53 protein-coding genes (2 of these 53 running past the window's edge) are annotated in these 57,671 nt (G+C 53.3%); 16 read left to right on the top strand and 37 right to left on the bottom strand.

Annotation, left to right across the window (positions count from 1 at the left end):
• From AC3G2T_RS28170 to AC3G2T_RS28190, 5 genes are all read right to left on the bottom strand, one after another.
• Positions 1-160, bottom strand: partial view of an MMPL family transporter gene (locus AC3G2T_RS28170; protein ID WP_488437643.1) — the 5' end (the start) only. The gene continues 2,060 nt to the left of window position 1, outside the view; only the first 160 of its 2,220 coding nucleotides appear in the window; its start codon is at positions 158-160; its stop codon lies beyond the left edge, outside the window.
• Between the two features lie 77 nt (positions 161-237).
• Positions 238-1,371, bottom strand: a complete 1,134-nt coding sequence (locus tag AC3G2T_RS28175; RefSeq protein ID WP_474679760.1) for an HD-GYP domain-containing protein — start codon at positions 1,369-1,371, stop codon at positions 238-240.
• A 140-nt stretch (positions 1,372-1,511) separates the two neighbouring features.
• Positions 1,512-2,324 carry an undecaprenyl-diphosphate phosphatase gene (locus tag AC3G2T_RS28180; RefSeq protein ID WP_474679762.1) on the bottom strand — a complete coding sequence of 271 codons (813 nt, stop codon included), beginning with the start codon at positions 2,322-2,324 and terminating at the stop codon, positions 1,512-1,514.
• 109 nt (positions 2,325-2,433) lie between these two features.
• Entirely contained in the window at positions 2,434-3,894 is a 1,461-nt protein-coding gene (locus tag AC3G2T_RS28185; protein WP_488437644.1) for a bifunctional metallophosphatase/5'-nucleotidase, read from the bottom strand.
• Between the two features lie 37 nt (positions 3,895-3,931).
• Entirely contained in the window at positions 3,932-4,390 is a 459-nt protein-coding gene (locus AC3G2T_RS28190) for a molybdopterin-dependent oxidoreductase (protein ID WP_488437645.1), read from the bottom strand.
• Between the two features lie 132 nt (positions 4,391-4,522).
• Between AC3G2T_RS28190 and AC3G2T_RS28195 the strand changes: the two genes are divergently transcribed.
• The 3 genes from AC3G2T_RS28195 to AC3G2T_RS28205 all read left to right on the top strand — a co-directional run bounded on the left by AC3G2T_RS28195 (position 4,523) and on the right by AC3G2T_RS28205 (position 7,452).
• Positions 4,523-5,224: a molybdenum cofactor biosynthesis protein gene (locus AC3G2T_RS28195; protein ID WP_488437646.1), complete on the top strand. Its 702-nt coding sequence runs from the start codon at positions 4,523-4,525 to the stop codon at positions 5,222-5,224.
• A 19-nt stretch (positions 5,225-5,243) separates the two neighbouring features.
• Positions 5,244-6,302 carry a ThiF family adenylyltransferase gene (locus AC3G2T_RS28200; protein WP_488437647.1) on the top strand — a complete coding sequence of 353 codons (1,059 nt, stop codon included), beginning with the start codon at positions 5,244-5,246 and terminating at the stop codon, positions 6,300-6,302.
• A 103-nt stretch (positions 6,303-6,405) separates the two neighbouring features.
• Entirely contained in the window at positions 6,406-7,452 is a 1,047-nt protein-coding gene (locus AC3G2T_RS28205; RefSeq protein ID WP_488437648.1) for an HD-GYP domain-containing protein, read from the top strand.
• Between the two features lie 5 nt (positions 7,453-7,457).
• On the opposite strand, the gene AC3G2T_RS28210 is transcribed toward AC3G2T_RS28205, so the two are convergent.
• The 6 genes from AC3G2T_RS28210 to AC3G2T_RS28235 form a co-directional block, all read right to left on the bottom strand.
• Positions 7,458-7,844, bottom strand: coding sequence for a DUF350 domain-containing protein (locus tag AC3G2T_RS28210; RefSeq protein WP_488437687.1), 387 nt, complete (start codon positions 7,842-7,844; stop codon positions 7,458-7,460).
• Positions 7,844-8,473: a signal peptide protein gene (locus AC3G2T_RS28215; RefSeq protein WP_488437649.1), complete on the bottom strand. Its 630-nt coding sequence runs from the start codon at positions 8,471-8,473 to the stop codon at positions 7,844-7,846. The genes AC3G2T_RS28210 and AC3G2T_RS28215 overlap by 1 nt, the downstream gene beginning before the upstream one ends.
• On the bottom strand, positions 8,470-9,666 hold the full coding sequence (locus AC3G2T_RS28220) for a glutathionylspermidine synthase family protein (RefSeq protein WP_488437650.1): 1,197 nt from the start codon (positions 9,664-9,666) through the stop codon (positions 8,470-8,472). Before AC3G2T_RS28220 ends, AC3G2T_RS28215 begins: the two co-directional genes overlap by 4 nt.
• Positions 9,667-9,671: 5 nt before the next feature.
• On the bottom strand, positions 9,672-10,517 hold the full coding sequence (locus AC3G2T_RS28225) for a hypothetical protein (RefSeq protein WP_488437651.1): 846 nt from the start codon (positions 10,515-10,517) through the stop codon (positions 9,672-9,674).
• Entirely contained in the window at positions 10,514-10,744 is a 231-nt protein-coding gene (locus AC3G2T_RS28230) for a hypothetical protein (RefSeq protein ID WP_488437652.1), read from the bottom strand. Before AC3G2T_RS28230 ends, AC3G2T_RS28225 begins: the two co-directional genes overlap by 4 nt.
• 146 nt (positions 10,745-10,890) lie before the next feature.
• Positions 10,891-11,988, bottom strand: a complete 1,098-nt coding sequence (locus tag AC3G2T_RS28235) for a C40 family peptidase (protein ID WP_488437653.1) — start codon at positions 11,986-11,988, stop codon at positions 10,891-10,893.
• A 189-nt stretch (positions 11,989-12,177) separates the two neighbouring features.
• On the opposite strand from AC3G2T_RS28235, the gene AC3G2T_RS28240 reads away from it, so the two are divergent.
• From AC3G2T_RS28240 to AC3G2T_RS28255, 4 genes are all read left to right on the top strand, one after another.
• On the top strand, positions 12,178-12,456 hold the full coding sequence (locus tag AC3G2T_RS28240; RefSeq protein WP_474679773.1) for a hypothetical protein: 279 nt from the start codon (positions 12,178-12,180) through the stop codon (positions 12,454-12,456).
• 82 nt (positions 12,457-12,538) lie between these two features.
• Positions 12,539-12,898, top strand: coding sequence for a NucA/NucB deoxyribonuclease domain-containing protein (locus tag AC3G2T_RS28245; RefSeq protein ID WP_474679856.1), 360 nt, complete (start codon positions 12,539-12,541; stop codon positions 12,896-12,898).
• Between the two features lie 120 nt (positions 12,899-13,018).
• Positions 13,019-14,215 (top strand): RCC1 domain-containing protein, encoded by a 1,197-nt coding sequence (locus AC3G2T_RS28250; protein ID WP_488437654.1) that lies wholly within the window; start codon positions 13,019-13,021, stop codon positions 14,213-14,215.
• A 75-nt stretch (positions 14,216-14,290) separates the two neighbouring features.
• Positions 14,291-14,599, top strand: coding sequence for a hypothetical protein (locus tag AC3G2T_RS28255; RefSeq protein WP_488437655.1), 309 nt, complete (start codon positions 14,291-14,293; stop codon positions 14,597-14,599).
• On the opposite strand, the gene sufB is transcribed toward AC3G2T_RS28255, so the two are convergent.
• Genes sufB through sufC form a run of 5 tightly spaced genes read right to left on the bottom strand, consistent with a single transcriptional unit; the run spans position 14,596 to position 19,795 of the window.
• Positions 14,596-15,993, bottom strand: coding sequence for a Fe-S cluster assembly protein SufB (sufB, locus tag AC3G2T_RS28260; RefSeq protein ID WP_474679775.1), 1,398 nt, complete (start codon positions 15,991-15,993; stop codon positions 14,596-14,598). The two genes, AC3G2T_RS28255 and sufB, sit on opposite strands and share 4 nt — an antisense overlap.
• Before the next feature lie 19 nt (positions 15,994-16,012).
• The gene (sufU, locus tag AC3G2T_RS28265) at positions 16,013-16,444 is read right to left on the bottom strand and encodes a Fe-S cluster assembly sulfur transfer protein SufU (RefSeq protein ID WP_474679776.1); all 432 of its coding nucleotides are present in this window, start codon (positions 16,442-16,444) and stop codon (positions 16,013-16,015) included.
• Positions 16,431-17,657: a cysteine desulfurase gene (locus AC3G2T_RS28270; RefSeq protein ID WP_488437656.1), complete on the bottom strand. Its 1,227-nt coding sequence runs from the start codon at positions 17,655-17,657 to the stop codon at positions 16,431-16,433. The genes sufU and AC3G2T_RS28270 overlap by 14 nt, the downstream gene beginning before the upstream one ends.
• Positions 17,654-18,949 (bottom strand): Fe-S cluster assembly protein SufD, encoded by a 1,296-nt coding sequence (gene sufD, locus AC3G2T_RS28275; RefSeq protein ID WP_474679778.1) that lies wholly within the window; start codon positions 18,947-18,949, stop codon positions 17,654-17,656. The genes AC3G2T_RS28270 and sufD overlap by 4 nt, the downstream gene beginning before the upstream one ends.
• Positions 18,950-18,964: 15 nt before the next feature.
• Positions 18,965-19,795 carry a Fe-S cluster assembly ATPase SufC gene (sufC, locus tag AC3G2T_RS28280; protein ID WP_474679779.1) on the bottom strand — a complete coding sequence of 277 codons (831 nt, stop codon included), beginning with the start codon at positions 19,793-19,795 and terminating at the stop codon, positions 18,965-18,967.
• Positions 19,796-20,154: 359 nt separating this feature from the next.
• On the opposite strand from sufC, the gene AC3G2T_RS28285 reads away from it, so the two are divergent.
• The 3 genes from AC3G2T_RS28285 (at position 20,155) to AC3G2T_RS28295 (ending at position 23,458) form a co-directional block, all read left to right on the top strand.
• Complete coding sequence (locus tag AC3G2T_RS28285; RefSeq protein ID WP_474679780.1) at positions 20,155-21,111, top strand: tyrosine-type recombinase/integrase; 957 nt, start codon at positions 20,155-20,157, stop codon at positions 21,109-21,111.
• Positions 21,112-21,416: 305 nt separating this feature from the next.
• Positions 21,417-23,015, top strand: a complete 1,599-nt coding sequence (locus AC3G2T_RS28290) for a methyl-accepting chemotaxis protein (protein WP_488437657.1) — start codon at positions 21,417-21,419, stop codon at positions 23,013-23,015.
• A 20-nt stretch (positions 23,016-23,035) separates the two neighbouring features.
• Positions 23,036-23,458 (top strand): chemotaxis protein CheW, encoded by a 423-nt coding sequence (locus AC3G2T_RS28295; protein WP_488437658.1) that lies wholly within the window; start codon positions 23,036-23,038, stop codon positions 23,456-23,458.
• A gap of 58 nt (positions 23,459-23,516) precedes the next feature.
• On the opposite strand, the gene AC3G2T_RS28300 is transcribed toward AC3G2T_RS28295, so the two are convergent.
• Positions 23,517-24,086 carry a DUF1802 family protein gene (locus AC3G2T_RS28300; RefSeq protein WP_488437659.1) on the bottom strand — a complete coding sequence of 190 codons (570 nt, stop codon included), beginning with the start codon at positions 24,084-24,086 and terminating at the stop codon, positions 23,517-23,519.
• Positions 24,087-24,280: 194 nt separating this feature from the next.
• Between AC3G2T_RS28300 and AC3G2T_RS28305 the strand changes: the two genes are divergently transcribed.
• The gene (locus AC3G2T_RS28305; RefSeq protein ID WP_488437660.1) at positions 24,281-24,841 is read left to right on the top strand and encodes a hypothetical protein; all 561 of its coding nucleotides are present in this window, start codon (positions 24,281-24,283) and stop codon (positions 24,839-24,841) included.
• A gap of 48 nt (positions 24,842-24,889) precedes the next feature.
• Here the strand turns inward: AC3G2T_RS28305 and AC3G2T_RS28310 are convergent, their stop codons facing one another.
• Positions 24,890-25,339 carry a Dps family protein gene (locus tag AC3G2T_RS28310; protein WP_474679786.1) on the bottom strand — a complete coding sequence of 150 codons (450 nt, stop codon included), beginning with the start codon at positions 25,337-25,339 and terminating at the stop codon, positions 24,890-24,892.
• Positions 25,340-25,537: 198 nt separating this feature from the next.
• Between AC3G2T_RS28310 and mtnK the strand changes: the two genes are divergently transcribed.
• From mtnK to AC3G2T_RS28325, 3 genes are all read left to right on the top strand, one after another.
• The gene (gene mtnK, locus AC3G2T_RS28315) at positions 25,538-26,743 is read left to right on the top strand and encodes an S-methyl-5-thioribose kinase (protein WP_474679787.1); all 1,206 of its coding nucleotides are present in this window, start codon (positions 25,538-25,540) and stop codon (positions 26,741-26,743) included.
• A gap of 61 nt (positions 26,744-26,804) precedes the next feature.
• Positions 26,805-27,881: an S-methyl-5-thioribose-1-phosphate isomerase gene (gene mtnA / locus AC3G2T_RS28320; RefSeq protein WP_474679788.1), complete on the top strand. Its 1,077-nt coding sequence runs from the start codon at positions 26,805-26,807 to the stop codon at positions 27,879-27,881.
• A gap of 319 nt (positions 27,882-28,200) precedes the next feature.
• Positions 28,201-28,869 carry a hypothetical protein gene (locus AC3G2T_RS28325; RefSeq protein WP_474679789.1) on the top strand — a complete coding sequence of 223 codons (669 nt, stop codon included), beginning with the start codon at positions 28,201-28,203 and terminating at the stop codon, positions 28,867-28,869.
• 179 nt (positions 28,870-29,048) lie between these two features.
• Here AC3G2T_RS28325 and AC3G2T_RS28330 read toward each other — a convergent pair whose 3' ends face one another.
• Positions 29,049-29,945, bottom strand: a complete 897-nt coding sequence (locus AC3G2T_RS28330) for a M15 family metallopeptidase (RefSeq protein ID WP_474679790.1) — start codon at positions 29,943-29,945, stop codon at positions 29,049-29,051.
• Between the two features lie 259 nt (positions 29,946-30,204).
• On the opposite strand from AC3G2T_RS28330, the gene namA reads away from it, so the two are divergent.
• Positions 30,205-31,209, top strand: a complete 1,005-nt coding sequence (gene namA, locus AC3G2T_RS28335) for an NADPH dehydrogenase NamA (protein WP_474679791.1) — start codon at positions 30,205-30,207, stop codon at positions 31,207-31,209.
• Positions 31,210-31,334: 125 nt separating this feature from the next.
• Here namA and AC3G2T_RS28340 read toward each other — a convergent pair whose 3' ends face one another.
• The 7 genes from AC3G2T_RS28340 to AC3G2T_RS28370 all read right to left on the bottom strand — a co-directional run bounded on the left by AC3G2T_RS28340 (position 31,335) and on the right by AC3G2T_RS28370 (position 45,992).
• Positions 31,335-31,664, bottom strand: coding sequence for a hypothetical protein (locus AC3G2T_RS28340; RefSeq protein WP_474679792.1), 330 nt, complete (start codon positions 31,662-31,664; stop codon positions 31,335-31,337).
• 117 nt (positions 31,665-31,781) lie between these two features.
• Positions 31,782-34,697 carry a glycoside hydrolase family 9 protein gene (locus tag AC3G2T_RS28345; RefSeq protein ID WP_474679857.1) on the bottom strand — a complete coding sequence of 972 codons (2,916 nt, stop codon included), beginning with the start codon at positions 34,695-34,697 and terminating at the stop codon, positions 31,782-31,784.
• 145 nt (positions 34,698-34,842) lie between these two features.
• Positions 34,843-39,096 carry a glycoside hydrolase family 6 protein gene (locus AC3G2T_RS28350; RefSeq protein ID WP_474679858.1) on the bottom strand — a complete coding sequence of 1,418 codons (4,254 nt, stop codon included), beginning with the start codon at positions 39,094-39,096 and terminating at the stop codon, positions 34,843-34,845.
• A gap of 125 nt (positions 39,097-39,221) precedes the next feature.
• Positions 39,222-42,476: a glycoside hydrolase family 48 protein gene (locus tag AC3G2T_RS28355; protein WP_488437661.1), complete on the bottom strand. Its 3,255-nt coding sequence runs from the start codon at positions 42,474-42,476 to the stop codon at positions 39,222-39,224.
• Between the two features lie 36 nt (positions 42,477-42,512).
• Positions 42,513-44,417, bottom strand: a complete 1,905-nt coding sequence (locus AC3G2T_RS28360; RefSeq protein ID WP_474679794.1) for a cellulase family glycosylhydrolase — start codon at positions 44,415-44,417, stop codon at positions 42,513-42,515.
• Positions 44,418-45,218: 801 nt separating this feature from the next.
• On the bottom strand, positions 45,219-45,521 hold the full coding sequence (locus AC3G2T_RS28365) for a YunC family protein (protein WP_474679795.1): 303 nt from the start codon (positions 45,519-45,521) through the stop codon (positions 45,219-45,221).
• A gap of 96 nt (positions 45,522-45,617) precedes the next feature.
• Positions 45,618-45,992 carry a DUF1304 domain-containing protein gene (locus tag AC3G2T_RS28370; RefSeq protein WP_488437688.1) on the bottom strand — a complete coding sequence of 125 codons (375 nt, stop codon included), beginning with the start codon at positions 45,990-45,992 and terminating at the stop codon, positions 45,618-45,620.
• Positions 45,993-46,114: 122 nt separating this feature from the next.
• On the opposite strand from AC3G2T_RS28370, the gene AC3G2T_RS28375 reads away from it, so the two are divergent.
• The gene (locus tag AC3G2T_RS28375) at positions 46,115-46,585 is read left to right on the top strand and encodes a hypothetical protein (RefSeq protein WP_474679796.1); all 471 of its coding nucleotides are present in this window, start codon (positions 46,115-46,117) and stop codon (positions 46,583-46,585) included.
• Positions 46,586-46,630: 45 nt separating this feature from the next.
• On the opposite strand, the gene AC3G2T_RS28380 is transcribed toward AC3G2T_RS28375, so the two are convergent.
• The 11 genes from AC3G2T_RS28380 to AC3G2T_RS28430 all read right to left on the bottom strand — a co-directional run.
• Complete coding sequence (locus AC3G2T_RS28380) at positions 46,631-48,469, bottom strand: putative bifunctional diguanylate cyclase/phosphodiesterase (RefSeq protein ID WP_488437662.1); 1,839 nt, start codon at positions 48,467-48,469, stop codon at positions 46,631-46,633.
• A 21-nt stretch (positions 48,470-48,490) separates the two neighbouring features.
• On the bottom strand, positions 48,491-49,606 hold the full coding sequence (locus AC3G2T_RS28385; protein WP_488437663.1) for an ATP-binding protein: 1,116 nt from the start codon (positions 49,604-49,606) through the stop codon (positions 48,491-48,493).
• Positions 49,564-49,992: a PAS domain S-box protein gene (locus tag AC3G2T_RS28390; RefSeq protein WP_488437664.1), complete on the bottom strand. Its 429-nt coding sequence runs from the start codon at positions 49,990-49,992 to the stop codon at positions 49,564-49,566. The genes AC3G2T_RS28385 and AC3G2T_RS28390 overlap by 43 nt, the downstream gene beginning before the upstream one ends.
• Positions 49,993-50,118: 126 nt before the next feature.
• Positions 50,119-50,484, bottom strand: a complete 366-nt coding sequence (locus AC3G2T_RS28395; RefSeq protein WP_474679860.1) for a DUF423 domain-containing protein — start codon at positions 50,482-50,484, stop codon at positions 50,119-50,121.
• Positions 50,485-50,593: 109 nt separating this feature from the next.
• A complete protein-coding gene (locus tag AC3G2T_RS28400; protein ID WP_474679799.1) occupies positions 50,594-50,896 on the bottom strand; it encodes a hypothetical protein in 303 nt (100 codons plus the stop codon).
• A gap of 88 nt (positions 50,897-50,984) precedes the next feature.
• Complete coding sequence (locus AC3G2T_RS28405; protein ID WP_474679800.1) at positions 50,985-51,905, bottom strand: AEC family transporter; 921 nt, start codon at positions 51,903-51,905, stop codon at positions 50,985-50,987.
• A 1,001-nt stretch (positions 51,906-52,906) separates the two neighbouring features.
• Positions 52,907-53,236, bottom strand: coding sequence for a DUF1904 family protein (locus tag AC3G2T_RS28410; RefSeq protein WP_474679801.1), 330 nt, complete (start codon positions 53,234-53,236; stop codon positions 52,907-52,909).
• Positions 53,224-54,891 (bottom strand): bifunctional diguanylate cyclase/phosphohydrolase, encoded by a 1,668-nt coding sequence (locus AC3G2T_RS28415; protein WP_488437665.1) that lies wholly within the window; start codon positions 54,889-54,891, stop codon positions 53,224-53,226. The genes AC3G2T_RS28410 and AC3G2T_RS28415 overlap by 13 nt, the downstream gene beginning before the upstream one ends.
• Positions 54,872-56,779, bottom strand: a complete 1,908-nt coding sequence (locus AC3G2T_RS28420; RefSeq protein WP_488437666.1) for a SpoIIE family protein phosphatase — start codon at positions 56,777-56,779, stop codon at positions 54,872-54,874. The genes AC3G2T_RS28415 and AC3G2T_RS28420 overlap by 20 nt, the downstream gene beginning before the upstream one ends.
• Complete coding sequence (locus AC3G2T_RS28425; RefSeq protein ID WP_474679804.1) at positions 56,780-57,184, bottom strand: DUF1987 domain-containing protein; 405 nt, start codon at positions 57,182-57,184, stop codon at positions 56,780-56,782.
• Positions 57,184-57,671, bottom strand: the 3' portion of a protein-coding gene (locus AC3G2T_RS28430) for a SiaB family protein kinase (protein WP_488437667.1). Its footprint extends 61 nt past the window's final position; the window shows 488 of its 549 coding nt (coding positions 62-549); the start codon falls outside the window, past its right edge; the stop codon is at positions 57,184-57,186. The genes AC3G2T_RS28425 and AC3G2T_RS28430 overlap by 1 nt, the downstream gene beginning before the upstream one ends.

Genomic DNA, 57,671 nt, shown 5'->3' on the forward strand with positions numbered 1-57,671 from the left:
TCGGCGTAAAGCCGTTATCTTTGAGCAGGCCGGGCGTCTTTTGAGCAAAGAACGCAAATCCGAGAAGCAGCACAAGGCCGGCGATTAACACCGGCCACCTGAATCGGTGCATCGCATAGCCCCATCGCCAAAAGCTCCCTTTCGATTCCGTATTCCTCACGTCAACCCCTCCGGATCCGACAAAATAAGAAAGAACCCGGTTTCCCAGGTTCTTGATTCGTTAGCTTATATTGTATCTCAAAAAATCGTAGGTATGCCTTTGTCGGATGCAACTTCTCCCACATGCGTATCTCCGACATCCGTTATGAGAATGTTCAGCTTTACGGACAGATCGATTTCGTACGGCTCTTTCAAATCTTGACCGGATTCATCCTGCAAAATACGGACAACGGGACGGTGCGGAACCGTAATGTGCAGTTTGGATACGATTCCGGACTCGCCCGTATTCAAGCGCACCGGAATTCCGAGCGGATAGATGGCGACTTTGTCCCGGAAGAGCGCGATTTTGCTCTGATCGTACATCGTGCCGGACCCTGCGAACAACTGCTCCATCGCTTGATGAGGCAGCATCGGACGGCGGTACACCCGCATGGTCGTCATCGCGTCATACGAATCCACCAAGCCGATCCAGCGGGCGAACTCGTGAATGTCATTTCCGTGAATGCCCCGCGGATAACCGCTGCCGTTGATCCGTTCGTGATGCTGTAAGGCGCAATGGGCGGAAACGAGCGGAATGTTGGGTTCTTCTTTCAGGATATTGAACCCGTAGGTCGTATGGTTCTTCATCTCGTCGAATTCCTCGTGGGTTAATTGCGACGGCTTGCGTAAAATGTCCAATGGAATTTTGGTCTTGCCGATATCGTGAAGCAGCGCCCCGACTCCGAGCGCCACGAGATTGTCGCGGTTGTAGCCATAGCTGATTCCGAGCATGGTTGCATAAATGCTTACGTTCAATGAATGCTGAAACAAGTAATTGTCCGTAATATTCATATGATTCAGCATGACCATCGCTTCCTGATGACTGCTTACATCGTCGATAATCATCGCCATCACTTCGCGGAATTTGCGCCCCAAATCATAATAGCTGACAGCGCTGCGCTTATGCGAATTCTCCATCATGCTGCGGAACGTGCTGCGAATTTCGTGTATCGCTTTTCTTCTCGTCTCTTCCTGTATCAAATCAGGCTGTATGATATCATCCGTACGCGGATCCGCTATGTATATATAGTCGATGCCGTAGACGAAAAGCCTTTCTATAAGTCGCTCCGTAAGCTCTACATTCACAGCGAGCAGAACCAGGCCCTCTTCGTTGTAAATATTTTTGGCCAGCCTCATTCCCGGTTTACACATGTTGATCGGCATTAAGCGCATTTTGCTTCCCTCGCTTAGGTGAAAGACTCTGGCAAATTTTATTTCATCTTTCTTCTAAATGTAATAGATTTCATAAAAAAGAGCAATAGAAAAACCGCACCATTCGGCACGGTTCGATCTAGTTCTAAGGTACAATTTTTTTACAAATACAAGTATAAAGCAAAAATAATGGCAACGATAAAGCGATAGTAGGCAAAATATGTAAGCTTCATGCGCTGCACCAGTCTGATGAACGTTACGACCGCCAGCAGTGCGACGATGAACGAAACGAAGAAGCCTGTAAGGAAAAATCCAAGATAGTCAATGGACAAAGACGAATGGTTCTTGAGCACATATATGCCGGAAGCCCCGAACATGACCGGGATCGCCATAATAAACGTAAAATCCGCAGCGGCCGCCCGGCTTACTCCCGAGAGCATGCCGCCGGCAATCGTCGATCCGGATCGGGAAAATCCCGGCCATATGGAAAGCAGCTGCCACATACCGATGAAAAATGCCTGCTTGTACGTCAAATCGTCCATCACTTCGGTAGACGGGCGTTCTTTTCGTTTCTCGCCGAGTATCAGAAGAATACCGCCCAACACGAGACCGACCAGCACCGTTGTTGCATTGAACAGATACTTATCGACATAATCGTTGAAGAGTACGCCGATTACGCCCGCAGGCAAAATGCCGACCAGAATGTGCAGCAGGTTCAGCTTTCTCCCGGTAGGGCTGTCGCTTTTTCTGCGGATCAATCCGAACAGCGACAAAATCCGTTTCCAATAAATCAGCACGACGGCCAAAATAGCTCCCAATTGAATAAAAAAGTTAAACGTCTGGATGACCGGGTCGTTATCGTTAATTTTCATCAAGTTTTGAGTCAGGATCATATGTCCTGTCGAGGATACGGGCAAAAATTCGGTTAATCCTTCCACAATGCCAATAATAAATGCTTCCCAAATGTGGTACATGGCTTCCCCCTTCGAATAGTTCGTTTATGGTAATCTCCTGTCCGATTATATATTCTACCTAACTATATGCATATCTGACAATACATCCGACAAAGATCGTCAATTGGAACTATTCTTCCGCAAAATTCGCGCGGCTTCGGTCCGTGAACCGCTGGTCCCCGCAGCTCTTGACCGCCTCTTCGTCCCGAAGCTGCGCGGCCAGCACATCCCGGATAAACTCCGGGAGCATATATTCGATGTCGCTGCCCTTGCCCAGCGACATATAGCCGGAGCCGAACGTGAACATGTCGATCGTACCGATCGTATATTCGCGGTCCGGCTCCAGCGGCTCGCCGCCGACTGTCGCGGCGATTACGCGTTCGTAAGGCGGGCGGGAGCTGTCCGTTTCGACGCGCATGCCGTCGACGCACAGAACGCCCAGCACCTCGCCCCGGAAGCCGTAGCCCCGTATCGGCTTCTCCATAAATTCGCCAAGCAGCGACTCTTCGAGCGCTTGCAGCAGATTGGCCCCGCTGAGCCGCAGGCGGCAGGGGTTGATCGGCCCCGGGCAGATTTCCAGCAGCCGCCCGCGGGTAATGCGCCCCTCCTTCAGCCCCTGAAGGAGCTGGCCGCTGTTGACCAGCCCGATCTCGGCGCCGGTCCATCGGCGAAGCCCCGCGGCAAGCAAGTTGCCCAGCGGGGACTCGCCGTACCAATCAAGGCGCAGCGGCTGCCGCAGCCGCGCGACTTCCTCGTCCAGCGCGGCGGCGCTAGACTTGCGGTAGCTCTCCAGCAGCGCGGTGACGCTGCTGTCTTCGGCGGCGCCGTCCATCGGCACGACGACGCCGCGGAGCTCGGCGATCCGGCGGCCGGCCGGATCGTAGGCAAGATCGATGCGGCCGGTGTAAGCGCCGAACTTGCCGGCCGCGGCAATATAGGTGCCGCCGATCAAGAGCGGCTCCTCGAGCAGATGGTGCGTATGGCCGCCGAGGATCAGGTCGATGCCTTCCAGTTCCTCCGCCATGTGCTGATCCATCCGCAGTCCCAGATGGGACATGACGACGAAGAGATCCGCCTGCGGCCGCAGCCGCTCCGTCATCTCGGCGACGGCTTGCAGCGGCTCGGCAACGTGCCAGCCAAGCAGCTCGTAGTAGTCGGTATAAGCGGCCGTGACGCTGATCAAGGCGATCCGCAGCCCCGACTTATGAACGATCAAATACGGAAGCATCCAGTCCGGCGTCCGGTTCGTTGCCGCATCCAGCACATTGCTGGCGATGACCGGAAACCGGGCATGCTCGCGAAATACGGCGCCAAGCGCATCCGGGGTAAAAGTAAGCCCTTCGTTGTTGCCCACAGCCATCGCTTCGTAGCCGGTGGCGTTCATAATCTCCACGTTCGCAACCCCGCCGGTGCCTTCCGTTTCCGGCCGCATCCGGTCCATGTGGTCTCCGATATCGAGCGCCAGCACTTGATCCGCAGGCAGCGAGCTTCGTACGCTTTGAAAGTACGCGCTGATTTTCGGCATCTGTTCAAAATGGCTGTGTATGTCGTTCGTATGCAAAATGACTAGTTTGCGCAGCCCACTAACCAATACGTTCACCTCCTGGGATCTATCCGACGAATTCCGCTCATTTCTTGAATTTCAGCTCATCCGGAGATACCGAATTTTTGAAGCCGAATGCCGCTTTGTTCCCCAGCCCCGCATCATGGAGAAACCATATGCTGACGACGCTCTTGACATTCAGGCATTCGCTGCTACCGTCCGGAACGTACAGCCGGATCGGATACCCCTTGCTCAGCGGCTCGCCGTCCTGGGCATACAAAAACAACGCCCGGTCGGCCTGGGACCACGGAATCAAAGCCTGGAATTCATCGGCGGCCTCGACTTTCAGATGGGTAGGCTGCGGAGCATCCGTCGCCCCGTGCTTTTGCCTCCATCCCTGATACCACGATTTCAGATCAAAAGCTTCTCCACGCACGGCCGGAACCCGCTCCTCCAACGGCAAGCTCAGCTCGGCCAGGGCCGCCATCTCCTCCACGGCAAACACCTCGGCGGCTATATGCTTGTCTTTCACTTGTATGCTCATTCGCTCTCCCATATACGTCAGTTCCCTTCTTTCTGTACGGCAGATTGCCTGACATGCCTCATTATACCATTTTCCCGCAAAAATATGATATGCTGTAGGGAATCGACATCAAGCCAAGAGGTGCACACAGCCATGAGAGTAACCATACAGCTCTTCGCAGGTCTCGCGGATCTGCTGGAAACTTCCGTCCTTACTATGGAAACGGAACAGGAAACTGTATCTATAGCACAATTAAAACAGCTCATCGCCGAACGGCATCCGGCCGCTGCAGTCATGCTGCACGCCTGTTTTGTCGCCAAGAACCAGGCCTACGCCGGCGAAGAGGAGACCGTCTCCGAGAACGACGAGCTGGCTCTGATCCCTCCCGTGTCGGGCGGGCAGCCGGAGCCTTCGAAATATGCGGTTACGTTCGACGCCATCGATGCGGCGGAGGTGGCCGGCAAAGTTAACCACCCGAATCACGGCGCTTCTCTCGTTTTTATCGGGACAACCCGGGAAATGACCGCCGGACAGCGGACGGTGCTTCTGGAATACGAAGCTTATGTGCCTATGGCCATCAAGACGATGGAAGCGATCGGCGGGGAAATTGGCGCCAAATGGCCGGGGGCGCTGTGCGCCATTACGCATCGGCTGGGCAAAGTCGCGATCGCCGAAGCAAGCGTCGTGATCGCCGTGTCAACACCCCATCGGGCGGACTGCTACGAAGCGAGCCGCTATGCCATCGAGCGTTTAAAACAGACGGTTCCGATCTGGAAAAAAGAAATTTGGGAGGACGGTTCGGAGTGGAAAGGCAGCCAGACCGGCACCTGGAATCCGCTGAAACAACCGGACTGACTGCAAGAGGTGAACATTCATGCAAATAGATAACGGTTTGGAACAGGCCGTGGATCCCCGTTATTCCCGGCAGACGCTGTTTGCTCCGATCGGAACGGCAGGTCAAAAAAAATTGAACGTCAGCAGGGTCGCCATCGTCGGCATGGGCGCGCTCGGAACTGTGCTTGCCAATCATATGGTGCGCGCCGGAGTCGGGTATGTGCGTCTGATCGACCGCGATTTCGTCGAGGCCAGCAATTTGCAGCGCCAAATGCTGTACGATGAGGAAGACGCCGCCTCCTCGATGCCCAAGGCGGTTGCAGCGGCAAGGCGGCTGCAGAGCGTCAACTCTCTCGTTGCGATCGAGCCGCACGTCGTCGACCTCAATCCTTTGAATGCGGAGCAGCTGCTCGGAGGCGTGGACATTATTCTGGACGGTTCCGATAATTTCTCCGTCCGCTTTCTCATCAACGACGTCAGCAGCAAGCTCGGCATCCCCTGGATCTACGGTGGAGCCGTCGCTTCGAGAGGCGTCGCTTTGACGATTCGGCCCAAGCATACCCCTTGCCTGCGGTGCCTGTTTCCGCAAGCCCCCGCTGCCGGAACGGCGGAAACGTGCGATACGGCCGGCGTCATCGGCGGCATTATCCATGTCGTGGCTTCTTTTCAGGCTACGGAAGCGATCAAATATCTCGTAGGGGATCTGGAGCATTTGAATGACCGCATGCAGCAATGGGACTTGTGGTTCAATCACAATTCCTCCATTAACGTTGCGGGCGCGCGCAAGCCGGATTGTCCCGCCTGCGGTAAAGGGCATTACGACTATTTGGATGCCATGCACGACAGCGACGTCATCCAGACGCTTTGCGGACGCGACTCCGTGCAAATCCATCCGGTAGTCCCTTCGTCCCTGACCCTCGAACAGTGGGAAGAAAGACTTACGCCGCTGGGTCCTACGGAGCGAAACCGCTTTTTGCTCAAATTTCAGGCCGGTCCCGAAGTCACGCTCGTCATTTTCCCGGACGGACGCGTTCTGGTGCAAGGTACGAGCGACCTGACGCATGCCAAAAGTCTTTACAGCCGCTACATTGGAATGTAAAAAACGCAAAAACTCATCCTTGCTTATTGCCAACTTCTAGGAGTAGCTGATACTATAACTATATACCTACTTTAGATATATAGGCTGTAGAAAGGACTTACTTATGCGCACACATGTCTTACAGCTAGTAGTTGGCGATACTTTGATGAGCGACACCTACAATGCCGCGGGATTGAATCTCCTGTCGGCCGGAACCTCGCTCAGCGGCAGCGATATCCATCTGCTAAACATGCACAATGTCGACTATGTTGACATTTTTCCGAGAAGCGCGGATGGAGCAGAACCTGATGAAACCGCTGACATTGAAGCAAGCCCCGCACAATCCCTTGGTTTTCAAAGTGCTATTGATGGATTCAAAGATCTGTTTGGCAAAGCCGGCTCCGGTAAGCTCATTGACAATGAAGCGATCGAGGCCTCTTTCAATCCGCTGATCGACTCGTGTCGGAACGAAAAAGATGTCGTCTCTCTGCTGCTTTCTTTAAACAGCCCGGATGACTACACCTATCAGCACAGCGTACAAGTAGGCATGCTTTCCTATTACATCGCCAAATGGATGGAAAAATCGGAAAAAGAAGCTCTATACATAGGTAAGGCCGGCTATCTCCACGATATCGGCAAAAGCAAAATCGACCCGAGCATTTTGCAAAAGCCCGGCAAGCTTACCAATGACGAATACGATGAAGTCAAAAAACATACGATTTACGGCTTTGAAATCATTCGCGATTCCTTGCAGGAACAGGCTATCGCCCTGGCTGCCCTGCAGCATCACGAACGCATTAACGGCACCGGTTATCCGCTGCGCAAAATCAACAAGGACATTCATTCCTACGCCCGTATCGTCGCGGTTGCAGACGTCTACAGCGCGATGATCAACAACCGTGTGTACCAGGAAAAACGCGATCTGCTGTACGTCCTGAAGGAACTGCACCGCATGAGCTTCGGCGAGCTGGACCCGCAAATTACGCAAGTTTTCATACGGCACATGATTCCTAACTTTATCGGCAAAAAAGTGTTGCTAAGCGACGGAAGAACCGGAAAAATCATCATGACCAACCCTTCCGACTTCTTCCGGCCGCTCGTTAAAATCGAAGACGAGTTTCTCGACTTGTCTCAGCTTGGCGATGTAGAAATCACGCAAATCGCCATGTAGCCTTATCAGACGATCAGGCTGCTGACCGTCAAAGCGATCCCGACATAGACGGCCGCAAGCATCGTCCCTACGGCAACATTGCCTTGGCGAAGCTGGTCCGACAGCTTGACGCCCGGCGTCAGCCAGTCAAACACCCAGTAAGCCGCAATCAAACATACATACCCTACCGCGAACCACAGGCTCATATGCAAGATCGAGGAGTTCGTATACGCCGCAATCGCAAGCACAATGGACGAGGCAACGAACTTGCCTCCCATTGTAATGCCTACGGCCAGATTGCCGTTATTGATTTCTTCCATATCGCGGTAGGGAGTCATTAGACTGAACAAATACATCCCGGCGAATTGAAGCAATACGATGACGAAAAAGCTAAGTACAAGATTCCATACCATCAATCTGCCCACCCCCTGAATTTTGCCATTGCTTGATCGTAATCGCCGTAATCGTGAACTTCTTCCAAAATAACGTCCACCTGCTTTTTATCCTTAAGGCTGGTATAGCGGTCCTCTCCGATCGGCTGCTTGATCTTTTGCCCCGTCGGCAAATCCGCTACCGCAAAATAGCGGTATTTTCCGTCCAACTCCGTTTTGTACACGCCTACCAGGTCCACCGTGGTCTTCACTTCCTTTTTCAACTCGGACAAATCCTTCTCCGCATCTTCCTTGGTCTTGAATGTTTTGATCGGCTTCCATTGCGACAGTGTCACATCGTTCCGGCCCTCAGCGTCCGTTTTCATGCTTGCATTCATATAATTAAGCACCCAAGCCTGATCGCCGGTCGCAAAATTTTGATCATTGGAAATCCGTTCATTGTTCGGCAGCAGCAGCATATCCCCGTCCAGCAAGTCGCCGACTTTGCCTTCCGTTACCCGATAGTCCCACGGAATCTCACTGCCGCCGGCTCCCGAAGCGGCTTTGTCCTGATCCGGCGATTTGCTGCCGTTAGCGACGACGAAAAACCCTATAATGAAAATGATGGCTGCAAAGACTCCCGCCATGAGCCAAAATCGATTTTGCTTCAAGTTGATTTCACTCCTATCGCTACAAAATGGCTCGAATTCCCGGTGATGATCCCGCCTGCGCGGCCCAGCAGACCGCAAGGCTCGCCGTTCAGCACGAACAATCCGGTGAGCAGATGCAGCTCTGCATGATGAAAAGCCAGCTTGGGCAAATCCGCACGCTGCTGGTAAACTCTTTGAAAAAACACACTCGTGTCGAATCCCGCCTCGTCCTTTGTCTCCAGCGCGCCTTCCGCATCGTAAAGCTCCACGGAACCGCCCTCCCGGCCGAACATCGACTTGGACACGTATCCGCCGTCCAGCACGGGCATCGTATAAGTAGCCAGCATGTAAGCTTGAATGACCGAATGTTCCTCTTCCGTGAATAGGTCGGCGCCAAGCTCATGAAGCCCCCAAATAACGGCCTGCAGCCCTTTTGATTGCAAAATGACTGCATGGAGCGGATTAAACAAGCTGAGGTGTCCCTCTTCCAGCGAATAGGCCAGCGCTTCGCCGCCGTCGTCGATGCCCATCCATTCTTTCGGATACAGGGCGAACATGGTTTGAATCGTGTGCTCCTCCCCGACTTTCACGACGCCTTCGTCGATCCATAAATCGAGACAATCGACGCACGTTATTGTCCGTCCGCTATGGGCGACAAGAGCGTCTATCGTCCCCGAGTCCTCCGCATGACGGCCGTAAGCGACGCATGCCGCATAATCGGGGGCTTCCGCTTCCCAGGCCTGGCGCACGAGCTCTTTCATGCCACTGTTAGGCGAGTCGATTCCATACTGCGCGCACATCCACGGCGTCGCCATCGAGGCTTCGATGTAGCCCGTCGGTGTGTCGGCATTAAGCTCCAACAGTTTGATGCCGCCTTCTTGATCGACGGCGAAATCGAACCGCGCATACCGGCTCAAAAGCCCCGGACCGTTCGGCTCGAGGCGGTCCAAGCCGTCCCACAGCACTTCCGGGATGGAGAGCGCTGCATACAGATCCCGCCGCCCAAGGACGAATCGCGCAGCTTTGTCAAAAACGATCCAAAGCTTTCCCGCGGCGGCCAGCAATTCCTCGTACGTGCCGTGGTCCATCGCGACGAGTTGGTCAATCCAGTAGGCTTCCTGTTCCAGATCCGCCCAAGTAAAGCCGAGCTCGGCAAGCTGCTTCACCCGGCTGCTCCGATCGGGAGAAGGAGTGCCCATAACTTCATACGCCATTTTCGTCAACCCCCGGAACTGGAGCTGGAACTGGAACTTGAGCTGAACCCGCTGGACCTGCCGCCAATGCTGCCGGACGATGTCGAGCTCGATTTTGAGCTTGTGATTGAACTTGTGCTTGAGCTTGTGCTTGAGCTTGTGCTTTTACTGGAGCTGCTGCTGCTTGTGCTTGCTTTTGAGCTGGTGTCCGCGCCCGTTTTTGTACTGCTGCCCGTACTCGCTTTTGCACCGCTATCCGTATTCGCTTTTGAACCGGCGTCTGTGCTCGTTTTTGAGCTGCTTGCACCTCCGCCCGAGCTGCCGCTTGATGGAGTGGCTTTGGCACTGGAGCTTGAGCCGGTTTTGGATTTATTGGTCGTAAAAGATCCTGTTCCGCTCGAAGTCGTAGGTGTCTTTGTTTTGGAACGGTTGGCAAAAGTATCGCCGGTATATGTTTTCGGGACATACTTTTGTTTCGTCCGGTAATCGTAGGAAGGATGGCTGTTTGCCCAACTGCTGGATGAATAGGAACGGCCGCTGTTCAAAATCAGATGATATAAAAGCAAATCGTCCCAACCGAGGCCGCCTCCGTAATTGTTGACGACGACCGGCGCGCTGCCGCCCGATGTCCCTCCGCCGGCTTGCGGCTCTTCCGTTGATTCCGGAAGCTTCTCTCCCTGCACGGCCGCATTCGGCAAATTCCAGTCCGCACTTGCGTCAAAATAAGCCTTGACCTGATCCGTCGACCATTCGACAAGCTGAGGGGTGCTGCCGGAAGCAGCCGTTTCCGCAGACCCGGCAGGAATCAAAAGCATATGTCCCGCAAGCAAAAGGCCTAGAGAAGTGGATAATACTTTCAACGGCTGTTTCAAAGCTGATCTCCCCCTGCGCGGTCGTCCGCTTCCCCTCCTGCAGCAAGCAGCAATTCAAGTACGTTGAGGTCCAGATTCAATCTGCCCTCGATCATTTCATATTCCTTGCCCCCGATTAGCAAATAATTAGCCGCTTCCAGCGCCATGACCAGCTTTTCGTCCCACGCGCGTTCGTGAATTTTGCTGAGTCCGCCGTCCGCCATTTTTTCGTAAAGCACGATGTTCATTGCAAACCTCCTCGTTTCGACAAAATGTGTTGTATTCATCAGACTGCCTACTAAGTAAAACGCAGGACCTCCCGAATTGTTTCAAAAAAAAGCAAAAATAAAAAAGCCTGTCCCGGAGACAGACCTTAATTTTACAATAAAATCCATTATATGACACGTTTCGCCCGCAAAAAAGTTTCCTTCCAATAAGCTGTATCGATATTTGTAATTTGAACGCCCTTATCGGATAAAGGCGACGCATGGAGCATCCGATGATTGCCGATATACATGCCGACATGCCCTACGTTTTTATTGCTTTTGAACCGCCCGGGCACGTAAAAAAACAGCAAGTCGCCTTTTCGCAAGCTTTTGCGGCTGACCAAATTGCCCTCCGCCGCCTGCTGCCTCGCCAACCGGGGGAGCTTGACGCCGAATTTGCCATAAATATATTGCGTAAAAGCCGAGCAGTCGAAAAGACCCGTAGACGGGTAGGAGTCCGCTCCGAATTTATACTTAACGCCCATGTACTGCTTGCCTTTGCGAATCAGCGCGTTGATATCCGTATTTTTCAGGACGGGAACAATATCTCCGCGCCCGACCGGCGACCATGCTTCAATCTCGGCCATCGGGAAACCGCCTGTCCCCGAAACCGGATTGGCCGCCTCATCCGCGTCTTTAAAAGGATCGTTCGGATCGTCGGCAAAATCAAGCTCATCCTCCGTTCCGCCGGGGTCCAGATCATCCTCATTCCGGGCTTCAATGGCTGGCGATGGATGAATGCGGAGCTGTCCCTCGCTCACTTTGTACGACATATCTTCTTGAAACAGATCGCCGAGCGCAGAAATCGGAATATAGGCGATAACACCCTGCTTGACGAAAGGCTGATGAACGTTCAGCTCATAGCCGTCTTTGCGCGCCTTTGTCGAGTTCATACTCAGCTCGAAGTTGGAGTCGTGATCTCCGATAAGGAAAGTGTCGTTGCCTTCCACCCAATCCGACTGGAAATTCAGAATGCCTACCAAATCGCCCGCTGACACATAATTCACATTGCCTATTTGTTTTAAGGGAATTATGGCATCCTGGGCGCCCGGCATCTTCTGTCCTTGGCCGGTCTGGGATACGCTCCCGATGACAGGCGGCGATGGGGCCTCTCCGCGAATTGCTTTGGAACTGAACGGCGCAGCGTTAAAGCCGCTGCAAGCGGTTGTTACGGCCAATGCCGCGATCATACTTCCCGCTGCCGCTAATTTCAGCCTTTTCCACATGGCATCTCTGCTCCTTTGAGGAAACGTTGTGATCCTTCATAGGTTGAAACAAGCCGCTTGCAAATATACATCAATAGCATCCATAACGGCCAACATATCTCTTTTACCGTTAGATTCGTGCTAATACGTATGGTAAGATGGAGAGAATGAGTATATAAAAATCGTGAACGAAAGGCTGGTGTCAATGACATGAATCCGGAAAAGCCCGCTTCCGCTTCTTCGCTTTACAGCGTCATCTTTGGCCTGATCGCCATCGCATTGAACGTTCTCCTCATTACAACGCCGATCGGTCTTGTTTTCGGGATCATTGCCTTGATTTGCGGGATCGTCGCCAAAACTCGCAACGGCCGCTCCGGCGGTTTCATTATTGCGCTGCTTTCTTTTTTGGTGCTCGCCTATTGGCTGTTCAGTATCGCCGTTCCGTTGTGGGCGGACCCTACACTGTCATTCGCGATTCGCCGTTCATAACTAACTAGTAAAGGAGTTCCTATCATTGCGTAAGAAAATTGCTTTCATTTTAGTATCCCTCTCGGTCCTGCTCAGCGGCGGCTTGTTCACTTACAAAGCCATTGAGCCGACAAAGCCGGCAACCGTGCAACTGGTGTTCCCTAAAGATCGTTACCCGGAAACGGCAAAACACATCAAAGAAGCGATCAAATCCGGCGAATCAGCCGTATGCACCATTGCCCGCGAAGGAGCGGACGATAACCGCAAAGCATCGCTCCAGGACATACCTGTCAAAAAGGGATATGACCGTGATGAATGGCCCATGGCTATGTGCCGCGAAGGCGGCAAAGGCGCCAACATCGAATACATAACGCCATCTGACAACCGCGGCGCCGGAAGCTGGGTCAAAAACCAGCTGGATCAGTATCCCAACGGCACGAGAGTCGAGTTTATAGTGAAGTAAGGGTAGGAATGATTCATTTTCCATTTTAGGGTATAGATGAGAAACTTTTTTTGTACTTCCAGCGTCTAACTTATAGTTTGGATGTAAAATGAATATTACTATAAGTTGGAGGTTTGTTGGATGATTTTAAATGTGCTAAGAAAAAGAATGACGACATCTATAGCCGCCGTAATGAGTCTGTTCGTATTAGGCGGAGCAGCGCCTTCCGTCCAAGCAAAAGTTACGGAAAGTACAAAAGCGGTTCAAATTACGGATGTGGGCAAGCGTCCTTTTGTATTGGACGATAAAGGCAACGGATGGGGATTGTCCGTCTCGTCGCGGGCCTACAGAATGAATCTGCTGCCTAACCGGGGTAATTTGTTTCAGGTGGAGAACATGAACCATATTGTAAGCATCGTTTCCAACAGAAATTTCGGGATCGCATTAAAAGATGACGGTACCGTATGGACCGTCGATTCTGATGAATCATCGGACTCGCAAAAGGACAAGTGGGGGGAAGCGACGCCAAAGCTCGGGACACAAGTCCCCAATCTGGAGCACATTGTAAAAATTTGCTCCTTCCATGACAATGTCTTTGCAGCAGTCGACAAAAACGGAAAAATGTGGGTATGGGAAGACATCCCCGCTTTTGCTAAAACGACCGAATTGCAGAAATACCAATCTCGCCCGCTAGAAGGACTGACGCTCGTCAAAAGCATCGACCACATTAAAGACATCTCTCCTTCCTTGATCCTGAAGGATGATGGAACCGTCTGGACCTGGGAATATAATCATCGGGAAAACAACATGCTCGCATCAATTAAAACGCAAAATCCCGTGCAAGTTCAAGGGTTAACGGATATTGTAAAGCTCGGACAGGGCAATTCCTATGACCATATCGTCCTGAAAAAGGATGGAACGGTTTGGCTCTGGGGAGCCGGCTACCTTTCAGACCCGAAATTTGACGGAGGCAAAGATGAACCGCCGGCCCCGGTTAAAGGCTTAAACGATGTAGTTGATCTGGCAATCGGAGGCAACCATGTAATCGCTTTGAAAAAGGACGGTACCGTCTGGACTTTCGGATATATTCCAAAAAAATATGTAGAAACGGTAAGCACCCTATCACCTTCAATTAATCGCCCCCTGGCCCAGGTTGAAGGGTTATCCGATGTCGCTGCGGTTTTTGCAGGCGAGATCACCGATGCGGTCATAAAAAAAGACGGAACTTTGTGGATGTGGGGATATGATGAGTACGGCTTGTTCGGACAAGAATGGTCGCTCCAACTTGAACCTGTACAAGTACAGCTTAAACCGTATCCTAATACGTCCCGGAAATGAGCAAGACGCTAATTGAAAAACTCGCTCGCTAGAGCTGACACATCATCGGCATCCAGGGAGTAAAAACCTGCGAAAGTGCAGGCTTTTACTCCCTGGATGCCGTTTCTGCAAAACATTCCTGCAAAACTACAGTTTTTTCCTCTCCAACTTGAGATACAGACCTATTGGGTCAAAACTCCTGCACAATCGCAGGCTTTTCGCCAAAATGAACCATTTACATGGAGAAAACCTGCACTTTTGCAGGTTTTCTCCTTAACAAGGATACCAACCGCCGTGAGGCGCCTCAACCCAACCGTGCCGGGAGAGGCACATGCAGGAAAAAGCGGCTGCGCCAAAAGCAAAAAACTCCCTTTAGCGTTAGCGTCAGGGAGCTTTTTTGATTAACCGATGGAGCCTTCCATCTCGAATTTGATCAATCTATTCATCTCTACGGCGTACTCCATCGGAAGTTCTTTCGTGAACGGTTCGATGAAGCCCATAACGATCATTTGCGTAGCTTCCGCTTCGGTAAGGCCGCGGCTCATCAGGTAGAAGAGTTGATCCTCGGATACTTTGGATACCGTCGCTTCATGCTCCAGCGTAATGTTGTCGTTCATAATTTCGTTATAAGGAATTGTATCCGATGTGGATTCGTTATCCAAAATGAGCGTATCGCATTTGATGTTCGCTTTTGAGCCTTGGGAATTGCGTCCGAAGGAAGCAAGTCCGCGGTACGTCACCTTGCCGCCGTGCTTGGAAATCGACTTCGAGACGATCGTCGACGTCGTTTCCGGAGCCAGATGCGTCATTTTGGCGCCGGCGTCCTGATGCTGTCCTTTGCCTGCTACGGCGATGGACAGTACCATCCCTTTGGCGCCGCGGCCTTTAAGAACGACGGCCGGATATTTCATGGTCAGTTTGGAACCGATGTTGCCATCGACCCATTCCATCGTCGCATTTTCTTCGGCAACGGCACGTTTGGTAACGAGGTTGTAAATGTTCGGCGCCCAGTTTTGAATCGTTGTATAGCGGGCGCGGGAGTTTTTCTTGCAGACGATCTCAACTACGGCGCTGTGCAGGGAGTTCGTGCTGTAGATAGGAGCTGTACAGCCTTCTACATAGTGCACGAAGCTGTCCTCGTCCGTAATGATCAGCGTGCGCTCGAATTGCCCCATGTTTTCGGAGTTGATGCGGAAGTAAGCTTGCAAAGGCACTTCGCATTTCACGCCTTTTGGCACATAGATGAAGGAGCCGCCGGACCATACGGCACTGTTCAGTGCGGCAAATTTGTTATCGCTTGGCGGAATGACCGTGCCGAAATATTCTTTGAACAACTCCGGATATTCGCGAAGCGCCGTATCAGTATCGGTGAAGATAACGCCTTGCTCTTCAAGCTCTTTTTGCATGCTGTGGTAGACGACCTCGGATTCGTACTGCGCGGATACGCCCGCCAGGAACTTTTGCTCGGCTTCCGGGATCCCCAGCTTGTCGAAAGTTTCTTTAATTTCCGTCGGAACTTCTTCCCACGTTTTGCCTTGCTTCTCGGAAGGTTTTACGTAGTACTGGATATCGTTAAAATCCAGATCGTCCAAATTGCCGCCCCAACGAGGCATCGGCATTGCAAAAAATTGTTCCAGCGATTTCAAGCGGAACTGCAGCATCCAATCCGGCTCGCCCTTCATTTTGGAAATTTCCGCCACGATTTCGCGCGTCAGACCTTTACCGCTTTGGAATACAGCCTTGTGCTCATCTCTAAAACCATATTTGTACTCATCGAGTTCGGGCATTTGTTTGGCCATCGTAGTTACCTCCTATTCGTTATCCGTTCTGTTTCGTTTGATCGATGCCTTTGCGCAGCGCGTTCCACGCTAATGTCGCGCATTTGATTCTGGCCGGGAATTTGTTGACCCCCGACAACGCCTCAATATCTTCATACTCGAATTCCACGGCTTCGCCCTTCATCAATCCGGAAAATTTCTCAGCCATTTCGAGCGCTTCGTCGAGCGTCTTGCCTTTCACCGCGTCCGTCATCATCGAAGCGGAAGAAAGGCTGATCGAACAGCCTTCGCCGATAAACTTGGCGTCCGCGACTTTCCCGTCCTCCACCTTCATCTGCAGCGATATTTTATCGCCGCAGGTCGGGTTGTTCAGGTCGATCGTGACCGCTTCGCTGGAGTCGAACTTGCCGCGGTTGCGGGGGTTTTTATAGTGATCCATAATGACTCTGCGGTATAAATCATCCAATTGCATGACCGAAGTACTCCTTTGTTTTTAGTAAGGCCGCCACAAGTCGGTCAATATCTTCTTCGGTATTGTACATATAAAAGCTGGCGCGAGCCGTAGCCGTAACCTGCAGCCATCTCATCAAAGGCTGGCAGCAGTGGTGGCCGGCACGAACGGCTATTCCTTCCGCATCCAGTACCGTCGCCACATCGTGAGGATGCACATCCCCAAGATTAAACGTGACGAGACCGGCGCGGTTTTGGAGAGGACCGTAAACGGTGAGGTCTTCGATCTCCCGCATTCGCTCAAGCGCATAATTCGTAAGCTGCACATCATGCTTATAAATATTGTCCATACCAACTTGCTGCAGAAAATCGATAGCCGCTCCCAATCCTACGGCGCCGGCAATGATCGGCGTCCCCCCTTCGAATTTCCAGGGGAGCTCTTTCCAGGTAGATTCATAGAGATCCACATGATCGATCATTTCTCCGCCGAATTCAACGGGCTCCATACTTTCCAGCAGTGCCTTCTTCCCATACAATGCCCCGATTCCGGTAGGTCCACACATCTTATGTCCGGAAAAGCCGTAAAAGTCGCAATCCAAATCCTGCACGTCGACTTTCATGTGCGGTGTGCTTTGCGCGCCGTCGACCATGATTTTTGCGCCATGCTTGTGCGCGATTTTGGCAATTTCTTTAACCGGATTGATGACCCCGAGCACGTTGGATACATAAACGATCGAAACGAATTTCGTCCGCTCCGTAATGACGCTCTCGGCATCGGCCAAAGATATGGAACCGTCAGCCTGCAAAGGAATGTACTTTAAAGTGGCTCCCGTCGCTTTCGCAACTTGCTGCCATGGGATTAAATTGCTGTGATGCTCCATCGGGGTAATGACGATCTCGTCGCCCTCCCGCAGCACCGCTCTCGCGTAGCTGTTCGCCACCACATTAATGGCGGTCGTCGTGCCGCGCGTAAAAATAATTTCCTGCTCGCTGGACGCGTTGATGAATTTGGCTACTTTCTCCCGTGCCCCTTCATACGCGTCAGTCGCGCGTGAGCCGAGCGTATGAACGCCGCGGTGAACGTTGGAATTGTCCCACTCATAGTAACGCTTCAGCGCTTCAATCACGCTCACCGGCTTCTGGGACGTAGCTGCGCTGTCCAGATATACGAGAGGATGACCGTTCACTTCCTGCTTGAGAATGGGAAAAAGCTCACGTATCTCCGCGGTATTCATTGTCCCAGCTTCCTTTCTACAAAGCTTTGCAGCTGCTCTTCGATACTCTTGATCGGAATTTCGGAAACGACCGGCGCAAGGAATCCGTAGATGATCAGGCGCTGCGCCTCTTCTTTGGAAATCCCGCGGGACATCAGGTAGTAGACCTGCTCCGCGTTCACTTGACCGACACTTGCCGCGTGGCCCGCTTTAACGTCGTCTTCGTCGATAAGCAGGATCGGGTTGGCGTCGCCGCGCGCTTTGGGGCTCAGCATGAGCACTTTCTCGGTCTGCTGGCCGTTGCAGCCTGTAGCACCTTTTTCGATTTTCGTAATACCGTTGATGATCGCTGTAGCTCCGTCTCTCATAACGGCACGGGTAATCATATCGCTAGTCGAAGCTTTGCCGAAGTGTACGGCGCGCGTAGTCAGGTTCAGCTTTTGCTCGTCAGTTCCGACGCAGATGACTTTGGCGTCTGAATCGGAGCCGTTGCCTTTCAAAATGGACGTCGTATCGGACATCGAATTGCCGTAGTTCAGCTCTCCGACTACCCACTGCACGCCGCCGTCATTTTCGACAATCGCGCGGCGGTAAGTCAAATCCGTTACCGATTCGCCCATATTGTGAATCGTCGCGTAATTTACTTTCGCTCCCGGTTTCACGAAAATTTCAACCGCTCCGTTTTGAACCAGGTGGCCGCCGCTGTGCGAGGAAACAAAATTGTCGACATAAGCTACCGAGCTGTTCGCTTCCGCAACAATCAGAACGTGAGGCGCAAAGCTCGCTTCCGCATCGTCAGTAACAAAAAGCGCCTGCAGCGGGATGTCCACTCTCACGTCTTTGGGCACGTAAAGGAAGATGCCTCCATTCCAAAGAGCAGCGTGCAGCGCAGTCAACTGATTTTCGCCCGCTTCAACAGCTTTCATGAAATAAGTCTTCACAAGATCGGCATGCTCCTGCAGCGCAGTCTCAAGATCCGTGAAAATAACTCCTTGCTGTTTAAGCTGATCCGCAACTTGCTTGTATACGATGCCGGAGTTTCTTTGCACAATCAGGTTGTCCGGGTTGGACAGACCTTTGGCCGCTTCAGGCAGCTCATCCAGAGAAGCCAGGGCCGCCTGTGCTTTATAGGAACCGTGTGAGCTGATGCTCCAACGGTCGATTCTCGTTTTTTCAAGTTTAGGCAATTCCAAAGATTCCGCCGATTTCAGCGCTTCGCTGCGCAGAGCCGTCATCCATTCAGGCTCTTTTTTGCTGCGGGAAAGCTCTGCAACCGCGCCCGGATCAATGGAAAGAATAGTTTGTGTGCTCATGGTATTCCTCCTGATTTAGTACTTCGGCGCAGTCGTGTTCATAGGAACTTTGAATTCTTCCGTCTCTTGGCCTACGGTTTCATCCACGATGCCCAGCTCTTCTTTGATCCAGTCGTAGCCTTCCGCTTCCAGACGCTGAGCGAGCTCAGGACCGCCTGATTTGACGATGCGGCCTTGCATCATGACATGGACAAAATCAGGATTGATGTAGTTCAGCAGGCGCTGATAGTGAGTGATGATCAGGAAGCCGCGGTCTTCGCTGCGCATAGCGTTAACGCCTTCCGCAACGATGCGCAGGGCGTCGATGTCAAGACCGGAGTCGATTTCGTCGAGAATGACGATTTTAGGCTCGAGCAGCAGCATTTGCAAAATTTCGTTGCGCTTTTTCTCGCCGCCGGAAAAGCCTTCGTTCAAATAGCGGTGCATGAACTCGGGGTTCATTTCCAGTTGTTTCATTTTCGCTTCCATTTGGCGAATGAACTTGATCAGGGAAATTTCATTGCCTTCGCCGCGGCGCGCATTGAGCGCACTGCGCAAAAAGTCGGCATTCGTTACCCCGGTAATTTCACTCGGATACTGCATGGCGAGGAACAGTCCGGCGCGCGCTCTTTCGTCAACCGCCATTTCCAGCACGTCTTCACCTTCAAGCGTTACGGAGCCTTCGGTCACTTCGTATTTGGGGTGGCCCATCAGCGCGGAAGCCAGCGTACTTTTACCGGTTCCGTTAGGTCCCATAATCGCATGGACTTCGCCGCCTTTGATCTCCAGGTTCAAGCCTTTCAAAATTTCCTTTCCTTCGACGTTCGCCTTCAGGCCGTCTATTGTGAATGTTGGTGAGTTTGCCATCTCTTGAGCCTCCATAATTTTGAATTAACTTGTAAAAGAAAATCATTATTAAATGATTCTCACTGATTCTCATTAGAATAATTCTATTATAACTTACCCGGCGAAATCAATAAAGGGCAAGACGTTAAAAATCTGACGAATATGTTGTTCATCATTCAAGTATGCACATGAACCCGGCTTTGAAAACGTCAAACAAAAAAAAAGCCGGCATCGTTGATCCCCTTGCGGTCAACAATTCCAAGCCGATTTGGACGCATTTTTTTGTAATTCCAGCATGCAAAATTTGCGCGAAAGTGCCATATAACAGCTATAATGTCGTACAATATCAGTTATACGACATAATGGCAGGAGAAAATGACATGAACCAAGACGAAACGGCATTACTTACGAATCAGGATCGCACTGGGCACTCTTATACGGATGAACAAATCATTTCCATGTTTTTGAGCGTGCGTGCGGACTCCCCATATACGATGCGCAATTACAGAAGGGCTATCGAACTGTTCAGGCAGTTTATTAAATATAGGCCGCTGCGCGAAGTGACGTGGAAGGACCTGGAAATTTATAAATTAGGCCTAATGAAAGGCTACTACAGCATCCAGCGAAAACAGCTCGCTCCGGCCACAGTGGCCAATTTCATCGCGCCTTTGAATTCCTTGTACAAATGGGGCAGCGACCCGAACATTCGCATTTTCGACAACAACCCGATGTCCGGCGTTCGCCCGCCCAAGATACAGATCACAAGCAAGCATCACTATTTGACTAAACAAGAAGTGGGGCGGCTGTTAAACCAGCTCAAGCAGCAAAGTTTCCGAAACTATCTCATCGGATTGACCCTGGTTTTGATGGGATTAAGGGTGTCTGAATTAACGGCTGTGGAGTGGGGGCATTTTCGCAAAGATCCCTTGGAAATCTCCATGTGGCTGACCGTGATGGAAGGCAAAGGCGGGAAACAGCGGGAAATTAAAGTGCCTCAGCAGCTGTGGGTTTTCCTGACGGAATATTTTGATTCGTTCTCCGGAAAACAGGAGGAACCGGTTCGAAATAAACGGCTGTTTCCGCTGTCCGTCCGGCAAGTGGAAAGGATTATCAGCAAAGCTTGCGAGCAGTGCGAACTTGGGAAAAAGACGACACCTCACTGGCTGAGACACACTAATGCGACTTTAGCCTTGCTTCACGGCGCATCGCTGCAGCAAGTCCAGGAAAATTTGGGACATGCTCATATCAATACGACACAACGATACCTGCATACGGTGGAGCAAATGAAGAAATCGGCGACGGATTACGTGGAAGACAGCTTGAGTGAATATTTGTGACGGATTTTATTTTATGGAAAATTTTTGGTTCAAATTACAAATAATTGGTTGCTAATATAGTAAAATATAACTATAATTAAACAGTCGGAACGTGTATAATTGTAGTATTATGTAATATTATGTCGTATAACTGATATTGTACGACATAAGGCGCAACAGCATATAGGTCTGTTACCTCAAATGCAAATCTGCGTTCAAAAAACGACCGAACGGGTGGTGCGAAATTTCAAACGCAACAGATGTTATTCCATGGCACTGATTAAAACACAGCGGCTGCTGGAAGCCGCGAAAATACGGATGATGGGGTGGCTATTTTGAAATGGTATTTTAATTTAAAGACAGCAGCAAAGCTTATTTCCGCATTTGTTATAGTTTCGTTGATTTTGACCGCAGTCGGCATCTATTCGCTGATGAATTTAAGCTCGATGAATTCGAATATGAAAGAAATGTACAACAACAATCTTATTTCCGTAAGAGATTTGTCGGCTGCGATGATCGGCTACCAGAACATGCGGGTTGCGATACGGGATATGAGCATGACTGCGAAAAAGGAAGATAAAGACAAGCTCGCGGCAGATATTGACGGTTACAACAAACAGATTATTGGAAAAATGGATTCTTACCGTCCTGTAGCTACTACAAAAGAAGAACAGGAACAGTTGAAAATATTCGATTCGTCCTGGCCGGCTTACGTAAAGCTTTTTGAACAGGGAATGCAATTGACTTACAAAGAAGATCAAGCCGAATTTTATAAGTACCGGGAAGAAACACTGAATACTCAAGGGGCGATAGTAAGAGGAAGTATGGAAAAGCTGATCGATATCAACGTGAAGCTTGCTTCCGAGACAAACAACCAATCGGCCCAAACTTACTCTTCCGCCCGCCTTGCTACGATCGCCGTCATTATTGCCGCTTTTGCGTTAAGCATCGGGCTCGGCTATGCGATTTCCCAGTTGATTTCCCGGCAGCTGAACAAAATTGTGGCTTTGGTGTCGAAAGTGGCGAACGGCGATCTGCGTGAAAAGTCGGACATTCAAACGAAAGACGAAATCGGCCGTCTCGCCGCTTCCATCAATCAAATGATCGATAGTTTGCAAGAATTGATCGGCGGCATCCTGCAATCGTCGCAAAACGTAGCTGCCGCATCCGAGCAAATTTCCGCCAGCAGTGAAGAAATAGCCAGCGGAACGACGAATCAGGCCCAGTCGGCGCAGTCGATCTCCGAGCTGTTCACCGAGCTTTCGTCGGCAATTAATTTTGTTGCCAAAAGCGCGGAACAAGCCGCGGAGATGTCGAATACGACGGTACTAACAGCGAATGAAGGCGGCCAAGTCGTAGAAACTTCCATAGCAGGCATGCAAAAGGTCAACACCAGTATGGCCCGGTTGGAGGACGACTCCAATAAAATCGGGGAAATCATCGAAGTGATCGACGATATCGCGGACCAAACCAACCTGCTCGCCTTGAACGCCGCGATCGAAGCGGCAAGGGCGGGCGATCAAGGCAGGGGCTTTGCCGTCGTGGCCGATGAAGTGAGAAAGCTCGCGGAACGAAGCAGCACCGCCACGAAAGAAATTTCCGCCATCATCAAGGTCATTCAGGAAAATACGAAGCAAACCGTTGCCGCCGTTCTGGACAGCGTGTCCCAATCGGAACAAACGAGCGAAGCGTTTAAAAAAATTGTCAAGATGGTCGACAGCTCTTCCAATAAAGTGAACGAAATCGCCGCAGCCTGTCAGGAAGAAGCGGCTCAAGCCTCGGAGGTCATGCAGTCTGTGGAACTTATAGCGGCAGCCAGTCAGGAAGCGGCAGCCGCATCTCAAGAAACGGCCGCGACATGCCAATCATTAGCCACTTTAGCAGACGATCTCCATACTTCGGTGTCCGTCTTCAAGATTCAATAATTTGATCTGGATGTGATTGCATGTCTTCTGCCCCGCGGGATTTATACATAGAGATGGTTGCAGGAAATGAAACCTATGCGATAGGAATTAGGGATATTCAAGAAATTATTAAAATGCAGCCGATTACGGAAATACCGGTCACCCTTCCGTACATCAAAGGCGTAATTAATTTGCGAGGCAGCATTATCCCTGTCGTTCATCTGGGCAGCCTGTTCGGTTATGCGGATTTGGTTTTGACCAAAGCTACGCGCATCGTCGTCATCAAGCATAGGGAAACTTTTATCGGCATTATCGTCGATCAGGCCAACAAAGTGTCTTCCTACGACGACATCCACGCTCCCCCCGACTGGGTCGGCAGCGTCAGAGGCGCCCATTTCACAGGAATCGGGCATAGCGAAGGTCAGCTTGTCGGCATTTTAAACTTGAACGAGCTGCTGCTGTAACGCATAAAATCCCGGTGGGCTTGAGAAGCCTCCCGGGATTTTGTCCGCTGCCGTTCAATCAGCCTAATGCCGCTCTGAGCGCAGCTGCCTGCGCCTCGAAATCGGCGTCGTCCAATACAGGGGACATGCTTACGTTCCCCCACTCGCCTTGGAGCTGGATCCACGATTTGCAGCCCAAATAGGCCGATGAAATCTCCGCCCGTACAGGCTCTTCCAGCTTATACACGCGCAGCAGCATAACATGCAGAGGATTTTTCCGCTTCCATTTCAATCTTTCCTCTGTGAAGCTTTCCGTCCAAATATGAAAAGGAAGCAAGCGGTCCAGCTTCTCCTGATCCAATATTTCGATATCTTCAACTAACCGGGCATAAGCCGTAATATTTACGAACGGGTCGTCGATGCTCCAGCCTTCCAACGTGGCGTCGATCAAGGATTGGCAGGATTGTTTTAACAATGATTGCTTCTGGTGCTCGTAGGTGGGATATAAATAAAAAGAGCCGGTTTCGACTTGAAAATCCCGCGTCTCCTCGGCGATTCCACCCTTGCGCATAATAATAATCTGTGTGCCGTCTTCCAACGCTTTCACGGCCGAAGCCCATTCTTTGAGCGCAATGGGTTGGGTACTCATTACACGATCACCTCGATTAACACTTTTGATGCTCTCTATTATAAAGGAATCCCGGCAGGCAAAACAATGCAAATACTCCGCCCGACAAAGGCAGTTGAGAAACCCGCAAGCAGAACCGGATCACCCTGCGCCTAACTGCCTGTCTGCCTGCCTGTCTGCGCAGTTGCACGGTTACGCGGAGAATTCCTGCAAAAATGCAGGTTTTTGCTCGTTCATACGTTGAAAACGAAACATTCCTGCATTTGTGCAGGCTTTTTGCCACGCACATGGGCTCAGATTCATTTTCATCGAAAATTGCTGTACTTTCGCAGGTTTTTCGCCCAAATGAACCACTTTCTCAGAAAAAGCCTGCACTTTCGCAGGTTTTCTCACCAGACCGGCCTGCCTGCCGCCTCATGACCACCTGCCGTGCAGCGCTGAAGCCCGCGCCGGGAGAGGCACACTTGAGGAAAGAGCCGCTGTGCCGACATCGGAACCACCGTCTTGGATGGCTTGCCAAATCCTTAGAAAAATATAAAGGAATGGCCGCCTTGGGCGCCATCCCTTATCATTTATTTCGAATCCAGTCCACGGACTTCTTGTTGTACGCGGGTAAGCTGGGCCTGATTGCTTTTCATCGGGTTGGGTTCCCACTTGGAATCGGCGGGTTCCGCAAAGTAAGCAATCAGAAGCAAAACCGAGCAGGCAGCGGCTACAAGGAGCAAATTCAGAATTCTCATGCTAACCCTCCGAATCTCTTAGTCCTTTCAGTGTAACCGCCGACTGTTAGGCAGATGTCTTGTCTGTATAAACGTTTTGTAAAATTAGCCGAGAAACGATTGGAGCATCCAGCGGTGCTTTTCAAGCGCCGTATGAATGGTAAGCAGCATATCGGAAGTCGTCTCGTCGTTTTCTCCCGCGCATACATCCATGCCTTCCTTAAGCTCGCTGATCAGGATGCTGAAATCCTCGATGACGGCTTCAACCATTTTGGTTGCCGTCTCGGCCCCTGACGCTTCCTTCAGCGATGACTGCTCCAGGCAGGCCTGCATTGTTGCGAGGGGCTTGCCGCCGATGGCCAGCAAACGCTCGGCGAGCTCGTCAATGTGAGCAGCCGCTTCATTATAAAGTTCCTCAAATTTCACATGGAGCGTAAAAAACTGATTTCCTTTCACAAACCAGTGGAAATTGTGAAGTTTGACAAACAGCAGACTCCAATTGGCTACCTGCTTGTTCAATACGGTATGGACGGATGAAGCTGTCGCTGTAACCATACGGAAATTTCCTCCTTTTTACGTGTAAGTGAACATGCACTTCAGCTACTTTGTGCAAAAAAGCATGTTTTTATGTAAAATAGAGGACAGATTGAAAAAGCTATTTCATACGCGAACGATTTGTCTTATACTAAGGAATGACGAATAATACACAGTAAATTGGTTGGAATTGAATTTTACATACAGGAGGATATGTACATGACAAGCTATCGCCCGCTTAGTGAAGCAGAAGCTATAGAATACGCCCGTCAAATTCCCGATCTTTTCGCCCAAGGAGCCGAGCTCGCCAGCAGAGAAATCGGGGACGGCAATTTAAATCTCGTTTTTCATATTTCGGAGCCTGCGACCGGAAAAAGCATTATTCTTAAGCAAGCTCTTCCCTATGCCAAAGTTGTCGGCGAATCATGGCCGCTGACGCTGGATCGCGCCCGCATCGAAAGCGAAGCGCTGCAAATCGAGGAATCGCTCTGCCCTGACCTCGTTCCGCACGTGTATGCGTACGAGCAGGATCTGGCTTTGACGGTGATGGAAGATTTGAGCGATCATGTCATTATGCGCAAAGGCCTTATCGAACACAACCGTTATCCGCTGTTTGCCGGGCATATTGGCCGTTTTCTCGCCCATACGCTATTTTTCACGTCCGATCTGGGCATGAACCAGCAGGCCAAAAAAAATCAGCAGGGCCGGTTCATTAATCCCGACTTATGCAAAATAACCGAGGACTTGATTTTCGCCGATCCTTACCGGGATGCGGATACGAACAATATCGAAGCGCACATCCGCGATGCCGCCGAGCAAATTTGGCAGGACAGCGAGCTTCATTTGGAAGTCGCGATTCTCCGCGAGAAGTTTTTGACGAAATCGCAAGCGCTGCTGCATGGCGATCTGCATACGGGCAGCATTTTTATTAAGCCTGATTCGACCAAAGTCATCGATCCCGAGTTCGCGTACTACGGCCCGATGGGCTTCGATATCGGAGCGGTGCTGGCCAATCTGCTGCTGAATTTTGCCGCCCAGGAAGGCTGGGGCTCTGACGCTGACAGCCGCGCCGACTACCGCAGCTATTTGCTGCAAACGGTCAAAGAGGTATGGACCCATTTCGAAACCAATTTCCGTACTTTATGGAAAGAGCATGGCGTCGATCCCGTTCTGAACACGGAAGCTTACCAAAACTATTTCTTTGCAAATTTGCTGCAGGACACTTTCGGATTCACAGGAGCCAAAATGGTCCGCCGCGTCTATGGTTTGGCTCATGTCGCCGATATCGATAAAATTGAGGACGCCGCAGCCAGAGAGCTCGCTCAGCGGCTTGCCTTGTCCATCGGAACTGCGCTTATCCGCTTCAATCGAAAAGCCGCTTCCATCGACGAGATGATCGAAATTGCCGGCAAATCCGTGCTGTAACCGGCAGGGGAATCGCTGCGGCACCTCGCCGACATTTTATACAAGAAAGAGGATTTTAACGATGACAAATCAACCGTTAGGCCATCAGACTGAACAAGGCGCTTTGCAATCATTGCGCTGGAACGGCCAGCAGCTTGATCTGCTGGATCAACGGCTGCTGCCGGAAGAGATCGTATACCTGCCGCTGGAGACGCCTGTCGAGGTGTGGGAAGCGATCCGGCATTTGAAAGTGCGCGGCGCTCCTGCGATCGGCATCGCCGCCGCGTATGGGGTGTACCTCGGCATCCGCGGACTGGATGCAGGCGTAGAGGAGCTTCTGGCGGAGGTCCGGAAGCAGGCCGATTATTTGGCGACGTCGCGCCCGACGGCCGTCAATTTGTTCTGGGCGCTCGATCGCATGCGCAATCGGGCCCAGGCGCTGGCGGCGTCCGGCACGAGTCCTGACGCCTTCAAGCAGTCGCTCCTCGAGGAGGCGCAGAGCATTCAAGCCGAGGACGAGGAGACGAATCGTCTGATCGGCGAGCATGCGCTGACGCTGTTCGAGGACGGCTTCGGCGTGCTGACGCACTGCAACGCCGGCGGGTTGGCAGCGGCCAAGTACGGCACGGCGTTAGCGCCGTTCTACTTGGCCCAGGAAAAAGGCGTGAACATCAAAGTGTTCGCGGACGAAACCAGGCCGGTGCTGCAGGGCGCGCGGCTGACCGCTTTTGAACTGCAGCAGGCCGGCGTCGACGTGACGCTGATCTGCGACAACATGGCCGGCGCGGTCATGTCGAAGGGCTGGATCCAGGCGGTCATCGTCGGGACCGACCGCGTTGCCGCGAACGGCGACGTCGCCAACAAAATCGGCACGTACAGCGTAGCTGTGCTCGCCAAAGCGCACGGCATTCCGTTCTATGTGGCATGCCCGCTGTCCACGATCGACCTCGGCACGCCGACCGGGGCGGATATCCCGATCGAAGAGCGGCACGAAGACGAGATTACGCAGGGCTTCGGCAAGCGCACGGCGCCGCAGGGCGTCAAAGTTTACAATCCGGCGTTTGACGTGACGCCAAACGAGTACGTAACAGCGATCATAACGGAAAAAGGCATCGTGCGGGCGCCTTACGCAGAAAACTTGCGCCGCCTGTTTGAATAAAAAATCACCCTGCGGGTGACAAACGAATACATCCACCGGAAATGGATGACCGGCATCACCGGCATAGTATGAAAAACCTGCGAATGACCAACATCACCAGTCGTTCGCAGATGACCTGTAAAAAAGAGACTTTCTAAAAACTTGCCCGCTGTCAGTTGAGCACGTAAAATCTGCGAAAGTCAGGCAGTGGAACTCGCGCGCAGAGCCGGATGGCCCGGACGGCTTGGACGTCTTGCTGTCTGGCTGCGCGGAGAAAGGCAGCCTGCAAAGTGCAGATTTTCGTTCGTTCATACGCTGAAGGCGAAACATTCCTGCATTTGTGCAGGCTTTTTGCCATTATCGAAAATCCCTGCCACAACCTGCCTACCTGCACGAAGAAAACCTGCAAAAATACATGAATTTGCGTCCTAGATCATTAGGCTACGAAGAATTCCTGCAAAAGTGCAGGCTTTTCACCGAATACATGGACACAGACTCACTTTCAGCAAAAATTCCTGCACTTCTGCAGGTTTTTCGCCAAAACAAGCCACTTTCGCAAGAAATTCCTGCACTTTTGCAGGTTTTCTCCCTACCAGAACGCTTCCTGCCCAATTATGTAGTGCCGCGACCTGCACCGGGAGAGGCGAGCATGGGAGCCCCACTGTTTCCCCTAACCCTAACAAAGCGTCTCGACTTTCTTAGGTTTTCAACCCAGACCAGCCTGCCAAGCCGCCGCATAGTCACCCGCCGTGCAGCACTGCAACCTGCGCCGGGAGAGGCGCTCATTAGGAAAGAGTCATTGCACAACGCCGGCATCATCGTCTTTGGAAAACAAACATGTGGTCGACCGACCGCCGTCATGCAGCGAAACACCGCGTGCTGGGAGCTGCGCGCGGTGCGAAACTTGCAAAAACGTCCTGTTGGCTGTAGAAAAGTGCGCGATACCTCTTTCATGACGCTGGGCAGCGGTATTCATCAAATCTACACATGCCAAGACCCGAGAATATAATATGTTGAGATAAGCCTCTATCGAGGTCTTTCGTAGATGTGAGGGCCACGTTTTAACGGTAGGTTTATTCGCCAATAAGAATGCTGTTCTACGCCAGTTTAGCGCTGTAAAGAACTAGTGTGGTAATAAAAAACGCCGTACCATTCCTGAATTGCGATTCAGGGAGGTACGGCGGTTTTTTATTTTGAAACGGGTACAGCATTCAAGTATTCTTCCAGCGTCAAACCTTTGTCGGTTAATTCTTTAGCCTCCGCCGTACCGATGTAACGGATATGCCAAGGCTCGTATTGGTACCCTGTAATGTTCTCTTTGCCTTTGGGATAGCGGATTATGTAGCCGTATTCGTACGCGTGCTTTTCAAGCCATTTTGCTTCTTTCGTGCCGCCGAAGCAGTCTTCAGCCGCGCATTTGCCGTCGCTGCCGGTCACATCGATAGCAAGTCCTGTCTCGTGCTCGCTCGTACCCGGCACTGCGCTGTACATCTTTGCTTTTTCTTCGCCGTCCTTGATGACATACCGCTGAAAGACCGCTTTTTGCGTTGCATACGAACGGTATGCGGAAACTCCGGCCAGCTTGACGCCGTCCTTGTCTGCCCCGGCAAAAAGCTTCTCCAGCGCCGCCGCCGCTTCCTTGCGCATTTTTCGCTTTTCAATCTTTTCCTTGAACGTAAAAGGCACGTCCGGGTAAACCAAATCGCTCGGTTCGTAATCGGACGGCAGCGAAAATTGCTTGTTCACCAGCACGGAAATGCTTTCCGGCTTGTCTATGACTTTCGTGCTTCCCGCTTTTCCCGCCGAATTAGCCGTGCTTGCCGGGGTCGGTTTCTGGGATGCGGCAGACGTCGCAGACGGGGATGCAGTAGGCGCTGCAGACGCAGTAGTCTCGGCAGAGGTGCCCGCCTTCCCTGACGCGGCCGGAGTTGCCCCCTGGGGCGACGCCGGACTCGCTGCAGAGCCGGCAGCCGGGGTCACGCCCGCGGACGGGGATGAAGCCGCCTCCTGCTTGTCGCTGCTGCACCCGGTCACGATGGCAAACGCCATGATCAGCGCCAATATGCCTGTCGCTTTGAAATTCATTTTCGCAAAGCCTCCTTAAAATAGAAAAAAAATCATATAAAACATAGACTGTTATTGCTGCATAAAAGTTTCATAGAATACGAAAACTGCAAATCAGGGATTGCGCCCGATTCGCAGCCTTCTCATATTTTATGCCTTTGGCCGCCGCGATTCAAGTTTTCGTGCGACAAATTATTTGATAATTCCAATTGGATTAATATACAATAGTGACATCTACATATTTTACCCATATAAAACATAGAAAAGGATGTGAGGGACCATGCTATTTTCACCTTATACGATAAAAAATGTGACGTTAAAAAATCGGATCGTCATGTCGCCCATGTGCATGTACGCTTCGGACAACTCCGGAACCGTGAAAAACTGGCATCGCCTGCATTACGGTTCCCGCGCGGTCGGACAGGCCGGCCTCATCGTTGTGGAAGCTTCCGCGGTTACGGCGCAGGGCCGCATCTCCCCGCAAGATCTCGGGATATGGAGCGACGCGCAGATTGAGGGCCTTAAGGAACTGGCCGACTCCGTTCACGAGCAAGGCTCTCATATCGGCATCCAGCTTGCCCATGCGGGCAGAAAAGCGGTGCTCGACGGGCCGATTGTCGCACCGTCGGCGCTGCCCTTCAACGAGCAGTCCAAAACTCCCGACGCTTTGGCCCTCCAGCAAATCCGGGAAACGGTCGACGCCTTCGGGGAGGCCGCTGCCAGGGCCAAGCAAGCCGGTTTTGACGTTGTGGAAATCCATGCCGCCCACGGATATTTGATTCACGAATTTTTATCGCCGCTCACCAACCTGCGCAGCGACGAATACGGCGGCGACCGCGACCGGCGCTTCCGCTTCCTCGCCGAAATCATCGACCGCACCCGGCAAAGCTGGGATGGCCCGCTGTTCGTTCGGGTATCTGCTCATGAATACGCTGACGGCGGCTACACTCCTGAGGATTACGTATACATCGCAGCCCGGTTGAAGGAAAAAGGCGTCGATCTCATCGATGTCAGCTCGGGAGGGCTTGTTCCCGTTGTGCCTAATGCATTCCCGGGATACCAAGTCCCTTATGCAGAAACGATTCGCGCCAAAGCCGGCATCCCTGTAGGCGCCGTAGGATTAATTACCGAAGCTGAGCATGCCGAAGACATTTTGCGCAATGAGCGGGCGGATTTGATCTTTTTGGGCAGGGTGCTGCTGCGCGAACCTTATTGGCCCAGAACGGCCGCCCATAAGCTCAAAGCGGAGATTACGCCGCCCAAGCCGTATGTGCGCGGGTGGTAAATAACGGAAGCGTCCTGCCAGGGCATGAACACCTGGCAGGACGCTTTTTTGGTTTATACGCTTGACGCTTAATGTTAAGCATCAAGTGTTCGCCCCGGGAGTCTGGCTGGCGCCTGGGCCCGCATCTAACCCGGCGCAAAAAATTTCCGCGTTCGCTCGTTCCCCCGTGCTGCAGCGATACTGTCGAGATCATCCAAACGCTTGCCGGCTAAGACATCACGGGCAAAACGCAGAAAACCTGCGAAGATGCATCTTTTTGCTCTATGTCGGTTCAAGCTGCGAATCATTCCTGCAAATTGCAGGCTTTTCGCGCCAAACTCCAGCTTAGAGCCGTCAAAGTCGATTATTCCTGCACTATTGCAGGCTTTCCCCACAAATAGACCGCTGCCTGAGAAAATTGCTGCACTTTTGCAGGTTCTTGGGCTGAATGTGGTCGATCGACCGACGTCATGCATCGCAACATTCCGCACTGGGAGCTATGCTTGGTGCGAACGTCAAGGGGGGACGCTGCTTTTCAGACGTCGACGAACGATGCTGACGATGTGCTGCATCCCCTTGCTCCCGGGTCGTGCTTAAGGCTCGATGCCCCAAACGAGCGTGCCGTTCCGGTAGAGCGTCACTTTGTTCCAGTCCGTGTACGCCGTCTTGGTCGGATCGAACGAGTAATCGTTGGCCTCGTTGAAGTTCGACCAGTCGGTTTTGGCCATCCGCAGTTGGATCTCGCCGCTCTGCCCGCCGGCCGGGATCGAACCCGCCGCCGCCGTAAAGCTCAGCTCGACGTACGTATCCGTATTCGTGCCCGTGGCGCTGACGAACGCTCTTTGGATGCTGCTGCCGCCGATCTGCGCCCAGTCGATCCACGAATCCAGCGCCTGCGCGCCGTCTTTGGTAAAATAATAGCGCAGCTTCAGATCGCTTAAATTCACCGGTGTCGTGCCGGTGTTCTTGATATTGAAAAACGGCTTAATCTGGTTGTCGGTTGCGTTCGTATCCGCTGCACGGTACTGCACGACCAGATTGCCCGTAGGCTGCGTCGTGCCTTGCGGCGTAACGCTCGCTTGCGCGGAGTTGGCGCTTTCTCCTGCGCTGTTCACTGCACTAACGACGTAGTAATACGTCGTGCCGTTCGTCAAACCGGCATCCGTATACGATGTCGCCGTCACACCCGTCGCGACCGTCGTGTACGGGCCGCCGCTTACACTAGCGCGCTTCACGTTGTAGCTCGCCGCTCCAGCCACTGCGCCCCAGCTCAGCGCTGCCTGCGCATTGCCAGCAGCCGCCACGAGGCCCGCAGGCGCTGTAGGTACGGTCACTCCCGCGCTCGGCGTGGCGCTAACTTGCGCGGAGTTCACGCTCTCGCCCGCGCTGTTCACTGCACTGACGACGTAGTAATACGTCGTGCCGTTCGTCAAGCCGGCGTCCGTGTACGTCGTCGCCGTTACACCCGTCGCGACCGTCGTGTACGGGCCGCCGTTTACGACAGCGCGCTTCACGTTGTAGCTCGCCGCTCCGGCCACTGCGCCCCAGCTCAGCGCTGTCTGCGCATTGCCCGCTGTCGCCACGAGGCCCGTCGGCGCAGCCGGAACTACAGGAGTGCCGCCTGCGCCCGGCTCGCTGCCGAATACTTTAACTCCCGCGCTGTACACGGGAATGTTGGCCGTTTTCGCGACTGAAGCGGTAATGCCTTGATACGAGAAGTCATTGGCCGGATTCCAAATTTTCGTATTCGCCGGGCCTGTTATCCGGAATTGAACTTCCTTCTTGTAATAAGGCTGACCGCCCGGGTAAATCTTGACGCCGGTAAAATCGGCATTCACGTAATAAATATGCTTGGCTTCATCCCAAGGCAGCAGCTGCGAGACGGAAGCACCCTGATTGTAGGCCGATGCCACGGTTGTGTCTTTGACCGAATATCCCGCTTGATACAGCTCGCTCAGATCGACAAAATACTTGAACGACAACTTGTCGCCCATCCGGGCCGGCCAACCGGAACGATTGTTCAGCAGCGCCTTGATTTCGGTAAAATTGTCACTCGACTGATTCAAACCCGCTTCCACAAACATCTCATCCTCGGTTGCCTTCTCTGCCACCGGAAAATCGGCGAGCGGCTTTTGACCACTTCCATACAGCAGGTACATCTTGGCCAGAGAGCCTGTGAAGCCTGCGTTGTAATCGGTCGCCACTTCATTCGTCACATAGTTCGTAACGTCGTCGGCATAGCCGTCGCTTGCGTCGGGTCCGCCCACAAGCGCGCCGTACAGCGTATGGCGGTGCTCCGCAGGAACGCTCAGACTGTCGGCATACGATCCATGGGCGGTCCGGTGGTGCGGATGCTTCGGAGCGTTCTGGCCGAAGCCGACTACGTAGCTGCCCTGGCGCGGATTGTCGCCGAGAGCGTACTTGATTTGTTTCGTCGCGAAATCCCGGTACTTCGCTTTTTTCGCCGTATCCGTCACCCAATCCGAATAAACGAACGCGAGAAAGGCTGCGTTTGAGGCATAGCGCAAGGAACCCCATGAATCCAGCCAGGCCAAACCGCCGGGCGTATATTTGATGCGCTCCCCGCCGGCTGTGCCGGTCGTCCAGTAGTCCAGGTTTCGTTCGACGGACTCGATGTACTTCGATTCGCCGGTAATGCGGGCCAAAAGCAGTTGGGCTCCGTAATGAACGTCGTCCCAGCCTTGGGTCCATTTATATGCCCAGTAATTGGTCTGGCCTTCCTTGCCCCAATCGTTGACGGAAGCTTTGGCCTTATCCAGATAAGTCTGGTCTTTGGTCGCCAGGTACAGCCACACCGCGCCCCACGTCAGCTCATCCTGATACCCGGTCCAGGACTTGTAGAACGACTGGGCGTCGGTAATGCTGTCGGAGTATTTCCCGCGATAGGTGTCGGCAAACGAATACAGCTGCTTCGCATGAGTCAAAAGAGTGGCCGAATATTGCGGGTCCTTCGTCTGGAAGAGGATGGAGGCGGCCGCCAGCGCCGCTGCCGTCTCGCCGGCCAGATCCGAACCGGGATTCTGGGCGTCAATCTTGTAAGCGGGTCTGCTCATTTGCATGACTTCCGCAGGTCCCCACCAGGCATGGTCGGTATTGCCCGCCCCCACCTGACCGTAAAGCTCATTGGGAGCGGTATGGGCTTTGATGAAATAATCCGTCGCCCATTTGATGTTATCGAGCATGGCGTCCAATTGCCCGGTTTGTTCGTAAGCGTCACGGTATTCATAGACCGACCAGGCCAGCATGGCTGCGCTGTATGCCATCGGAAGGCCGAATTTCACATGGTCGCCGGCATCGTACCAGCCGCCCGTCAGATCATGACCGACATCCGCGCCGTCGCTTAGCCCCGAGTCGCCCCGCCAACTGACGCGGTTGTTCGCGGGCAGCTTGCCGGAACGCTGAGCTTCATAGAAAAAGATCGACTTTTGCAGGGCCTCTGCGTAGTTGTAAGAAGAATCCGCCGCATAAGCCGGTGCGGGCGGTTGAATACCGGCTAAGAAAACTCCGGCGATAGCTCCGGACGTCAGGATCGATAAGCTTTTATGCCACAACTTACGGGTCTTTTTCAATTTCACAATCAACCCTCCATAGAATCGGAATTGACACATTTCCGTTTATGCAGGGAAATCGAACCTAAGGTTCGATTCCCCACACGAGTGTGCCGTTCTGGTAGAGCGTCACTTTGTTCCAGTCCGCGTACGACGTTTTGGTCGGATCGAACGAGTAATCGTTGGCTTCGTTGAAGTTCGACCAGTCGGCTTTGGACATCCGCAGTTGGATCTCACCGGTCTGTCCGCCGGCCGGAATCGAACCCGCCGCTGCCGTAAAGCTCAACTCGACGTAAGTGTCCGTATTCGCACCCGTAGCGTTGACGAATGTTCTTTGGATGTTGCTGCCGCCGATTTGCGCCCAGTCGATCCAGGAATCCACCGCCTGAGAGCCGTCTTTGGTGAAATAGTAGCGCAGCTTCAGATCGCTTAAATTGACTGGCGACGTACCGGTATTCTTAATATTGAAAAACGGCTTGATCTGGTTGTCGGTTGCGTTCGTATCCGCTGCACGGTACTGCACAACCAGAGTGCCTGTAGGCTGCGTCGTGCCTTGCGGCGTAACGCTCACTTGCGCGGAATTCGCGCTCTCGCCCGCGCTGTTCACTGCACTCACGACGTAGTAATACGTCGTGCCGTTCGTCAAGCCGGCGTCCGTGTACGTTGTCGCCGTCAAGCCTGTCGCGACCATCGTGTAAGGGCCGCCGCTTGTCGTCGCGCGCTTCACGTTATAGCTCGCCGCTCCCGTTGACGCGCTCCAGCTCAGCGCTGCCTGCGCATTGCCCGCTGTCGCCACGAGACCTGTCGGCGCTGCCGGTACGGTCACTCCCGCGCTCGGCGTGGCGCTCACTTGCGCGGAGTTCGCACTTTCGCCCGCGCTGTTCACTGCACTCACGACGTAGTAATACGTCGTGCCGTTCGTCAAGCCGACGTTCGTGTACGTCGTCGCCGTCACGCCTGTCGCGACCGTCGTGTACGGGCCGCCGCTTGTTGTCGCGCGCTTCACATTGTAGCTCGCCGCTCCCGCCGACGCGCTCCAGCTCAGCGCTGCCTGCGCATTGCCCGCTGTCGCCACGAGGCCCGTCGGCGCTGCAGGTACGGTCACTCCCGTACTCGGCGTGGCGCTCACTTGCGCGGAGTTCGCGCTCTCACCCACGCTGTTTACTGCACTCACGACGTAGTAGTACGTCGTACCATTTGTCAAGCCGACATTCGTATACGATATCGCCGTCAAGCCCGTCGCGATCGTCGTGTACGGACCGCCGCTCGTTGTCGCGCGCTTCACGTTGTAGCCCGTCGCTCCGCTTACCGCGCTCCAGCTCAGCGCCACTTGTGCGTTGCCTGCTGTCGCTACGAGGCCTGCAGGCGCTGCAGGTACGGTCGGATTGCCGCCGCTGCCCGGAATGGCCGGATAAGCGTTCTGAACGAGCTGCACGAACTGATCATGGAACCAGTGACCCGATATAGGAGCGTTCGGCAATGCGCCTGTCAGCGTACCGTTCGCATTCGTGTAGGTCGGGTCGCACATTCTGTCAAAGCCTTTGCCCTCGTTATTCGGGATCAGTGAGCTCGAACCGTCCGATTCGCCCGGCGGCTTCACCCATACGAACGCATCAAGGTGCGATGCCGGATAGCCCGCTGGCGCTGCCTGAGGCGGCTGGCCCATGCCTGCTCCGGAAGCGTTGCACCAGTTGCCCCGGTGAAGACGCTTGTCGACTCGACCTGAATTCACATAATCGTTAATATTGCTGCCGCTTGCTCCGGTCGGGCGATTCGGTCCGCCCCACCCGTTGCGGGAAGTATCAACCAGGAAGCCGATGCTTGCCGGCCAGCCTTTTGCCACGAAACCGGAGTACAGCGCTGCTGTAAAGTCCGCCTCGTCAAAATACGGATTCCACTCATAGTAATTAGCGGACTTGATCTGCTGCCCGCCGATATTCAGATTGGGGTCGGGCAAATTAGGTTCTTCAAGAGGCGTCGTATTCGCCGTATCCGTAATGAAACCGTCGACGCTTGCAAGTCCTGCCGCTGTTCCGGATACGACCGAAGTGATGAGATCGATCGAAGGCTGGCGGTTGGAATCCCATCCGAGCCAACCGGAGTGTCCCATATCCATGTATGTGTATACATTCGGAATTGCATGCAGCTTATCGAGCGCGTACCTGGTCCCATCGCGATAGATGTTCGTGGAGTTCGCCTGGGCGCACTTTGGATCGCTCAGGTTCGTCACCAGATTCGGCAAGGAATCCGGCTCGATTACGGTAGCAATCCGGATGTCCTTATACTTAGGATTGGCGAAAATGCTTGCAATCACATCAATATATTGCGTTTTGTACGTTTGCAGCGCTTCCTGCGTTAACGGAAGCTCGCCGTTCGATGCCAGCGCATGGCAATCGCGTCCCGGCAAATCGTAGATAACGAATGTCGCCGTGATCGGTGTGTTGCCTTGTTTTTGCGCGAGTACGGTATCCAGCGTTTCCGTCAAACTTTTGCGGCCGCCGTTCGCTGCACCGCCCTGAATCGACGCAATGCTGTCAAGCCAGACGGCTGTCGGGTACGATTTGACCGTCTGCATTTTTGCGATCAGCGTGCTGTCGCTTACTTGCGCGATCGACGTATCGACCGATGCCGCATAATCGGGGTTCACGTATAACGTTGCTCCCAGAAACGGATTGTCTGCATGAGGCACTGCCGCCCCTGCGCTCGGCGTGGCGCTCACTTGCGCGGAGTTCGCGCTCTCGCCCACGCTGTTCACTGCACTAACGACGTAGTAGTACGTCGTGCCGTTTGTCAAACCGACGTTCGTATACGACGTCGCTGTCAAGCCCGTCGCGATCGTCGTGTACGGACCGCCGCTTGTTGTCGCACGCTTCACGTTGTAGCTCGTCGCTCCGATTACTGCGCTCCAGCTCAGCGCCACCTGCGCGTTGCCCGCTGTCGCCACGAGGCCTGTCGGCGCTGCAGGTACGGTCGGATTGCCGCCGCCATTGCTGCCCGGAATAGCCGGATAAGCGTTCTGAACGAGCTGCACGAACTGGTCATGGAACCAATGACCCGATAAAGGAGCGTTCGGCAACGCGCCTGTCAGTGTACCGTTCGCATTCGTGTAGGTCGGGTCGCACATTCTGTCAAGACCTTTGCCCTCGTCGTTCGGGATCAGCGTGCTCGAACCGTCCGACTCGCCCGGCGGCTTCACCCATACGAACGCATCAAGGTGCGATGCCGGGTGACCGGCTGGCGCCACCTGCGGCGCTTGGCCCATGCCTGCGCCGGAAGCGTTGCACCAGTTGCCCCGGTGGAGACGCTTGTCGATCCGGCCTGAATTCACATAATCGTTGATATTGCTTCCACTCGCTCCGGTCGGCCGGTTCGGCCCGCCCCACCCGTTGCGCGAAGTATCGACCAGGAACCCGATGCTTGCCGGCCATCCTTTTGCCACGAAACCGGAGTACAGCGCTGCCGTAAAGTCCGCCTCGTCAAAATACGGATTCCACTCATAATACTTGGCGGACCTGATCTCCTGCCCGCCGATGTTCAGATTGGGGTTGGGCAAATTCGGTTCTTCAAACGGCGTCGTATTCGCCGTATTCGTAACGAAGCCGTCAACACTGGCAAGTCCGGCCACGGTCCCAGATACGACCGAAGTGATGAAGTCGATCGCAGGCTGGCGGTTGGAATCCCAGCCGAGCCAGCCGGAGTGCCCCACATCCATGTACGTGTACACATTCGGAATCGCATGCAGCTTGTCGAGCGCGTACCTGGTCCCATCGCGGTAAATGTTCGTGGAATTTGCGTCGGCACATTTAGGATCGCTCAGGTTCGTCACCAGATTCGGCAGGGAATCCGGTTCGATGACGGTAACGATCCGGATATCTTGATATTTGGAATTGGAGAAAATGCTTGCAATCGCATCGATATACTGCGTTTTATACGTTTGCAGCCCCGCCTGCGTTAACGGAAGCTCGCCGTTGGACGCCAGCGCATGGCAATCACGTCCCGGCAAATCGTAGATAACGAACGTCGCCGTGATCGGTGTGCTGCCTTGTTTTTGCGCTAACACGTTATCCAGCGTTTCCGTCAAACTTTTGCGGCCGCCGTTTGCTGCGCCGCCCTGAATCGCCGCAATGCGGTCAAGCCAGACGGCTGTCGGGTACGATTTGACCGTCTGCATTTTTGCGATCAGCGTGCTGTCGCTTACTTGCGCGATCGACGTATCGACCGATGCCGCATAATCGGGGTTCACGTATAACGTTGCGCCCAAAAACGGATTGTCTACGTGCGCCTCGGCCGCAGAACTGCTGTTTCCTAAAGGTATGAAGAAGCTTACTAACATTGCCATGATCAGACAAATAATCGAAACGGGTTTCGATTTATACAAAGCGGTTATCATCTGTTCATCTCCTTGATAATTAGTTAAAACAACGGGACACATTGCAGGCGTGCCCCGCTGCTCCGATCCGTTGCCTAAGGCTCAATGCCCCAAACGAGCGTGCCGTTTTGGTAGAGCGTCACCTTGTTCCAGTCCGCATACGACGTTTTGGTCGCATCGAACGAGTAATCGTTGGCCTCGTTGAGGTTCGACCAATCGGTTTTGGACATACGCAGCTGGATTTCTCCGGTCTGCCCGCCGGCCGGAATCGAACCCGCCGCTGCCGTAAAGCTCAGCTCGACGTAAGTGTCCGTATTCGTGCCCGTGGCGCTGACGAACGTTCTTTGGATGTTGCTGCCGCCGATCTGCGCCCAGTCGATCCACGAATCCATCGCCTGCGAGCCGTCTTTGGTGAAATAGTAGCGCAGCTTCAGATCGCTTAAATTGACTGGCGTCGTGCCGGTATTCTTGATATTGAAAAACGGCTTGATCTGATTGTCGGTTGCGTTCGTATCCGCTGCACGGTACTGCACGACCAGATTGCCCGTAGGCTGCGTCGTACCTTGCGGCGTAACGCTCGCTTGCGCGGAATTCGGGCTCTCGCCCGCGCTGTTAACCGCACTTACGACGTAATAATAAGTCGTGCCGTTCGTCAAGCCGGTGTTCGTATACGACGTCGCCGTCAAGCCCGTTGCGACCGTCGTGTACGGGCCGCCGCTTACGCTGGCACGCTTCACGTTATAGCTCGTCGCTCCCGCCACTGCGCTCCAGCTCAGCGCTGCCTGTGCATTGCCCGCTGTCGCCACGAGGCCCGTCGGCGCTGCCGGTACGGTCGCCCCTGCGCTCGGCGTAACGCTTACTTGCGTGGAGTTCACGCTCTCGCCCACGCTGTTCACTGCACTCACGACGTAGTAATACGTCGTGCCGTTCGTCAAGCCGGCGTCCGTGTACGTCGCCGCCGTCACGCCTGTCGCGACCGTCGTGTACGGACCGCCGCTCGTTGTCGCGCGCTTCACGTTGTAGCTCGCCGCTCCAGCCGACGCGCTCCAGCTCAGCGCTGCCTGCGCATTGCCCGCCGTTGCGGTCAGGCCCGCCGGCGCTGCAGGTGCGGTCGGATTCGTCGTGCCGCTGCCAAGCAAACGATCGTATTCGGCATAGGCTGTCGCCACATCGACTTGCGACCAGAAGCGGTGATATTTGAACGTTGGGGCGCCGTTCGTCCATTTTTTCGTAGTCGGGTTCCATGACGAGTTGTACAGATTAGTCAGATAAGACCATTTCGGATCTTGCGTAATTTTCGGGCGGAGCTCCGGATAGCTGATATATACGCCGTTGCCGCCTTTTGCCGGATCGGAGGCCGTGCCGCCCGAGCCCGGAATCGTGTTGCCTTGACCGAACTTGCCGCTCCAACCGTTCGGGAAATAAATTTCTTTCGTAAAATAACGATAATAGTCTTCGCGCTTTTCATCTGTGGCGATGCCTACGCCGTCGTTATAACTCCAGGCGGCGCCTAACAGCTGCTCCGCGAGCGTTTTGGCCTGGGTGCCCAGCGCCGTCAAGCTTCCTGTCTCCGCTTTTGTGCCTGCAGCAAAGAATGAGAGCGCTTTAGCATAGCTTCCAAGCACACCGACGTCCTGGCTTGGGCTCGTTAAATAAACATGGTAGTTCGGGTTGCCCGTAAACGTGGAGAAGTTGTTCCATGTGTCAGGTTGACCGCTCCAACCGAGGCTGCTCGGAAGCCAGAACTCGCCCGGCGCCGAAGTTGTCGCGATCGCCGGATTGGCTCCTCCCGTAACCCGCTGCCCGGAAGCGTTCAAATAGTAGCCGTCCGCGTCGGTAACCGGCTTCTTGTCGACAAACACATAATCCATCGACCAATCGATCCATTTGGTAATGACATTTTTGGCCATTTTGAAGTTTTCGGAAGTAATATCGCCGCTGGAAGCGAGAATGTAGTACAATTCCGCAACGCGCTCAAGCGGCCAAGCCTGGAACCCGAACCATGTGTTCGAATTCGGATCGTGATAAACCGGCGCCTCCTGATAGGCCATGCCATAGAACGTGCTTACCCCTGCAGGATATGCGCTGTAGCTGCCGTTAAAGCTGTTCGTCGCGCCCCCGCCAATGCCCCCTTCCGAAGATAGCAGCCAGTTGTAAAATTCCAGCTGCCGCTTCAGCGAAGCGTTCCAGTCGGTTTGAGCTGTCGGCGACGACGGAATCAATCCGCCGTTGGCGTCGGAAAGCGCATACGCCGCGACCGGGTTTTGGTACGCCTGATGCGCATGGCTGGCGCCGATCCGCCAAGCCCAGTTGCCTCCGCTGCCAAGGCCGCCGCCCCAAGACGTGTACCAAGCCATCAGATACATGTTGGAGTTTTTGCCGCTGCCCGCTTGCGGGGAGCCGCCGCTGGCGCTGCCGATTTTTTGGAAATACTTATCATACATGCCATAGCGCAAATAGTCGCCCATCTTTTTCGCCTTGTTCAGATAGTTCGCGTTGTTATAGCCAAGCTTCTTGGCCCAATACATAACCTGAACGGCCCGGGCGTCCGCATCGGTTGCATTCGTGTAGCGCCACTGGGCGGCTGGGGCCTGATTTTCTTTCGTAAACAGAGACATGAAACCTTCGTTCGTTTTGCCGAATGTTTTATTGTCCTGGGACGGGTGGTCGATCGCCTCCCAGACGGATTCCTGCTCTCCGCGCTGGAACGTGTTCACATACGTCGACGTATGTGAAGGATTGAGCGTGTTGCCGTATCCGTACCAGTTATCCACGTCGATGAGCCAGTGCATCAGATAGGTCTGGTTGTTGCCGTAAGTCGATTTCAGCTCGCTGTCGATCGGATCTTGGCCGGCCGGATATTGGCCCGACAATTGTGAAGGATATTGGTCGGGATACGGTTTTTCCGCCGCATAAGTGGCCGGGCTGTTCGGATTGTAGTTGCTCATCGTCGGCTGCTCTTCCTTGCCGTCGCCCTCGTTTATCGGGATAATATATTTCTCCATATTGTCCCAAGCCGCTTCCAGCTTGGACCAGTCGCCAGTGTAGCGCCCGTAGAGCGTCTCCAGCCACAGCCAGTAGCTGTAAGCTTCCGATGTACTCATATGCCCGTAGTCAGGCGCCTCGCTGATGAGCGTTTCGATCGAATGGTATGGGATGCCTTCAGGAGAAAAATAACCGTTAGCCGGATTTTTGATCTGATTGTACATTTGCAAAAAGCGCGTTTCATTCACGCTGGCCGCCGCCGCCGTTTGCGGGGATCCGACGAACAATTGGACGCTGGCTGACAATACAAGAGTGCTCGTCGTCAATACGCTTAGCCATTTTTTGGGCTTGACTCCAATCACCATATCACTTCTCCTTTGATTTTAGAAATTAGAGGAGCTTTAGGGCTCCGTTCCCCATACAAGCGTGCCGTTCTGATAAAGCGTGACTTTGCTCCAGTTCGTATACGCCGTCTTGGTCGCGTCAAACGAATAGTCGTCGCTCTCATTGTAATTTGTCCAATCGTTCTTGTTGATCCGCGTCATCAGATCCCCGGTGTTGCCGCCTGCGGCCACGCTGCCGGCGCCTGCGCCGAAGCTGATCTCCAGATAATAATCCGCCCCGGTCTTCGCCGTGCTCATGGGAACCAGCTGACCGTTCACATTCGCGCAGCCTACATTCGCATAATCACAGTTGAACGTTTGCGGTTTAACTCCGTCGATCGTGTACCAATAGCGGATTTTCAGGCTGCTTAGCGGAACGGCCGCCGTGCCGTTGTTCACGATGCGAAAATGCGGCTTGAACTGATTGTCGCCAGGGTTCGTATCGCCCGCTTTGTACTGAAGCGCCAGCGTGCTTGAGGTGCCGCCGCCTGCCGACGGAGAAACGCTTAGCTGGGACGAATTCGCCGATTCGCCGGCGCTGTTCGAAGCGCTTACCACATAGTAGTAAGCCGTGCCGTTCGTCAAGCCGGTGTCCGCATAACCCGGCGACGTCAAGCCGGACGCAACCGTCGTGTACGGTCCGCCATTTACAGTCGCGCGCTTCACGCTGTAGCTTGCCGCACCTGCGGACGCGGACCAGCCCAGCGTAATTTGCCCATCGCCGGCCGTTGCGACCAGCCCGGTCGGAGCCGCCGGAACGGTCGGATTGCCTCCGCCTCCTCCGGGAAGCGCTTTCATCAGCCGATTAAGCATATCTTGCTTCGGTTGATTCCATGTGGTCCAATCGTCCAAAAGCAGACCTCCGGTATCGCCGCTATTCGGATTTACGCACCAGTAAGTCCAGTACATATCGTTCGCTTTGAGATAATCGACAAGCGCGTTTTGCCACTTGCCCTCGACCGAAGCCGTATCTACACTGCGGCCCCCGAACTCTCCGGCGAGAATCGGTGCGATGTTATTTTTGTGGATGTAGCCCCAGTAGGCGTCCCAAATGGCCCGCATGTTGCTTGGAAACGAAGCGTCGGAGAACCACGGTTGGTTCGATACGCCCGGACCGTAATCGTGCGGAGAATAGACGACTCGGTTCGCGACGTTCAGCCGCACCGGATTATCCTGCACCCCTTTCAGATTGCCGCCCCACCAGTAGCTGCCGCTTTGTCCCTGGACGTTCGCATCTACGCCCTCGACAATGATCAGCCAATTCGGGTTCACGCCGAGAATCGCATTGCCGGCGCGCTCCGCCGCCAATCGCCAATCGCGCGACTGATCCCCGCAGCCCCAGCAAATGTTGCCGTGCGGCTCGTTGTGCAGATCGGCACCGATGACGGTATCGTTGCCCAAATAGCGCTGCGCAAGCATTTTCCAATCGTCGATCCAGGTCGCTTCGGAAACCGTGGACGTATACCACTGTTCCGATTGGCCGGCTGCCGTTGGCCGATGGCGGTCCAGGAACACTTTCATGCCGCGCGAGCCCGCTTTTTCAATCAATTTGTCAAGAATCTGAATCGGCGTCAGTCCCTGGAGATCGGGATTTTGCACGTAGTCGATGCTGTTTGGCATTTTCCCGGGCAGAAACATTTCGTTCGTATACGGAATTCTCAGCAAATTGTAACCTTTTGTTTTCATTTGATCGAGCATGCTGTCCATCGAACGGGTCCACAAACCGTGCGGCGAAAAGTTCGACGTCTCAAATCCGAACCAATTGATGCCGTTAAAGGTGGCTGGAGTACCGCCTGAGTCCACGATCCGGTTGCCGCTGGTATGATAATAATTCGGGCTGCTTGCGGAAGCGCCGATTCCCGATACCAGAGTGCTTGCAGCTAGAAGCAGACCGAGTGTGAACTTCGCTGCTCTTCCATTCATCTTTTCCCAACCTTTCCAAATTAAAATAAACTCGAGGAAATTCCGCTGGTCTTACATATGCACCGCCTCCTTTCCGTTCGAACCGCCCCGACTATCACCTCCTCTCATATTTCCGATATGGTTCCGAAGCAGCATAAATGCCTCATCGTGAGCCCATTATAAGTAAATGTTGACAAAAAGCTCTATCACTTTGGTTACCCGATTAACACTTTAATGACAATTATAATGCTAAATTGGTATATTTATCAATAATTTTATTAAAAATTACCAAAAACTTTGACAAAAACCGACAGCTTGTCCGATAAAAAAAATCACCCTGCGGGTGACAAACGATTACATCCGCCGGAAATGGATGACCGGCATAGACACGCTGAAGACGAAGCATTATTGCATTTGTGCAAGCTTTTTCCCACGAAATGGGTTCAGATTCATTTTTTTCGAAAATCCCTGCCGCAATCTACCTAGCTGCACAAAGAAAACCTGCAAAAATACATGAATTTGCGTCCTTGATCATTGGCCACGAACAATTCCTGCAAATGTGCAGGCTTTTCACCAAATATATGGACACAGACTCACTTTCAGCAAAAATTCCTGCACTTTCGCAGGTTTTCACCCCAGACCAGCCTGCCAAGCCGCCGCATGACCACCCGCCGTGCAGCACTGCAACCCGCGCCGGGAGAGGCGCTTGCTAAAACGTCCTGGTGGCGTTAGAAAATTGCGCGATACCTTTTTCATGACGCCTGACCGCGGTGTTCATCGAAAAAAAGACGCCGGAAGCCGGCGCCCTTCATTCCCTATTTATTATACCATTTTCAAAATGGCCTCTCGCCCCGTCATACCGACCCGGATTCCCAAATCTTCCGCCGTATGCGTCACCGATTCGAGAGGCGCATCCAGAAGCTCCTGGATCGTACGGACTCCCGTTGCCCTGGCCGCCACAATGTTTCTTTCCCTCAACCGTTCATTTAACAGCGCCACGTCCAAAGCGCCGCACATAATGTATCCTTTATCCGTCGTAACGACCAGCAGCGTCGTTTTAGGCAGCTTGACTTCGATGGCGATTACCGTATGTCCGTCCAGAAGAATTGGTTCTACCCGCATCATGCTCAGCACAGCTCCTCTTCGCAGTCTTACGGGTAGTATATGCGGGCATTGCTAGTTCGGTGTAGTAGCGGATTTCGTACTTTTTTTCAACCGGCGCTAAGCGGAAAAAATCGCCAAACATACGAATAATAAAGCGGCCAGGGCGGGAAGTCCCTGAACGAGCAAAATCGACCTTTTGGCGGTCAATCCCCCGAAAACGGCTGCGCAAAGCACGCAGATGAGAAAAAATAATTGGATTTGCCGGCCCACCACCGCATCCGGATATAACAAACCCCAGATCAATCCGGCGGCCAAAAAGCCGTTATAAAGCCCTTGATTCGCAGCCAGCGATTTGGAGGCTTCGGCCGCTTCTTTGGTCGTTCCGAAAGCTTGCAGCCCCCTCGGTTTTGTCCACATAAACATCTCCAGATAAAGGATGTATATGTGCTCGATTGCCACGAGGGCCACTAAAATGACGCTGATCATCGCTATTAGCTCCTTTTCCCAAAATCACATGAAAATGCAACTATTTTTGGACACAATATCGTGATATAGTTAGGTTATTACTTTACTAGGCTATCAATTCGGTTATCATTATCAAGCAAGGAGACCTTATGAATCAGGGAAAAGTGAGCACGAACCGCCACGGGCACTTATTCACCGTAGAAATTTTGATCGAAGAAACGACCAACGGTCTGGCCTTGGAAAAGCTTCTTCATCTGTTGAATACGGACCAAGTACGGGATTATAAGATCCTGAAAGGAATCGATCTCGGCCAACTGATCGAGGTTAACGCGAGAGGGCACTCAAGTCCGGAACCGTCCGCCCTGCTGAAGGAGGCGACTGCGAGCACGTCCAGCCAACGGGCAAATGAGAAAGTGATCGAGCAGCTTGAACAGTTCAAAAATAACAACACGCTTGTCCGGCTGACTGTCATTAAGGCGAAAGGAATCAAGTTGAATCTGCCTTGCCGCATCCTCAACTATGACAGCGGCTCGCAAAATGTAACCGTCTATCATGTCGACGAGAAAAAGGTTTATTCCTTTAAACTTAACGAAATCGACGACTACATGGCTACTGTCTGATACTGCGAACGAGGGCGCCCCACCCGGGGCACCCTCTTATTTATTTTAAGCGCCCGTCTCGGCCGCTTGCGAGCCGCCCTGCAGCATGCCCTCCATCTGGTGCGCGCTGATCGGCGGGCTGAACCAGTAGCCCTGCACTTCGTTGCAGCGGTTTTGGTGCAAAAAGCGGAGCTGATCCTCGGTTTCGACGCCCTCCGCAATCACCTTCAAATTCAAATGATGCGTCATGGCGATGATCGTCGCGACAATCGCGGCATCATTCGGGTCCGTCATAATGTCCCGCACGAAGGAACGGTCGATCTTCAGCTTATCGATCGGAAACTTTTTCAAAAAATAAAGCGAGCTGTAGCCGGTGCCGAAATCGTCAATGCTGACATTGACGCCCAGTTGCTTGAGTTCGAGCAGCGACTGGGTCGCATGGTCCACATCCATCGTCATACTTTCGGTAATTTCCAGCTCCAGGTACTGCGGATCCAGTCCGGTCTGTTCCAGAACATGGCCGATTTTGCCCTTCAGGTTATGTTGGAAAAACTGTCGCATCGACAAGTTGACGGAGATCGGAATCGGCGGAAAGCCTTGATTTTGCCAGGCTTTGTTTTGCTTGCAGGCGGCGCGCAGCACCCATTCTCCGATCGTGACGATCAGCCCGGTTTCTTCCGCAAACGGGATGAATTGATTCGGCGGGATCATTCCCCGATCCGGATGATTCCAGCGGATCAGCGCCTCCGCACCGACGATGCGCCCGGTTTCGATGTCCACCTGCGGCTGGTAAAACAGCATGAACTCGTCGTTCGCTATCGCTTTGCGGATGTCGTTCTCCAGCTTGATCCGGTTGATGGAAATGGACTTCATATCGGTATTGAACACTTGAAAATCGTTGCGCCCCTTCTCCTTCGCCCGGGCCAGGGCAATATCGGCGTACTTCATCAGCATCTCCGCATCCTCGGATTCATCGGAGGAAATCGCGATCCCGATGCTGGCTGTAACGTGCACTTCGTACTGCTCCAGCACAAACGGCTTCTCCAGCACCCGGTTAATCCCGGCGACAAGCGCAATCGCATCATTGGAATCAGCCGCATTGGTGTAAAAGAAGGCAAACTCGTCGCCCTCGGTCCGTGCAAGAAAATCGTTCTCCGTGACGCATCTCGTGAACCTTTCGGCGAGCTGCAGCAGCAGCATATTGCCGTAATCATGCCCAAAGCTGTCATTGACCAGCTTGAAGCGGTCGATATCCAGATAAAAGACGGCAACCTTTTGTCCGAGCGATCGGGCCAAAGCTAAAGTTTCGTTCAAATGATCCTTGAACATTCTGCGGTTCGGCAATCCGGTCATATCGTCATAATAGGCCATGTAACGGATCTTCTCATCACCGCGCTTGCGCTCCGATATGTCCTGGCAGATCAGGACGCTGCCGTGACCGCCAGTCCCCGCTTCTGCCGGCGCAGCGGTAACGTGCAAATTGATTCGGAACCCGGTCTTGTGAATCACCGCCGTTTCAAACGCTACCGCCTTCCCCACCCTGGCCTGCTCCACGCAAGACAGCGTGGCGGTTGCATGCTCTTCGGCGACCAGCGCCGCAAACGGCCGGCCGAGCAGCTCCTCGGCCGTGAAGCCGAGCATTTTTTCCGCCTCCCGATTCACTCGTACAAACCGGCCTTGCCGGTCGAAAATGCCGATCGCGTTCGGGTTATAATCAAACAATGAATCCGGCAAGGAAGATGCCGCGCGCTCTGTCTGAAGGGCTTTGTTCGAACCGTTTCTGCCCAGCGCGACGAGCAGCAATAGTGAGGCTAGTATGCAAATCCATGCTGTATAGGGCTTTATGTATAGGCTTGCGATTACGACGAGAACGATATACCCGCCTATATAAACCCGCTTACTCACTGGCTGTCCTCCTTCATCTGCTCAATCCTTCGTGATTGGAAGCGTAACGCTGACTACCGTTCCTTCTCCTACCTTGCTTTCCACAAGCATATGCCCTTTATGGTCTTCAATAATTTTGTAGCTGACCATAATACCTAGTCCTGTGCCCTTTTCTTTGGTCGTAAAAAAAGGTTCGCCGAGCCGGGCCAGCACCTCTTCCGAAATTCCGCACCCTCTGTCCTTCACGACGATTCGCACGCAGTCCCCGGCTTCCGCTTTGACCTGAATATCGATCCGCCCGCCCTCCGGCATCGATTCCATCGCATTTTGAATCAGGTTGATGAACGTTTGTTTCAACTGGTTTTCTTCGCACATGACAAGCGGCAGGCCGTGTTCGACCGTCGTCGCGAACTGGATGTTGCTCAAAATCGCCTGGCTCTCCAGCAGCGTAACGACATTACCCACGATTTTCTCCACGCTTTCGGGCCGGAAACGCAGCATCTGCGGTTTCGCCAGCACAAGCATTTCCGTAATGATCAGCTCGATGCGGCTGAGTTCGGACAGCATAATTTCGTAATATTCCTCTTTGCCCGCCGCGCCCGCCCGCAGCAGCTGGATAAAACCTTTCAGCGACGTCAGCGGGTTGCGGATTTCGTGCGCCACACCGGCGGCAAGCTGGCCGACAACCGAGAGCTTTTCCGATTTGCGCAGCATTTCTTCGGTTTTTAGCCGCTCCGTAATATCCTTGAACGTAATGACGACTCCGATCATTCGTCCGCTTTCGCATATTGGAGAGGTCATGTACTCGACCGGGAACGATTCGCCGGTCTTTTTGTAGAACAGCTCGCTGGCATTATGATCGAACACGCCCTCAAGCATGCTGCGGTAAAACGAGGAGCCTGCGCTTGCCTCCGAATCCCCTTTCCCGGCCGGACCGCTGAGAACCATGTACGCGTCTTTTCCGATCATTTCTTCTTCGGAGTAGCCTGTTATTCGCTCCGCGGCGTCATTCCAGAAAATGGTACGGAGATGCTCATCCACGCCAAAGATGCCATCCGACACCGCGTTGATAATAAGCTGGTTTTTGTTATGCAGCTTCTCAATCATCGCCTCGTTCAGCTTGCGTCCCGTAATGTCCTGTACTTGGGATACGACCATGCGGGGCTTCCTTCCCGGTTCCGCACGAGCGTAACGGTCAAAATGCCCCATATCAGCTCCCCGTCTTTGCGCACATAGCGCTTTTCCAGCTGATAGGAATGGCTTTCCCCGCAAATGATCTGTTCGAACTGCCGCAAATCCGTATCCCAATCTTCGGGATGCGTGATTTCAGGAACGCTCCGTACAAGCAGTTCCTCTTCCGTGTAACCTAACAGGCTGCATAACGAATCATTCACTTTAAGAATTTTGCCTTCCATGCTCACAAGCGCCATCCCGGTCGCTGCATGGCCAAAAACGTAACGGAATAACTCATCGCTGGCGGGCAGCCCGAGCTCCAACTGAATCGGATCGCGGGTATTTGATGAATTCCTTGTGAATTCAGCCATGCTTCCCATCCTTTCGAGTGCGGAAGAATGATCATTTTAATTGAATTCTTTTCTACATTATAGAAGCTTTTTCCTGCAAGGAGGGCAAATAAATGAAAAAAGAGCCGGAAGTATCCGACTCTTGACTCATTTCCATGCGGCTATCGCCAACAAGACCCATCCCAGCAAAAAGCTTACTCCGCCCAAAGGCGTAATCGGTCCGAACCATTTGATCCCGGTCAGGCTTAATGCATAGAGGCTGCCGGAAAAAAGCACGATTCCGATAAACAGTGCCCAACCCGATACCTGGACCATGGAACTGTTAGCGAGCTTGTCCGACAACACGGCAATCAAAATTAGTCCCAGCGCATGGATCATATGGTACTGGACACCCGTACGAAAGACGTCCAGCATGTCGGCTGACAGCTTCTGTTTCAAGTAGTGCGCGCCGAACGCTCCCAAGGCAACCGACAAAAATGCGTTGATGCTGCCGAGGAACAAAAATAGTTTCATCATTGCAGCGAGTCTCCTTCATCCGTCATTATATTCCTTCCTAATCATAGCTGATTTTGCGAAAGGAATCCACCGGGGAGTCCGGGAAACCGGAGATGACCGGGAAGCTTCAGCTAATTTGCCCGATATCGTGCTGGCCTACGATAAGATTGACCGGTTCCACAAAAACTCTCGTAATGACGGGCTGCCTGAGCAGGTCGATTTCGATGTCCACGATTTTCGCACGGGCCGTTTTGCCTTCCCGCTTGTCATAGACGACGTTGAATTCCTGCAGCCCCAACTGATAAGTAACAACCGACGCGCCGACGGAAAGCGCAGGCGATTCGTATTCCCCGTGTTCGAACAGCACTTCCGACAAAATCTCTTCATTCATATCGACAATCGTCACATACTGGCAAAATAAATAACGCATGCATGATGCCCCCCAAATTTGTAAAGTTGGGGAACAATTCGCTGCACACGTCCAAAAGTCCTTCAAAACCGGATCAATAGTTCTAAATTCACAAAAAATCCACCAGAACGATCATAACCGGTATGGTGATCATACTGAATAATGTCGAAGAAAATACAGCTTGCGAAGAAAATTCCGGCTCATTGTCGTATTCGATCGCGAGCAGCACGCTGCTTAAAGACGTGGGCACCGCGCAGGAGAGGACGAGCGCTTTGGCCGTCAAGCCTTCAAGACCGAGCAGCCACACCGCCAAAAAACCGAGCGCCGGACCGGCGGCCAGCCGCAACATATTGGAGACAAGCACATCGGACAGCTTGAATTTCCATTTCATGGCCCCCAATTGGACCCCAAGCGTGAGCAGCGCGGTTGCCATAAACGCATTCGAAATATATTGAAGCGGCAAATAAATCGGGTGCGGTACGTCCAAATGAAAGTAACGCAAAATAATGGCGGCGGGAATCGCATATATAACCGGAAGGGAGAGCATCGTTTTGAGCGTCGCCTTGAAGTTCGATTTGTGCGCATTGATCGCGTACACCCCGTAGGTGTTCGGGATCAACGACTGCATAATCATAATGATGATCTGAATGGACAGCGTGTAAGCGTTCCCGGCAAACACCGTCTGATTGAGCGGAATGGCGTAATTGGCGCTATTGTAAAAAAGCACGCTGTTGCGCATCGCGCTGCGCATGCCGCCCTGCAGCTTTTTCACCCGGATCACGATTTCGACGAGCGCGATAAGCATGCTGAAAAACAACACAAAAAACAGCAGTATTTGCATCAGCACATGCAGATCGATCTCCGATTCATAAAGCTTTACAAATACCAAAGCAGGAGAAAACACGTAAAAATTCAGCTTGGACAGCGTCTTGATGTCTATCCGAAACGCCCTGTATATCCCTACGCCGATAGCGATCATAATGCTGATAGGCACAATATTGTTGACCAAAATAAACAAGAAATAAGTCATCGCGGTCTCACTTCTCTCCGTAAATACACTGTTTTCTATTGTACCATATTAATCGGCATGGCAACTATATGCCTCGAACATGCATACGAAAAAGCCCACACGCTGGAAGCGCCGGACAGCAGATACGGGCGAGGATGCCCCTTGCAGTTCGGTTCCGGCGCTCTCTGCTTCGCAGCTCGCCAAAGGCAACCCCGGATTGGGCCACCTGCACATGCCAAAAACCCGCAGCCTCGTCTCGCCTGCCAGCGGCTGCAGCGCGCTGAAGTGAGCCGCGTCTCGCCTGCACCGGGGTGCGGGGCTGAAGTGAGCCTCGACTCTACTTCCACTGGGTGCGGCGCTGAAGTGGGGGGACAAGGCCGCTTGGCATGGAAAAAACCTGCGAAAGTGCAGGCTTTCCGTAATAAATGGTTCATTTTGGTGAAAAGCCTGCAATTGTGCAGGAATTTTCGATGAAAATGAATCTGAGCTCCTGTTCGCGGCGAAAAGCCTGCACTATTGCAGGAATTTTTCGTAGCCAGCGCAGCAACCGAGCAAAAACTGTACTTTTGCAGGTTTTCTTCGTGCGACCTGGCAAATTGTGCGAACGGCTCTGGCGGGTGAGTTTCGGGCATTTGCGAAAGTGCAGGTTTTTTCCGAAAATGGTTCGTTTTGGCGAAAGCCTGCACTATTGCAGGAATTTTTCGTGACCAGCGTATTAACCGAGCAAAAACTGTACTTTTGCAGGTTTTCCCTACGTCAACCGATCGCAGTCATGGAGCGCAGCACCGCGCGCTGGGAGCTGGCGCGTTGCCTTGCCAACCAGATGCTCTGCTTTCGCGGACACAATTGCGCGCTATCTTTCCGCACACTGCCAACGCTGGTTGACCGACCGCCGTCGTGCAGTTGGGAGCTGCTCGTGGGGCTATGCAGGCGGGATTTTGACAGTGCTGCCGGATCAATCCTGCTCCTTGCATCATCCATGCGCGAAGGGGCCTGCCGAAGCAGCCCCCTGACATCGTACACTACCCGCACGGGGTCCCGTTTATATAGTAGGCGTCCTTCTCGTAGGCGATAAACGCCACCTCGACTTCGGCCAGTCCCAGCCGGATTACGTGGTCGGTGATCGCCCGGGCGACTCTGCCGCGGACTTCCGCGCCCCGGTCAAACCAGGCGACTTCGATGAACGGGTACGTTTCCGTTATTTTGCCTGCGAATATGGCGGTGTGGTTGACGCATTCCAGGGTGAAATGATCCTCCGGGCATTCGCAAATTCCGGCAAGCTCGCTTGCGAGCCCCGAACTGATGCGGCAAATTTGTTCGGCGCTCAAGCCTCGAATCGTTAGTCTTGGCACGGATTTCCCTCCTCTTTGAGTGATGACCCGCTTTCCGTCGTCGTCATATAAGCAAAAAAATCTTCGGCCAGGTTCGGATCGAACTGCCTCCCGCTTTCCTCCAAAATGACCTGAAGCGCCTGCTCGCTGCCGATCGCCTGGCGGTACACATGATCATGCGTCATAATATCATAACTGTCGACAATAGCCAAAAGCCGCGACAGCTTCGGTATTTGCATCTCCTTCAGACCGTACGGATAGCCGCCTCCGTCCCAGCGCTCGTGCATCGACAATATCGCCTCGGCCAAAGCCGGCTCGCCGAGCGACAAGGCCATCCGGTAGCCGATCTCGCTGTGGGAGCGCATCACGTTCCACTCTTCTTCCGTAAGCGATCCGGTCTTGCCGAGAATTTGCTCGGGAATGACGACTTTGCCCACGTCATGCAGACGCACGAGCAGCTTCAGATTGATCGTATCCGCGGACTGCGGGTCCATCCCGATTCGGGCCGCCAATCCCAGCGCCAGGCGCTCGATTCTCTCGATATGGCGGGGATCCTCGATCTTTCTTGCATACATCGCCTCGTTGATGTTGGCCATCAGGCTCTTGCGCACCTGCTTGCTTTCCAGCAGCTTGTTCTTGTACATTTCTTTTTCGGCGAGGTTGAAAAACAGATGAAAATGATCGCCGGGCTGCACCATCGTCGCGCTGCCGGCCGCCATGCTGACCTGGATCGGATAAGATTCCTGCTCGGCGCAAGCCTGCTTGAGCCGCTCGATCTTCTCCGTGCAGGCGGTTGTCCCGGTCCGGGAGAGCAGGACGATGAATTCGTCGCCGCCCCATCTCGCCGCCAGCGCCTCGTCCCCGAAGCATTGCCGGATCAGCTCGGCAGCCTGTGACAGCAGACGGTCCCCTAGCTGATGGCCGAATACGTCATTCGCCAGCTTCAAGCCGTTCATGTCGAGAAGAACGATACTGACCGGCATATGCTCCGCAGTCAGCAGCCCGGGAACCGCAGCTTCCACGTAGGCCCGGTTGTACAACCCGGTAAGGTTGTCATGGAAGCTTAAATACTCCGCTCGGGCACGGGACTGCAGTTGGTCCGTCATATCCGTCATCATGACCATGACGACTTGACCTGCGGGACTGTCCGGGTCCGGTTCGATCCACTTGTATTCGAGCTGGATTTGCCGGCTCCCGATTTCCGCTCTCCCCGGCAATTCGGCGAGAAGCGCGTTTTTGACAGCCGCATCCGTCTCCCCGAACAGGCGGCTCAGCCATTGTTCCACGCTTTTCCGCTCCGCGCTCCCGCTCTCCCACAACAATTCCGCGAAATGAATGCCGCTCGGCCGCTTGTTTAAAATGCGCAGGCACGCATCGCTGTACTGCTTCTGCACGATCCCTTTCGCGTCAAACGTCAAAAACCCCTGATTGGCGTTGTTCAGCAGCGCTTTGATATCGTCTTCGCACCGCTTGAGCGCCATTCCCTGCAAATCGCTGATATACAATATTTTTTTGGTAACGCGCAGCAGCTTCTCATAGCTGGACAGCAGCTTTTGGTATTCGGTCAAAAGCTCGTTGCCCTGGTGCTCTTCCCGAACAGCCAGTCGTTTGGCATCGTACAGCATATTCAACTCGCTCTCAAAACCTTTCTGCTGATCACTCCGATAGCTTATCACGGTTACCAAGCTCCTTATTGTCAGATGTTCGCCGCCGCTCAGGCCGGAACGCAAGCAAAGTCCAGTCGTCCCGCTGGGCTTCTGTCCCCATGTATTCGTCCATCATCCGGCGAAAAAGCTCTTGCTGCTCGTTCAGCGGCAGCCGTGCATGCGCATCGATAAACTGCTTCAGCCGGGTTTTGCCGAATGAAAAGCCTTTTTCCCCGCCGCTTTGGTCTGCAATGCCGTCCGTAGCCATATATACGGTCGTGTGCTCCCGCACCGCGATCCGGTGGTTGGCGTACGCATATTCGGCCGGAGTCCGCCGGTAACCGATGCTCTGCTTGTCGCCTTTGTACAGCTGTACGCCCTCATCGCCGTCCTGCACATAGATCGCGCTGCCACCGCCGGCAAATACGATTTCATCCTGCCCGACGTAGCACAAGGCAAGATCCAGACCGTCATCGGCGAGCCCCTCATTGTGCTGCTGCCTGAGCGTCTCTTTGACCGCTTGGTTGAGCTTGCCCAGGATGCCCGCCGGGTCGCCTTCCTCGCTGCGGTCGGCGATCTGATTCAACAGCGATATGCCGAGCATCGTCATGAACGCGCCCGGTACGCCGTGGCCGGTGCAGTCCCCGACGGCCACGTAATACCCCCGCTTCGTCTCGCTCAGCCAATAAAAATCGCCGCCTACCCCGTCCCGCGGGCGCCAGATGACGAAATACTGCTCCCAGAGCCGGTCCAGCAGGGCCGGATCGGGAAGCGCGGATTCCTGTATCCGCTTGGCATAATCGATGCTGTCCAGCAGCTCCCGGCTGCGCTCCTCAACCTCCCTCGTCCTTTGCCCGACGAGAACTTCCAGCCGCTGATTGAGCTGCAGGGCGCGCTTGTACGGGTTAGCCAGCTTCCGCGATACATAGTAGAACAGGAAGACGATCGCCAGCAGGGAGATCACGATCGCGACGGCCGTATTCACTTTAATATTGTCCAAAAAATATACGGTATCGGTCCGCGGGATTTGAAACAACAGCCGCATTTTCATCGACGGGATCGGATAGCTGATGAGGTCGACCAGCTCGCCATTCGGATTTTGCGACTCCAGAACCTGCACATCCTGATTGAACTGCTCCATCACTTTGGCATACGTATCACTAGAAACAAAGCCGGATATCAGCTTGCCTGTCTGATCGTAGCGGTCCGACAGATGGATGACGCCCATCCCGTCAATCATCCACATTTGGCTCTTTTCCGAATATTTATACTTCTGGAAATCATCGGACAGCCCTTTGAGGCTGAGGCCCACGCCGGCTACGCCGAGCGGACGGTCCGTTTCGCCGATCAGCACGTTGACGAATACGTACGATTGCCGGCGCTCCACGTTATAGTCGACGACGACAGCCGTTTTTTTCCCCGATTCGAGCGTTTGATAAAACCATTTGTCATCCGGCTTGTCCCTGGACACTGTGGAGAGGATCGAGCCGTTTTCCGACCAATAATGGCCGGTAAGCGCGCTGACGATGAAGGAATTGTCGTAATCGAACTGCCGGCTGCTCATCACGAGCCTTTCCCTGATCAGGCGCGTAAGCTGCTCGTCCTGTTCTCCGCCGCCGATCCATTCGAGGACGGCAGGGTCGTCGGCCAGCAGCCTCGACGTTTCCTTGGCCCGCTCGATCCGGCCCTCCACTTTTGAAGATACGGATTGGGCGATGTAGCCGAGCTCTTTGCTTTTCAGCTTTGTGATAACTTCTTTTTCCGTAAAATAATACGATAAAAAGCCGATGAGCAGCATGGAAAAAACGATAAGCGCGCTGGCAAGCGCTACCACTCGGATCACGTCGCGATCATGGAAGCGATCGCTGCGGCCGGACTGCTGTCTGTCGCCTGCGGTTATAGGGGCGCCGGGTTTCATCTATCCGCGGTCTTCCTTGGCGATCAGATGAAACGGCAGCGTCAAATCTTCTTTAAATTCCTGCGCACACTCCAGCTCGCTCTCGTTGTCTGCGTCGTAATACCAATATAATTGAATGTTTTTGCCGCCTGCGTGCGCCTCGTCCAGCTTCTCCAGCATCGTCATGATGCATTTCGTACTGCTGGTGTTGATGTAAGGCAGCATCAGCTCGAACTTGACGATCGCTTCCTCTTGCAACTGCTCCAAATACGCGCCCACCCATGCCAGAACCGGCTCGTAAAACTTGAACGCATTTTCGGGAAACGACTGGCCTCTGATCGCCAAAACGTGAAGTTGCGGATCGAAATGAATTTCCGGTGTGCTTCTTGATCCTTCTATGCGCATAAGATGTAGGTCTGCCACCATTAAACAACCGCCTTTAATGTAAAAAATGACAAGTGCTCGTCAATTGGGGAAATGGAATATTCCAGCGGAAGACTGGCTTTTCTTGCCATATCGATCAAGCCGATGCCTGCACTTGATTGCGCTTCCGGAAGCTCCTCCCTGAGCTTCTCTTTGAAAAGCTTTTTCAGTCCGTCCTTATCCATGGCGGCCAATTGTTCGATATGCGCCACGAGAGGAGCGAGATCCGCGTTCTCGATCAGGTTGCCGCAGCAAACGTAATTTCCCGCTTCCCACTTCCCGATCGTCACGATCGCCGATTGCTCGATACGTTCGGCGCTGCTGCCGGATGCTTTGGCCGCGCAATAATTTTTGATGTTCTGCGTCTGTTCGATAAATATGGAGAAAATATTGAAAATTTCCGTTTTCGGACGATTGTCGTTCTCCATGTACCTTTTGACCGCTTCCCCGTATTCTTCGATTAATCCTTGGGAAAGCCGGCCGGAAAAGC

Source organism: Paenibacillus sp. sgz302191, from assembly GCF_057749925.1.

Coding starts and splice junctions, on each gene's coding strand:
- AC3G2T_RS28350 (WP_474679858.1), bottom strand. CDS start 39,096: ATGGCAATGTTAGTAAGCTTCTTCATACCTTTAGGAAACAGCAGTTCT.
- namA (WP_474679791.1), top strand. CDS start 30,205: ATGCTATTTTCACCTTATACGATAAAAAATGTGACGTTAAAAAATCGG.
- AC3G2T_RS28405 (WP_474679800.1), bottom strand. CDS start 51,905: ATGACTTATTTCTTGTTTATTTTGGTCAACAATATTGTGCCTATCAGC.
- AC3G2T_RS28205 (WP_488437648.1), top strand. CDS start 6,406: ATGCGCACACATGTCTTACAGCTAGTAGTTGGCGATACTTTGATGAGC.
- sufD (WP_474679778.1), bottom strand. CDS start 18,949: ATGAGCACACAAACTATTCTTTCCATTGATCCGGGCGCGGTTGCAGAG.
- AC3G2T_RS28220 (WP_488437650.1), bottom strand. CDS start 9,666: ATGGCGTATGAAGTTATGGGCACTCCTTCTCCCGATCGGAGCAGCCGG.
- AC3G2T_RS28180 (WP_474679762.1), bottom strand. CDS start 2,324: ATGTACCACATTTGGGAAGCATTTATTATTGGCATTGTGGAAGGATTA.
- AC3G2T_RS28210 (WP_488437687.1), bottom strand. CDS start 7,844: ATGGTATGGAATCTTGTACTTAGCTTTTTCGTCATCGTATTGCTTCAA.
- AC3G2T_RS28420 (WP_488437666.1), bottom strand. CDS start 56,779: ATGAAACCCGGCGCCCCTATAACCGCAGGCGACAGACAGCAGTCCGGC.
- AC3G2T_RS28355 (WP_488437661.1), bottom strand. CDS start 42,476: ATGGTGATTGGAGTCAAGCCCAAAAAATGGCTAAGCGTATTGACGACG.
- sufC (WP_474679779.1), bottom strand. CDS start 19,795: ATGGCAAACTCACCAACATTCACAATAGACGGCCTGAAGGCGAACGTC.
- AC3G2T_RS28230 (WP_488437652.1), bottom strand. CDS start 10,744: ATGAACATCGTGCTTTACGAAAAAATGGCGGACGGCGGACTCAGCAAA.
- AC3G2T_RS28235 (WP_488437653.1), bottom strand. CDS start 11,988: ATGTGGAAAAGGCTGAAATTAGCGGCAGCGGGAAGTATGATCGCGGCA.
- AC3G2T_RS28195 (WP_488437646.1), top strand. CDS start 4,523: ATGAGAGTAACCATACAGCTCTTCGCAGGTCTCGCGGATCTGCTGGAA.
- AC3G2T_RS28360 (WP_474679794.1), bottom strand. CDS start 44,417: ATGAATGGAAGAGCAGCGAAGTTCACACTCGGTCTGCTTCTAGCTGCA.
- AC3G2T_RS28295 (WP_488437658.1), top strand. CDS start 23,036: ATGTCTTCTGCCCCGCGGGATTTATACATAGAGATGGTTGCAGGAAAT.
- AC3G2T_RS28365 (WP_474679795.1), bottom strand. CDS start 45,521: ATGATGCGGGTAGAACCAATTCTTCTGGACGGACATACGGTAATCGCC.
- AC3G2T_RS28300 (WP_488437659.1), bottom strand. CDS start 24,086: ATGAGTACCCAACCCATTGCGCTCAAAGAATGGGCTTCGGCCGTGAAA.
- AC3G2T_RS28305 (WP_488437660.1), top strand. CDS start 24,281: ATGCAGGTTTTTGCTCGTTCATACGTTGAAAACGAAACATTCCTGCAT.
- AC3G2T_RS28385 (WP_488437663.1), bottom strand. CDS start 49,606: ATGGTCGTATCCCAAGTACAGGACATTACGGGACGCAAGCTGAACGAG.
- AC3G2T_RS28240 (WP_474679773.1), top strand. CDS start 12,178: ATGAATCCGGAAAAGCCCGCTTCCGCTTCTTCGCTTTACAGCGTCATC.
- AC3G2T_RS28425 (WP_474679804.1), bottom strand. CDS start 57,184: ATGGTGGCAGACCTACATCTTATGCGCATAGAAGGATCAAGAAGCACA.
- AC3G2T_RS28330 (WP_474679790.1), bottom strand. CDS start 29,945: ATGAATTTCAAAGCGACAGGCATATTGGCGCTGATCATGGCGTTTGCC.
- AC3G2T_RS28400 (WP_474679799.1), bottom strand. CDS start 50,896: ATGCGTTATTTATTTTGCCAGTATGTGACGATTGTCGATATGAATGAA.
- AC3G2T_RS28250 (WP_488437654.1), top strand. CDS start 13,019: ATGATTTTAAATGTGCTAAGAAAAAGAATGACGACATCTATAGCCGCC.
- AC3G2T_RS28340 (WP_474679792.1), bottom strand. CDS start 31,664: ATGCATGACGTCGGTCGATCGACCACATTCAGCCCAAGAACCTGCAAA.
- AC3G2T_RS28190 (WP_488437645.1), bottom strand. CDS start 4,390: ATGAGCATACAAGTGAAAGACAAGCATATAGCCGCCGAGGTGTTTGCC.
- AC3G2T_RS28285 (WP_474679780.1), top strand. CDS start 20,155: ATGAACCAAGACGAAACGGCATTACTTACGAATCAGGATCGCACTGGG.
- AC3G2T_RS28175 (WP_474679760.1), bottom strand. CDS start 1,371: ATGCGCTTAATGCCGATCAACATGTGTAAACCGGGAATGAGGCTGGCC.
- AC3G2T_RS28200 (WP_488437647.1), top strand. CDS start 5,244: ATGCAAATAGATAACGGTTTGGAACAGGCCGTGGATCCCCGTTATTCC.
- AC3G2T_RS28375 (WP_474679796.1), top strand. CDS start 46,115: ATGAATCAGGGAAAAGTGAGCACGAACCGCCACGGGCACTTATTCACC.
- sufB (WP_474679775.1), bottom strand. CDS start 15,993: ATGGCCAAACAAATGCCCGAACTCGATGAGTACAAATATGGTTTTAGA.
- AC3G2T_RS28390 (WP_488437664.1), bottom strand. CDS start 49,992: ATGGCTGAATTCACAAGGAATTCATCAAATACCCGCGATCCGATTCAG.
- AC3G2T_RS28310 (WP_474679786.1), bottom strand. CDS start 25,339: ATGGTTACAGCGACAGCTTCATCCGTCCATACCGTATTGAACAAGCAG.
- AC3G2T_RS28270 (WP_488437656.1), bottom strand. CDS start 17,657: ATGAATACCGCGGAGATACGTGAGCTTTTTCCCATTCTCAAGCAGGAA.
- AC3G2T_RS28395 (WP_474679860.1), bottom strand. CDS start 50,484: ATGAAACTATTTTTGTTCCTCGGCAGCATCAACGCATTTTTGTCGGTT.
- mtnA (WP_474679788.1), top strand. CDS start 26,805: ATGACAAATCAACCGTTAGGCCATCAGACTGAACAAGGCGCTTTGCAA.
- sufU (WP_474679776.1), bottom strand. CDS start 16,444: ATGCAATTGGATGATTTATACCGCAGAGTCATTATGGATCACTATAAA.
- mtnK (WP_474679787.1), top strand. CDS start 25,538: ATGACAAGCTATCGCCCGCTTAGTGAAGCAGAAGCTATAGAATACGCC.